Origin of the sequence: Synechocystis sp. FACHB-383 (assembly GCF_014698605.1) — a bacterium.
Taxonomy (GTDB): domain Bacteria; phylum Cyanobacteriota; class Cyanobacteriia; order Cyanobacteriales; family Microcystaceae; genus Synechocystis; species Synechocystis salina.
Genome location: NZ_JACJTJ010000033.1, coordinates 1 through 57,671 on the forward strand (window position 1 = coordinate 1; position 57,671 = coordinate 57,671).

Genomic DNA, 57,671 nt, shown 5'->3' on the forward strand with positions numbered 1-57,671 from the left:
TAAGCTATGTACACTGGCTAAGGGAGTTAGCACTAAGGTGATGAATTTGCTTTGCTATAGGGTTATTCTGCTTATTTTTCGGTGGCACATAAATACCATTCAACGTTTCTGGTCGCAGTGAAAGAAGTTTATGACCAGTTGAAATAAAATTAAGCTGGCAACATTTTTTACAAGAATTGTGTTGATTATCCTATTTTTGGTTAAATTATCTATAAAAAATAACCGGCACTCATTAAGCTAGATTGCTTCGCTGTCCCTGTCCCACATCATCCAAAGTTTTGCCGTTGGTTTCAATACGAAAAATAAAGGTAATTAATGCCCCTAGCATGGCCGCAACAGCCAAGCAGTAGAGTAAGTTATTGGTGCCAATTTGTTGTTGTAAAACCGGGAAGAAAAAAGCTGTAATGACAGCCCCCACCTTGGCAAAAGAGGCCGCAAAGCCCGCCCCAGCACCTCGAATCTCCGTAGGAAAAACTTCCCCTGCTAAAACGTAGGTCATAGCATTGGGCCCTAGGTTATTCATAAAGTTGAAAATCATAAATCCACCGAAGATCAGTAATGTTTTCAATTCATGGGTGGGGGGCACATTGGTGGAGAGGGCGGCAATACTCAACCCCACAGCACAGCCAATAAAGCCAATAATCTGTAAGGAAATTCGGCCCATAATGTCCACCAGGGGAATGGAAACCAGAAAACCAACTACCAAAAATATGTCTATCACACTAGCTCCCGCCGTCGCATTTAAATCCTGGGTAATTAAATCTGGAGAGCTCTGGGTAAATAGGGTAGCGAGGATAGTCGGAGTGAAGATGCCAATGCCGTAGGTTGAAAGGTCCTGTAAAAACCAGGGAACCGCAGTCAAAATTGTGGCCCGGAAGTAGCGGGGTGAAAATAAATCCCGAAAATTTTTGTGGCGTTGTTTCCCAACTTTTTGTTCTGATTGCGATAATGCAGTGATTCTAACCGGACGTTTGAGTAACAAAGTGGCGGAACGGTTAGCCTCCCCCCAGCGCTCCCGGGCCATGAGCCAATGGGAACTTTCGGGCAGGGTCATACGCAACAAGGTAACCAAAATGCCTGGAAGGACCAGAATTCCATACATCCAATGCCAAGATTGTATTTGGGGGTCAATATCGAGAATTGCCAACCCCAGTAACACTCCGCCAAGGGAACCAAGGGATTGGAAGCTGAAGGCCGATAGCACCATGCGGCCTCGGTAACGACTGGGAATAGCTTCTGAGATCACTAGATGGGCTGTGGGATAGTCTGCCCCCAGGGAAATACCTACACAAAAAAGGAAAAAAATTAGTGTTCCTGGGCTCCATGCCACGGCCGTTAGGGCAATGAATAGGGAAAATAGCATCATTTCCAGAACGAAAACTAACTTCCGACCCAGGCGATCGGCTAGATTCCCAAATAGGGATGCTCCAATCAAAATGCCAAAGAGACTGGCGGCGGCCACTGAGCCTTTGAGGTCTGAAGATAGTCCAAAATCTTTTTCAATTAAGGGCAAAGCCACTCCGGTGGTGAAAACAACTATGCCCTCAAAAAACTTCCCCATGGCGGCGGCGGCCCAGATGCGCCATTGCATAGCACTAAGGGGACGGGGGGGAGTTTCATCGATGTAATTTTGCAGGCTTTTGCCTGGCACGTTCTCCATTGGGGCTGATACTGTCATTTTTATAGTTAGTTAAGTTCAGTTTCTAAAGTAAAGATTAAGCAGAAATTATGATGAGCATAGTGCAAATTATGCTGTCCTGGCTGCATCAATTTTCGTGTAAACTGAGCTAACTTCCACGAATTCTGCAATAAATAACCATTTTTACCTAAAGCCGAGCAATATTTAGTTTTAGTCCCAGATATAGCCAAAATTGAACGAAAATTCGACTAATATTTCCAATTTTAGGCTTTTTTGTCTTTTAATGAGGCTAAATCCGGTGACATGAAGTTGGAAATCTTGGTTGGGTAGTAATCTTTTTGAATTTAAAGTCATAGTGGAGGAACGACTACTTGCATTACAACGAAGCAATGATGGAATTTTCCGCTTTCCATCTAGGCGGGGGCTCCCTAATGTTTTAATATGGTGGAGGTCTTGCGCGGGTATAGTTTAGTGGTAAAACGAAAGCCTCCCATGCTTTAGTTGGGGGTTCGATTCCCCCTACCCGCTTTGTTTCTTGACAAAATTTTAATCGAAGCCCAAGATTTTTTCGGCAGGGTTATTCCCAAGCGGCTCTGGATTTGACGTGGTGCTTAGCCCACAACTTTGCTTTAAAAGGTGACTGGGGCAGTATTCGCCTCACATTTTGGCGATCGCCGTCCAGGGAAAACCTGTTTGTTAGACTTTGCTGACAGGCCCTAATCTAGGTCAATGGTGTTTCGATTCTACTCGACAGTACTAGCAATTATTTGGAGCAACGGCCTGATCACTGTCGTCGGGCTAGTCCTAGCTCAGTCTGCCAGGGCAGAAACTTTTAGTGCTGATTTTACCCCTCCCGATTTTGCTGTGGATTTATTACTAGGACAGGGAACTCCGGTGATGGAAACCACACCTCCAGAGCAGGGACAAACAGAGGAAGATAACCAGACCGCCACACCTTCTGAGCCGACACCAGCCAATTTGGGCAATGAGGATGATTTATTCGAACGGGTATTCGGTCGACCCCGCCCCACTGGGGTACAACGGTTGGTGGCACCGTTTTTCATCAACGATTTACAACAGGGACAAATTGTGGTGTTTGTTTCCCTGGGAGGGAGCAGTAGCCTACAAATCACTGCCTCTACTTTGTTGTCGAAAATGGAAGAGTATGCCAGACCTGATATACAAGCAAGGTTGGCTGATTTGGTGGACAACAGCGGCAATTTAACTTTGGCGGCTCTGCAAAGTGTTGGTTTAGATGCCACCTTTAATGACCAGTTGCTAGAACTGAGGATTATTATTCCCCCCAATCTCCGTAAAACTATTGTTTATGGCTCCGGTAATTTACAACTTCCCCCAGGGGCCGCCACAGCCCTACGTCCCAGTAACTTCAGTGGTTTTGTCAACTTAATTGGGACCCAACCCTATGCCTGGGATGGCACCGGTGATTTGGGCCGCCAAGCCCTGAATTTGGGCGTAGAAGGGGCTCTTAATTATCAAGGCTGGGTTCTCGAAGGTAGTGCTAGTTTTGCTGAGCAGAGCAATAATCCCTGGACTCGCTCCGATATTCGTTTGGTGAAGGATGATCCGGATAATGCCATCCGCTATGTTTTGGGTGATCTGTTTAGTACCGCCCGCAGTTATCAGTCCTTTGTGCCCATGGTAGGGTTTGCGATGTTCCGCAATTTTTCCCTCCAGCCCTATTTGACTACTAGGCCCACAGGGCAGTTCGAATTTTTGCTGGAAAGTCCAGCCAGGGTGGAGATTTTTGTCAATGGGCTTTTGCGGCAAACCCTACAATTACCGGCGGGGCCTCAAGATATTCGTAATTTTGGGCTGAATACGGGGCTCAATAATGTGACGGTGAAAATTACCGACAGTGCGGGGCGAGTGGAGGAGCTATCCTTTTCAGCGCCCCTGGCGACGGATCTGTTGGAGGTGGGCTTGAATCAATTTGGCTTGGGGGTAGGGGTCCCGGCCTACACCACCAATGGGGTGCGTAACTATGACACTTCCCGGCCCATTATTGGCGGCTTTTACCGGCAGGGAATTACTTCTACCCTCACCCTGGGGGGTTATCTACAGGCGGCAGGTTCCCAGCAGGTGATTGGCATGGAAGGCACCCTGGCCACTTCCGTGGGCAACTTTGGTTGGGATGCGGCCCTGGAGAATGATGGCAACGGTTTAGACCATGCCTTCCGACTACGGTATCAATTTTTGGCCCTGGGGGGGAACCAAGCCCGATTACCTAATTTTGGTTTGGAAGTGGAATATTTGGGCCCCTATTTTCAGCGTTTTGGTAGTTTTCCCATCGGCTTTACCCCGGATCCATTGGACTTTTTCGGCACTGCCACCAATGATATTTCCTGGTCTTTTGGAGCCAACTACAGTCAAACTTTAATCGATGGTTTGGGTATTAACCTCGGTTTGGGTTATCAGCTTGGTAGTTTCGGCCAGCCCAATGCCTACCGAGCGGCGATCGGTTTCACCACTAATTTGGGAAGGGGTTTACAAGTTAATTTGACCCTGAATAATCGCTTAGACCAGTCGGGACAAACAGAAACTCAGGTATTATTCAACTTTTTGCAAACCTCCCAGTTCCAATCCCTCACGGCCCGTAGTAACCTAAGCAGTCAACGGGAACAGGCCAGCACCCTGACTTGGACATCCCGTAGTCCCGCCCAATACAACAGCGTTAACACCACCGTTAATTTGAGTAATAATCCCAATCCCGGCTATTTTGGCACTGGCCTAGGGCTGACTTACCGAGGCTTTGTGGGGGATATTAATCTTAACCATGACTATGACCAGTCCAGTCATCGCACTAACTTAAATTTTGGTACGGCCTTGGTTTATGCTGATGGACGTTTTGGCTGGAGTCGACCGGTGCGGGATAGCTTCGTCATTTTTAGCCGTAACCCCAATTTTGCTGATCAGCTAGTATTAATCAATCCTGGTTTATACGGTCCTGTGGCGGAAGCTAATTATGTCGGGCCCGGGGTAGTGCCGGATCTAAGCTCCTATACTTTAACCACCATGCGGGTGGACGCTCCTAATATGCCCCTTGGCTATGACTTGGGCAATGCCGTCTTTAATTTGTTGCCTAGCTATAAAAGTGGCACTTTAATCACAGTGGGTACGGAATCCACCGTATTTTTGCGGGGAACTTTGGTGGATCAAGCAGGGGAACCCATTGCTCTTCAAGTGGGGCAAGTTAGGTCCTTATCCGATCCCAGTTGGTCGCCCTTGGAGTTGTTCACTAACCGGGCGGGACGATTTGCGCTGACAGGGCTGGGGCCAGGGGAGTATGAATTGCAATTGTTCAGTGATCCTCCCCGGACCATTCGCTTTGAGATTCCGGCCGATAAAACTGGTATTTATGATATGGGTACTGTGACTGTAGGAGATTAATACAATCTATGGTGTCTTGACTCCCATTATGGTCTCTCGTATTATCTCTTGATATTTATCTTAAAAACCAGCTCTAATGTCCATTGCACCATTGTTATGGTCAATTTTAAACTCATTACCATATTCATCCAGATGAAAAAGATCCAGACTGGCGTCCGGTTGACCCTTTAGAAAATAATCATTGGCTCCTGCTCCACCGATGTCAAGCCAGCCTTTAATGGCTTTATTAATGGGGTCAAATCGGAATTGCAAAAAATCATTCCCCTTTACTAGGCCATTATTGACATTATTGTAATTTGCCAGAATTTGACCTTTATCATCAACAATTTGCACGGTTAGTTCTGTCAAGTTTTGCGGTGTTTGCAAACCTGTCGCTCGTACTATCTTTGTCGACTTGTCCGTAAATTTATCTGGGTAAATGACATGGACTTGAACTCGGTAACCCCCATCTCCCTGCCATAGCAAATTTGCCTCTCCGGCGATCGCCTGGGCGGAAAAGCCAACGAGACATATAAGTACAAAAATGGTAATTAAAAATGATTTAATCAATCGATGCAACATTGACAGCATTATTATTGCTTTAAAATTTAGGCAGTTAAGCCATGCTAAATTTTTAACCAATCAAACACCTCGGCGGCGGTAATGGACCAATTTTCAAGCTCAGCAAAAACGGTTAGGGATTCTTGAATTTCAGTTTCAGCTAAATACACCTGGGGTAGGCTGGCCGTGAAAACCGTAATGGATTTAGCCATAGGATCCACTAACCACGCCAATTCTGTGCCGGCTTTGAGAGAAAATATAATTTTTTCCATCACCAGGGTGACTGACTGGTCCGGGGAAAGAATTTCTATGAGCCAATCCGGGGCACGATCAAACCTGTCTGCTATTTCACCATCACTGTCCAAAGGCAAGTTTTGCCAACGAATCACGGCAATGTCCGGCACAATGGATCGATCGCCAAAGGCACAACGAAGTTCGGTTAAAGCAAGGGCAATTTTTTTCTCTTCCGTAACCTGGTCAATGGCTCGGGCTAAACGACTTTGTAGTCGGCTATGTTTACCTTTAGGCATAGGTTTCTGGGTAACAATGCCCCGGCAATATTCCTGGGCCGGTTTGGTTTCCGGCAGGGCCAAGAAGGATTCCAGGGAAAGGGTTGGTACTTTGGTGGCGGCTAAAACCATCTACTTTGCTCCCCAGGGGATTTGACCGTTAACTAATTGACTCAACTATAACGAATACCCGCCTGTTCAATGCGTTGTAAAGCTTCCCCGAGGCGATCGCTGTCGGCAATTAAACTTAGGCGAACGTAGCCTTCTCCCCCTTCTCCAAAAGCATTGCCGGGGGTCATCACCACGCCGGTTTTTTCCAATACGGTAAGGGCAAAATCAGTGGAACTCATGCCCACCGGACAGGGAACCCAAAGATACATGGTGGCTTGGGAGGGGGTAATGGCCCAACCCAGTTTACTTAAACCACTAATAACAAAATCCCGCCGTTCTTGATAGCGTTTTCTAACCACTTCAATATAACTTTCGGGTAAACTCAGAGCCGTTTCTGCCGCTTTTTGTACGACTCGGAAAATACCATAATCTAAGTTGGTTTTTAAGGTTCTCAAACCTTGGATAATTTCCTGGTTGCCCACCACAAAACCGACCCGCCAACCTGCCATGTTATAGGTTTTAGAAAGGGTGTGGAATTCCACACTAAAATCCTTGGCGCCGGGAATTTCTAGCAAGCTCGTGGGCTGATAACCGTCGAAGGCCAATTCCGCATAGCAGAGGTCATGGACCAGCATAATTTCGTAATGGCGGGCCCAGTCGGTCACCGCTTCGTAAAATTCCCTGGGAGCCGTGGCGGTGGTGGGATTATTGGGATAGTTAAAGTAAAGAATTTTGGCTTGTTGGGCGATCGCCTCAGGAATTTGATCGAGTTGAATTAACCAGTTATCCTTCGCCGATAACATGATGGGATAAATTTTTGCTCCGGCAATCAGGGGGCCCCGGAAATGGGCCGGATAGGATGGGGTGGGTACTAGTACTAGATCCCCTGGGTTAACATAAGCCAACGCTAAATGACCAAGACCCTCTTTGGAACCGATCAACGGTAACGCCTCGGAATCGGGGTCTAAATCTACTCCATATTGGCGGGCGTACCAGCGGGTAATGCTCTGGCGAAAACTTTGGGTGCCCTCAAAGGGGGGATAACCGTGGGACTCAGCGTTTCCCAACTCGGCGATCGCCGCTTCAATAATTGGTTGGGGGGCCTTGCCGTCGGGATTACCCATGCCTAAGTCAATCAAATCCAGGCCCTGTTCCCTGGCCTTAGCTTTCAACTCATCAAGGCGGGCAAAAACGTAAGGGGGTAAGGCTTGTAGGCGATCGGCGCGACTAATCCAATTCAGACTCATTACCAAGGCAATTTGGGGACGTAGCCTCCCATTGTCGCATTGACCGGCCCTGGCTTGATGTTGCCCCAGCAAAATTTTGGCTGCAATCGATGGCAACCATCACCTAGGCAGCATTGCGGATTTTGATAGCTGGGTTGGGCTGACTTTCCAAGGCCAGGGCCCATTGCCGGATCACCCTGGCGATCGCCCTTTGCAGTAGTCCTTCCGCCACCTGTTGCCCCATGCGACGGGAAGTGGGGTTAACAATAATCTCACTCAATACCGGCACAAACTTGAGGGGGTCAAAACCAGGGGTATCTTTAAGAATTTGCCAAAGATTTTGCAGATGTTGCCAAGTTTCCTCCTGTTGAGCGATGGCGGGTTGAAGAGCAACTTTGATCGTTTTGTTCTGATGAGCCTTGCCGTTGCCATTACCTAGCTCGCCCAGAAAACCAATCCTTTCCTGGATATTGTGGCTAACCTGTTGCCAAGTATTGCGCCCCAGTAGATCAATGCTGTTCACTAATTCTGCCACTAGGCGATCGCGAATGAATTGTCCCCGGTCTGAAAGTAAAAATTCCGTTGCTTCATTAAGCACATAATCAAAATCAAATCCAGGGGAATTTTTGGCATTACGCAATAGATTTTCCAAACGATTCCAGCGGAAACTGCCTTCTTTAAACAGTAATTCCTTCAGAGAAGTGCGTAGTTCTTCTGATTGATCCGTTAACAATCTTTTAGCAATATAGGGATAGGCTTTGCTCAACACCTTAAAGTTGGGATCAATGCCAATGGCGATACCTTCTAGGGTGACCATGGAACGAATAATTAAGGCGTAATAGGCCGGCACCCGAAAAGGAAATTCATACATCATGGCCGACATTTGATCGGTGATGCTCTTAAAATTCAACTCCGCCACACTGGCCCCCAATGCATTACCAAAAACCTGGCTAAGGGCTGGAATAATTGGCTTTAGATCCGTATCTGGCTTAAGGAAATCTAGTTTGACATAATCTTTAGCTAAAGAGTCGAAATCTCGATTGACCAAATGGACCACAGCCTCGATCAAACCATAGCGTTGATAGGGCTGGATAGTACTCATCATGCCGAAATCCAGGTAGGCTAAACGCCCATCGGCCATGGCCAGTAAATTGCCAGGGTGGGGATCGGCGTGGAAAAAACCATGTTCCAACAATTGCCGCAGGGAGCACTGGACTCCCACTTCCACTAAATGGGTGGCATCAATACCCTGGGCTTGGATCGCCTTGATATTGGTTAACTTAATTCCTTCCACCCACTCCATGGTCAAAACCCGTCGCCCGGTGTACTGCCAATAGATGCTAGGCACATAAATTTCCGGCAAGCCGCCATACAGTTGGGCGAATCTCTCTGCGTTAACCGCCTCTTGGAAGTAGTTCATTTCCTCAAATACCCGACTGGCCAATTCATCGGTAATGGCCACCAAATCAGAGCGCAATCTTTTCACCGATCGCCGGGCCCAGAGGGAGAGGGAACGCATGATGTAAATATCCAGGGTAATGCGCTTAACTAAATCTGGTCTTTGTACTTTGACTGCTACGTCTTCTCCAGTTTTTAACTTACCCTTATACACTTGTCCCAAAGAGGCAGCGGCAATGGGCTCCGGGGACAATTCTGCATAAATTTCCCCAGCGGGTGCCCCCAATTCTTCTTCAATAAAACGATAGGCAACTTCGTTGGGAAAGGAAGGTAATTGGTCCTGCAACGTTGTCAACTCATCCAAAAAAACCGGCGGCACTAAATCAGGCCTGGTGGAAAGGGCTTGACCAACTTTGATATAGGTGGGGCCCAGGTTAGTTAATAATTCCCGCAGTTGAATAGCCTTAGCTCTGGAAACAGTGGGGTCTTTGCCCCTCAATTTTTCCCACCAAATGCCCAGGACAAACTGGAGTAGGGGAAACAAAATATTAATTAAACGACCCAACACCTGCAACGGCCGCTTACGATAAAATTCCATGATCAAATCTGGGTTATATTCCCAACTTTCCGGGAACATATCACTCACAGGTCCCAAATCTTCCAGGTGACTTTTGGGTAAACGGGGAGGACGAATTTCTTCCACCACTGCGTCGATCACCACTACATCGCGATCTTGTTCGGCGGTGGCAACGGGCGTGGGGACTGGAGACATAATTAATAGTTTTAATAATTACTTAGTTTTGCTTGCTGGTTCCCATCGGGGCCAACAGCGGCACGGTTTGAGGGGGAGTCCTGGGATAAATGGCCAAATGTTGCCAACGCTAGGCTTCCAGTGGCATTCTAACGAGAATGGGTCGGCCCTGGCTACCTGGGTTAGGATGGGGAAAACCGTCTTTGGCTAATCTTGAGTTTAGCTTGGCCACAATTCTCTCTCCGGTTATGTCAACCCAGCCAACTCTTTGTTGAGTCTTTTCATACTAAACATATTTGAGGTGGTGTTTTGGTATCGGCTAACCCAATCGCTGCCCCCACTGATAGCATGAATTTACTAGCAACCCTTGACATCAACATCCAAGGTTTTTAGTAGTTCTTCCGTTGCATTGATTATCTGATATGCAAATTCTGATGCACTTTGGGACGTTTTGAAACCATGGGCAATTTTATTGCGTAGTGAAAGCGCATCCATGAGTAACTGATACTCAGGACGGGAAATAACTCCCTTCGTTACTAATTGTTTGACTAGATAAAGTGGATCAAGCCCTTGTAAACTAATCTCTTCGTGCTCTGCAATAAGCCTTAGGGTTGCCTCAACAAGAGACCAGGAATAGAGAATAGCTGATTCCGGATGTTGTATTACAAGTTGTCTCGCCACTTGTAGTTTTGTTTTTATTTCAGGTGCTTGAAGGGAGTTTTCAGTTTGTGGAGAATACACATAATCCTCTGGATTAGTCATCACTAACTCAAGTCGCCAACCAGAATGCTGCTCCACAGATTGGGCTAGATTCTGCAAGTATTGTCTAGAGGAAGAATTAAGTGAACTACGAGACTTAACCTCAATGATCACAGCTTCATCTCCCTTCCGTACAATCATATCAGGGCGATAATTCCTAAGAAAATGAGGTAGATCTTCCGAATTGGGATGAAAAAAAATCTCGTATCCCTTGTTACGATATTCTTCCGCTAGTTGCAGTAATCGCTCTCTTTCTAGGTTTGCAGTTGGGATTGTCATTAGATAACTACCTCTTGATCAGGAGCCTCACTTACGACAATATGCAAAAATTCGTTTCCACGGGAAAATCCTTCTGCTAGAGTCGGTGTCATGTTTTCTACTCTAAAGTTACCTAACAAATTCCGCTTACTGACAAGAACGTCAGTAACTTGATCATCGTCAATGTAAGCTAATCCAATTATGGCATCCTGAATTGGCTTGACAATATTGTCCACATCTATAGCAACAGAATCATAAAAATAGGTTATTTTCAGCATGATTGGGCCAATGGCTGCTTTTTGCTCTGGTGGCCAGTATTTCTCCGCTTCTTCCCGCACCATTATTTTCCACGCCCTGAGACGTTCACGTCTACGAGCTTGTTGTGATACAGGAGGTCCATTCACTATGAACTCAAATCTCTCCAAGGTGCTATTAGTCAGAGGCAAAATTCTGAGTTATTCTACACGATTATTATCGGTATTTTAAAACAGATGGAAAGTCTGCAACTCACAGGTTTCAGGTTGAGTTAGAAACTATACTGTACGGTGAAAGAATTAAACAAAGCAACTTAGTTGAGGTATCTGTGTCCGTTAATTGGCCTCGTTTACAGAAGGCTTTGACCGTAGAAGTGGAGCGGGGCTTTCAGAATTTGCAGGGTAAACAGCACCGCTTTGGAGACTTCCTTTGTTTGAGTTTTGGCAGTCCTCCCCCCCCTGGTACTCCCCCGGTTGATCGCCAAAAGTGGCGAGAGTTTGCCCAAAGGTTTGCCCAGTACGATCAACTGGAGCAGGCGGAAAGAAAGAGTTTAGTGGCCAGTACCCGTCGTTTTTTGCATCAATTGCGCCGCAGTTTGGAATCTCCTCCTGTGGATGCGGTTGGGAAAACAGCTCCCCCAGCCCTGGTCAATCGTCCCCGGGTTTCTGAGTCCCGTCGCTCTCAATCAAGTCGGGTTGAACTCCACACTCCCTTAGCAACGGTACTTTCCCAGAGCCAACATCAAACTAAACTGCTGAACGGCCTGGGTTTGGCCACGGCCGAAGATTTGCTGTTTTATTTCCCCAGGGATTATTTGGACTATGCCCAACAGGTAACCATTGCTGAATTAACAGCGGGGGAAACGGTAACCATTGTGGGGCGAGTGGTGAATTGCACTTGTTTTACCAGTCCCAAAAATCAGAATTTAACTATTCTGCAAATCCAGTTGCGGGATCAGACGGGGCGCATCAAACTATCCCGTTTCTACGCTGGCAGACGTTTTGCCCATCGAGCTTGGCAGGAAACCCTTAAAAAACTTTACCCCCCCCATGCCGTTGTGGCCGCTTCTGGTTTGGTCAAAGCCAATAAATTTGGTCTGACCCTGGATAATCCGGAAATTGAGGTGCTCGATCGCCATAGTCCTAGCATTGACTCTTTTAAAGTGGGTCGGGTGTTACCCGTTTATCCCCTCACCGAAGGCCTAACAGCGGATTTTTTACGGAAATTGGTTTTAGCTTGTCAACCGGCGATCGCCCAATTGTCCGATCCTCTACCCCAGGACATCCGAGCAAAATATGAATTAATTGATTTAAAAACTGCCATTACCCAAATCCATTTTCCCGACAATGGGGAGCAGTTAAGTTTAGCAAGAAGGCGATTAGTGTTTGATGAATTTTTCTATTTACAGTTAGGGTTTCTACAGAGAGGTTACGAGCAAAAACAACAACAAAAAAGCGCTATTTTCACCCCCAGCGGTGAATTGTTAGAAAGATTTAGTGATTTACTGCCCTTCCGTTTAACCCAAGCTCAACAACGGGTAGTCAACGAAATTCTAGAGGATTTAAATCAATCTAGCCCCATGAATCGCCTTGTCCAGGGAGATGTGGGATCGGGCAAAACCGTGGTGGGGATTTTTGCAATTTTAGCCGCTCTCCAAGGGGGTTACCAAGCGGCATTAATGGCACCGACGGAGGTGTTGGCGGAACAGCATTATCAAAAATTGGTGAGTTGGTTTAATTTGCTCCATTTGCCAGTGGAATTGTTAACAGGATCTACCAAAACTGCGAAAAGAAGGGAAATTCATACCCATTTAGCCACAGGTCAATTACCCTTGCTCGTAGGGACCCATGCCCTTATTCAAGAGCCGGTCAATTTTCAACGGTTGGGTTTGGTGGTCATTGATGAGCAGCATCGCTTTGGAGTGCAACAACGGGCTAAACTATTGGCCAAAGGCAATGCCCCCCACGTACTGAGCATGACTGCCACCCCCATTCCCCGCACCCTTGCTTTGACACTCCATGGGGATTTGGAAGTGAGCCAAATTGATGAATTGCCCCCCGGTCGCCAGCCCATTCACACCAGTGTGATCACCACCAAAGAACGGCCCCAAATGTACGAATTAATTCGACGGGAGGTAGCCCAGGGTCGTCAGGTTTATATTATTTTTCCGGCGATCGAGCAATCGGAAAAGTTAGACATCAAAGCAGCGGTGGAAGAGCATAAACATTTAAGTGAAAAAATTTTTCCCAACTTTAACATCGGCCTTTTACATGGTCGATTGAAAAGCACAGAAAAAGAGGCTGTATTGCAAGCTTTTCGAGAAAAAGTAACGGAAATTATTGTTTCCACCACAGTGATTGAAGTAGGGGTAGATGTGCCCAATGCCACCGTAATGGTAATTGAAAATGCTGAACGTTTTGGGCTTTCCCAACTACACCAATTACGGGGTCGGGTAGGGAGGGGAAGTCACCGGTCCTATTGTTTATTGGTGACCAATAGCAAAAGTGCTGATGCCCGGCAAAGATTAGGGGTAATGGAACAGTCTCAGGATGGTTTTTTCATTGCGGAAATGGATTTACGTCTGCGGGGACCAGGGGAATTTTTAGGCACCAAGCAGTCGGGATTACCGGATTTTGCCCTGGCTAGTTTAGTGGAAGACCAGGATGTTTTATTGCTGGCCAGACAAGCAGCAGAACAATTAATTGCCGAAGATCCTTCCCTAGCCCAGTATCCCGATTTAAAAACTAAATTAGCCCAGAGATATGAAAAGTTATTGGGGGGAGAAATACTGACCTAACCATAGGTACATCAGTAAATTCCATTGTCCCAGCCTTTGTTTGTTAGAATGGTTGCCCGTTGATTAACTGTTTTGTCATCTCTTTTTGTTACTAAAATCTATGATTTGGCCCTTCAAAACCAGCACCCGTAAAAAGATTGCCCGCATTGAAGTGACCGGGGCGATCGCCGGTGGAACCCGCAAAGCAGTGTTGAAGGCTCTCAAAACGGTGGAAGAAAAAAAATATCCCGCCCTATTAGTCCGGATCGACTCCCCTGGGGGCACAATAGTGGATTCCCAGGAAATTTACACCAAATTAAAGCAATTAAGCGAAAAAATCAAAGTTGTGGCCAGTTTTGGTAATATTTCCGCTTCAGGGGGGGTATATGTCGCCATGGGTTGTCCCCACATCATGGCCAATGCTGGTACCATCACCGGCAGTATTGGCGTCATTTTACGGGGCAATAACCTGGAAAGATTGCTAGAAAAAGTGGGGGTTTCTTTTAAGGTAATTAAATCGGGGCCCTACAAAGACATTTTGTCCTTCGACCGGGAATTGCTGCCGGAGGAACAGAATATTTTGCAAGCTTTAATTGACGACAGCTATGGGCAATTTGTCTCCACGGTGGCAGCGGGGCGTAATTTGGCTGTGGAAAAAGTTAAAGAATTTGCCGATGGACGAATTTTTACCGGGCAACAGGCCCTGGAATTGGGTTTAGTCGATCGCCTAGGTACAGAGGAAGAGGCCAGGCAATGGGCCGCGACCTTGGCGGGCTTGGATCCAGACAAAGCAGAACTGGATACCATTGAAGACCCAAAACCTTTCGTCAAAAGACTCACCAGTGGCGACAGTCAACTACAGACCATGGCCGATAACCTCGGTTTGAAGGAAACGTTAAAGTGGTGCGAATTTGAGCTATCCACCAGTGGTCAACCCCTCTGGCTTTATCGCTGACCCATTTACTCTGATTTACGGGCCGAAGGGGGAGCGGGCAATCCGGCATCGGCAGAGGGAGTGGACGGTGCGGAAGCCGGGGCCGGGGCACTGACTGTCCTGGGCGGAGCAGAGGGCGCAGAAGCTGGAGCTGGGGCAGTGGTCCTAGCGGTTTGGGTGTTGCTGGGGCGGGCCGCGTCGGTCTGGGTACGGCGACGACGACGGGGTCGATCCGTGGTGGTTTGGCTGTCCGTTTCCGGGGAGCTGGGAGGCGCGAGGACTTTCACCCGACGCTTAATGGGCTCAGCTTTGATACTGGGTTTGCGCTGGTCCGGATTTTTGGGCATGGCAGGGAAGGATTCAACGGGTATTCCTTTGGTGACATCCCGCATAAACTGTCCCCAAACCATGGCCGCAGTGGTGCTGGCCCCATTGGTGGGGCGGCTGTTATCGTTACCCAACCATACCCCCGTCACCAGTTGGGGAATGTAACCGATAAACCACAGGTCCTTGGCTTCGTCCGATGTCCCCGTTTTACCTGCCACCTGGCGATCGCCTAGTCCGGCTGGACGACCGGTGCCGGAGGTGACCACACTGCGCATCATGGAAGTCATAATGGCATTGCTGTCCGGGTCAAGGGCTTTGGTTTGTTTGTGCTCAGCTTTGTAAATTACTTCCCCTTTGGTGTTGACCACATTTTGGATGGCGTAGGGTTGCACATGGATACCCTTATTGGCAAAGGTTCCGTAGGCACTGGTCATTTCTAGAGGGGTCATTTCCCAGGCCCCGAGGGCAAGGGAATAGGTGGGTTCTAGTTTGGAACTAATGCCCATTTGCCTGGCTAGGTTAATGACCGGATTCCAACCCACATCCAGCAGTAAACGAACCGCCACTACGTTCACGGAACTGGTCAGGGCATCCCGCAAAGACATGTTGCCGCCGCTGTAACTATCACCGTAGTTAGCTGGTTGGTAACCGCCAATGTCAATGGGCACGTTGGGATAGCTTTTGTTGGGGGAAATACCAGAGGCGATCGCCGCTCCGTAGAGAATGGGCTTAAAAGTAGAACCTGGTTGCCGTTTGGCCTGGGTCACCCGGTTAAATTGACTGCCTTGGTAATCCTTGCCCCCCACCATCATTTTGATCGCCCCGGTGCGGGGATCCATGGCTACCATCGCCCCTTCGGAAAACCGTTGCCAGCGGCCATATTTCTTCACTGCATTGGTGAGAATGGTTTGAGCCTCCTCTTGCCATTGGTTATTAAGGGTTGTGTTCACCGTTAACCCCCCCTGTTGGAGTTCCTCCTCCGGCAATTTAGCCCGCAACTCATCCAAAATGTAGTCGGTGAAAAATTCCGCTTCTCGATTAAACCGCTTCAAAGGACTGGGATTTATTTTCAAGGGCTCGGCGATCGCCGCCTGGGCTTCTGCGGAGGTAATAAAGCCCACCTCTGCCATACGGTTCAGCACTTCATTACGGCGACGGGTAGCCAACTCTAAATTCTGTCGGGGGGAATAAACACTGGGGGCCGGCACCACCCCTGCTAAGGTGGCCGCTTCCCCTAATGTCAACTCCTCTGGGGTCTTACTGAAGTAGGCGTGGGCCGCATCCGCCACCCCGTAAGCTCCAGAACCTAGATAAATTAAATTTAGATAGCGTTCCAGAATTTGATCCTTGGGCAGGGCAGTCTCAATTTTTTGGGCCAGTCGCACTTCCTTCAACTTCCTGGCTAGGGTGCGATCCTGATTCAGAAACACTAACCGGGCCAACTGTTGAGTAATGGTACTGCCCCCCTGTACCACGTCCCCGGATTGAACATTGGACAGGGATGCCCGGATAATGCCCTGGGGATCGATACCCCGGTGTTCCCGAAAGCGACTATCTTCACTGGCGATGAAGGACTGCTCAATGAGGGGGGGGATTTTACCCATAGTCACCGTATCGTGGCTAACGTTGCCAATTTCCTGGAGAGTGGCACCATTGGCCGCTTTGATAGTCATGGTGCCCGGAGGAGCATAGGTCACCACATCGGCGATCGCCACTTGGGTCATGGTCTCCAACTGGTAAAAGCCCCAGGCCAAGGCAGAGGTACCGACCCCGGCCCCCAAGCCAAAACCAAACACAAACCAAAATCGGGGTTGTTGGGTAAACCGGGACACCGATCGCCCCAGGGTTTTCAGACCAGTAGTTAGGGCCAGGGGCGCTTTGGAAGAAGCCCTATTTTCTTTACTCCTTCTTCTTCGGCGCCGCCGCCGGTTACTCCGGTCCAAAGAGGATGAAGGGGTGACATCTACCGATGGGGAAACACTGGGAGGCACCACCGCAACATGGCTATTGCCGTTGCCTTGACCTGATTCAACGGCGGTAATTTCTTCCGGGGTTGAGGCCCCATTCCGAACATTTTGAATATTGATGGCGGTCACCATTTCCCTGCCATGGCCCGGGTCTAGTTCTGGCTTCGCTAAGTTGGCCGCCGGCCCAGATAAGTCCTCCGATAACTCGGCGATCGCCTCCCCCTGGGGAGAAGAATCTGGCCCATTGGGAAATTCCCCTGCCTTGGCCGAAGACTTGCCCTCTTCCTCCACTTCCAATGTGTTAGCTAACTGGTGGAGAAAGTCGACAGTGGAACGCTTAAGCTTGCGGGAAAAGGATTTAAACACGGTAATTGCTGGGCACGGGGAGACCGAATCTGGTTAAAAAAGACAAACTTAACAGCGGAATAGTTTCGCCGACAAGCCCTTTCCTAATGTATCTCTCACCATTATGTCAAGAAAAATTTAGGTAAATTTCAGTAATGGTAAATCTCAGGGGCAGGCTAGGGGCTGGGGAAACAGTTTTGTCCAACCCTGACCAGCCCTCAAATCAACTGTTAGTTTTGCCGGTTTAATCCTGATACGGAGAGGGGGGGATTCGAACCCCCGTTGAGTTGCCCCAAAACAGATTTCGAGTCTGCCGCATTCAACCGCTCTGCCACCTCTCCAGGGAATTTTTGAGAAGAACTTCTGCAATTTTCCGCCCCCATCTTAGCGCAGATTTGCGGTGGGTTATTCTGGGTTTCAGGTATTGGGGTAGAATACGGGGATTGTTGACGACCATGGCCTTGCCGTCAGTTAGACCCGGAAACAACACCACGAATCTAGTCTTTCTGAGGTTTGCCTGGGGATTCGCCCTCACCTCCAGTATAAATTCCTGACTGCCGATCGCCGTGACTACCCAAATCCCCATTCCCCCCGTTGTAAGCGACCATCCTCTGCTGGACCGCGTTTCCGATCGCCTCAAGGGGCAGATCATCATCATTTTAGACTTTGGTTCCCAATATTCGGAACTAATTGCCCGACGCATCCGGGAAACCGAGGTTTACTCGGAAGTTTTGTCCTATCGCACCACAGCGGCGCAGTTGCGGGAAATTAAACCCAAGGGCATCATCCTTTCCGGTGGTCCCAATTCCGTCTATGACCAGGGGGCTCCCGAGTGTGACCCAGAAATTTTTCAGTTGGGCGTTCCCGTGTTGGGGGTCTGCTACGGCATGCAACTGATGGTCAAACAACTAGGCGGCCGGGTGGAACGGGCCAAACGGGGGGAGTATGGCAAGGCGAGTTTGCACATTGATGACCCCACCGACCTGCTTACCAATGTAGAAAACGGTAGTACTATGTGGATGAGCCATGGGGATTCCTGTGTGGATCTACCCTTGGGCTTTGAGGTATTAGCCCACACCGATAACACTCCCTGTGCGGCGATCGCCGATCACCAAAGGGCCCTATTTGGAGTGCAGTTCCATCCCGAAGTTGTCCATTCCGTGGGGGGCATTGCCCTGATCCGCAACTTTGTTTATCACATTTGCCACTGCGACCCCACCTGGACCACCGACGCTTTCATCGAAGAATCCATTCGGGAAGTGCGGAACCAAGTAGGCGATCGCCGAGTATTGTTGGCCCTATCCGGTGGGGTGGATTCCTCAACCTTGGCCTTTCTGCTCCATCGGGCGATCGGGGACAACCTCACCTGTATGTTCATTGACCAGGGCTTCATGCGTAAAGGGGAACCGGAACGGTTGGTGGAACTGTTTGATCATCAATTTCATATTCCTGTCCAATACGTTAATGCCCGGGATCGTTTCCTCAAACAGTTAGAAGGAGTAACCGATCCGGAGGAAAAACGTCGTCTGATTGGCCACGAATTCATTCAGGTGTTTGAAGAAGAATCCCAACGCCTTGGCCCCTTCGATTACCTAGCCCAAGGTACCCTCTACCCCGACGTGATTGAGTCCGCCGACAGCAATGTTGACCCCAAAACCGGCGAACGGGTGGCAGTAAAAATCAAAAGTCACCATAACGTCGGTGGTCTACCGAAAAATCTCCGCTTTAAGCTAGTGGAACCCCTCCGCAAACTTTTTAAAGATGAAGTCCGTAAACTAGGTCGCTCCATTGGTCTGCCGGAAGAAATTGTCCGCCGCCATCCCTTCCCAGGCCCGGGCCTAGCCATTCGTATTATTGGGGAAGTTACCTCAGAAAGGTTAAACATTCTCCGGGATGTGGATTTCATTGTGCGGGATGAAATTTCCAAACGGGGCATTTACCACGACTATTGGCAGGCCTTTGCCGTACTGCTGCCCATCCGTAGCGTGGGCGTAATGGGGGACAAACGCACCTATGCCCACCCCGTTGTGTTGCGCTTCATCACCAGTGAAGACGGCATGACCGCCGATTGGGCTAGGGTCCCCTACGACATCCTCGAAGCTATTTCCAACCGCATTGTCAACGAAGTTAAGGGGGTAAACCGGGTGGTTTATGACATCACCTCCAAGCCCCCTGGCACCATCGAGTGGGAGTAATGGCAACGTTTAAGAATGCATAGCTGAACTAGCTAACTGCGGCCAGCTAAAGATAATTGAGCCGCTAGTAACAAACCGGAAAAACCATGGCCAGACCCATTGCCATCGACTTGTTTGCGGGCTGTGGTGGCATGTCCTTGGGTTTAGAAGCCGCTGGATTTGACATTGCTGCCGCAGTGGAAGTTGACGCTGTACATTGCTTAGTTCATCATCATAATTTTTCCTATGGGGCCACCATTTGCCGGGATATTGCCCAGGTAACTGCCGAGGAAATTCTTCGAGAGGTGGACAGCCATGGTTATTCAGAGAACATAGACCTAATTGCTGGGGGGCCTCCCTGCCAGGGTTTTTCCTTGATGGGCAAAAGACAGTTGGATGACCCCCGTAATTCCTTGGTGTTTGAATATGTGCGCATAATTCGGGCAATTAAGCCCAAGTATTTTTTATTTGAAAATGTTCCAGGTATCCAATCGGGGCAACACAAAAAGTTTTTAGAGGAGTTAGTGAGCGAATTTGAAAATATTGGTTACCACATCGAAAAACCAGTTTTAGTTCTAGACGCGTCCCTTTACGGCGCTCCCCAAAAACGTAAAAGATTAATCATTCTCGGCTCTAGAAAGGATGTAACTCCTGCTACCTATCCGCCGCCTTCCCATCTCGATTTGACTGAAGTAGAACAAGGTAAAAGCTCTCAAAAATCACCCTCTACTATAAACCACCAACCCCTATTTTCCTGTGGGGAAGCCATTGATGATCTCACCCCCCATCCTCCCTATTTAACTGGAGAAGATCGGGGCATTCCCGCAGATTTACTGGATTATTCAGCCTTGAGAAAAAGTTATGCTATCAAGCCCAATGGGGTGTTTTCTCTGTGTCATAAACGTCAGGTTGATAATCTGGTTTATGGCCATATTGGTTCTCTCCATACGGAAAAATCAATGAAAAGATTTGCTGATACCTTGCCAGGAACTGTAGATAAAACCAGCCGATTTCTGCGGCTATCAGAAACCGGTTTATGCAATACCCTCAGGGCGGGAACCGGCAGCGATAAGGGAGCTTACACCGCCCCGAGACCAATACACTACGCCTTGCCTCGATGTATCACTGTTAGGGAAGCCGCTCGACTCCATACCTATCCCGATTGGTTTCAGTTCCATAATACTATTTGGCATGGCTTTCGAGAAATTGGCAATTCCGTCGTTCCCTGGTTGGCTAAGGCTTTAGGACAACAAGTTATGGCAGCATTGGACTATGCCATCGAAGATTTGCCCATTTACGAATTAGAGCGTCAAGATCGTACATTGTTACGTTACAATTTGCCCCAAGCCAATCGATATTTACGCTCGGGTTCCCATTGCCAAAGTCAATAAAATAACTATCCCGAAAATTAGACGGTACCAAACAAAAATCCAAGTGCTGCGTTTTTGTAGAAATTTGATCAGCCAGGCGATCGCCAGGTAGGAAAAAATAGCGGAGGAGATGGTACCAACAACAAGGGGCAGAATGGCATCGTTACCCAAATGTTGATCCATTACCCCTTTCAGTTCCACCAAACCAGCAATGGTAATGGCCGGAATGCCCAACAGAAAGGAAAATCTGGCGGCGGCGGCCCGTTCCAAGTTAATAAACAAACCCGCCGTTAATGTTGACCCAGAACGAGATACTCCGGGGACCAAGGCTAAAGCCTGGGCTATGCCCATCACTAGGCCATCCTGCCAGCGTAATTTTTCAAAGGGGCGGCGGTGGGTACCTAATTTTTCCGCCAGGGCCAGCAACAATGCCATGACAATGGAAGCGATGGCAATGGTGGGCAAACTACGAAAAGGGGAATTGTCCAGGTCTGGGACTAACACTTTCATTAACAGTCCAAAGAACACAATGGGAATGGTGCCCAAACCAATGCCTAAGCCCAATTTAAATTCGAGGGAGTCGTATTGGCGGGTTTGAATTGCTTTGATAATGCCCTTGGTGATGGCGGTTAAATCTCCCCAAAAATACCACAGTACTGCCGCAATGCTGCCCAACTGAATAATGGCGGTGAAGGCCACCCCCGGATCCCCCCAGCCCAAGGCCATGGGCACCGCTTTTAGGTGTGCCGTACTACTAATGGGGAGAAATTCCGTTGCTCCCTGGATAAATCCCAATATAAAAGCCTGGAAAAGATTAATTGATGCACTTGCGGCCATTGTTCCTGTTCCCATCCCCTCGCTGGGTAGCACAGGTAGGGCCAATGCGATGCCCCAGGCTTGGTGATAAACAATGGCGATCGCCACACTGAGACTAAAGGCACTGAGAAAATTTAATTGGCGGGGGGACATTCACTGTCGGTGATAATCGGGACTCAAAGATCCTAGCCTATAGTGGCAGGGCAATTTCTTGAAACGTTTTTTTACTGTCCCCTAAAATTATGATCGCCCCCCTGTCGTACTTCCATGGCCCTTCCTATCCTCGTCACCGGCCCCAGCCGTTCAGGTAAAAGTGAATGGGCCGAGCATCTTGCCCAAAACCATCCATCAGTTATCTACATTGCCACTGGCAAAGAAAATGCCGCCGACCCAGACTGGCAAAACCGTATTCAACAACACCGCGATCGCCGTCCGCTCCAATGGCAAACGGTCTGTGTTGATCAGCATTTGACCGATACTTTAGCAACCCTACCGCCGGGAAGTTGTGCCTTAGTGGACTCCTTGGGGGGCTGGGTAGCCAATACCCTGGAGTTGTCCCCGGAGCAATGGCGGACTAAGCAAATGGACTTCATTACTTTTGTGGCAGATTTGCAAAATGTCCCCATCACCATTATTTTCGTTGCCGAAGAAACGGGGTGGGGGGTGATTCCGGCCTACCCCCTGGGACGTATTTTTCGAGACCGTTTAGGGGCGTTAACTCGCCAATTGGGAGGATTGTGTAGTCAAGTTTACCTAGTAACTGGGGGTTATGCGGTGGATCTGTGCCAATGGGGAGAACCCTTACCGCCATCAAGGGATTGATTTTGAAAACTGAAGCAATCATTAAGTTGTTGTAAACAAATGCTAGTGCCCACTCAGAAATCGTTAACATGGAAGCCAGCCGCACAGCAGGAGGGAACTTCTGGGTTTTTCAGGAGTATTATTCGACATGGCAGACGCCATTGAAGTTAAAAACTATTTAGGTCACTGGTTTCAGCTTGGCCGGGGAGTAATCTTTCCCAAAAGTGACGAGGTGGTTTTGCCTAGCCCCATTTTTGCTGGCCAAAGATTTTCCCGAGCCTTTGAAGACTGTTGGCAACGTATCCTTACCAGTCGGGAAGATTGTTACCTAGAAGGGACGGAACAAACTCTGCAAAGCTTGCTCAGCGGTGATTGGGAAATTATCAGTTGTGCCCGTTGTGCATTGCCCGTGCCCCTATCCCGCAGCCAAATTCCCAGTTGTCTTTGTCCTTGTGTTGAGGTGGAATCTTGGCCCAATTTGGAATTACCATTGCCCCGTCTACCTGCCAATCGAGTTTGTACTCTGAGAAAAGTTCAGGAGCGGCTGATTCTGCAGGAAGAGGCAGACTGACCAGTGGCCAGTGCTTTTGTTGTCCGATCGCCTTTGAGCAAACTAGGGGTCACTAGCTAGGGCGAAAATTTTTCGGCATCGATAAAAGTGAATAGGTTTCAGAGAAGCACGGACAAAATCTGCCAGGGCAGTGCCTCAAAACCGCAGAAAAGTTTAAATTACTGGATTTTTGATTGCCAGGGCTGGCCAATAGATTAGAATGTAACTTAAAGGTTTACATTTTGTTACATATGTTGGTGCCCATTCTCATTTTTGATGTGGCTTTGGTGGCCTGGTCGCTCCACCTGATGCAACAGGCGATCGAAGAGCAGGAGTTTTCTTTGATGCTGGCTGGAACTCTGGTAGCAGCAGCGGCGGCGGCCACTTTGGTGGTCTATTTTCTCATGGGCCATTGCCTATCCCAACTGAGCCAGACCCTCTGACGCCAGCGGTATTAGACTGCGATAGATTAGTCTTTGATTCATAGCTAATTTAATTAAGAGTGCTGGCAGAGTAACAGACTAAAGAGCTCTTGACACAAGCTTCATAGAAAGTAACATCATCTCATTTTTATTTTAACTAGCTATAAGTTTGGACACAAAACAGTCCATCTTTCGGTTAGCCTAGCAGAATTAAGAACGCATCCTTTGGTTTTGCTGATTTAATAGATTCCAGTAGAGAAGAGAGATTTTTAGCAGATATTGCGCCCCATTAGGGTTAATTGGCGGCATTCCCTATAGGCTGTTGAGGGGCTTGAACGGAGATTAACCACTGTTTCAAACTTCGTCAACCGGAACCAGCTCCGGAAAATTCAACATCTTGCCAGCTACAGGGCCACCAAAGGGCAAAAGCCATGCTTGACGGAAGCTTCCCCGATCGCCTCCATTTTATTGACGGAAATTTGGTTGCGGCCCCAGGAAAAATTAGTGCGCCAGCCCTCAAACTCCAATAAAATTGCCTCTGCAAAACAGGCGAACATCTGCCGGGAAGGAATATCCATCTCCACAATCTTCATAATCTCCCAGGTAATATCCAAGGAATGCTCCACAATGCCCCCCTTGAGAATATGCACCCCATCGGCCTTCACCCGCGTATCTAAATTTTTGGGATAGCCCCCATCCACAATCAAACAGGGCTTTTTCAACATTTCCCCGGCAATTTCTACCCCCTTGGGCATACTAGCCACCCAAACAATAACGTCTGCCTGGGGCAGGGCTGTTTCCAGATCCATAATTTTGCCCCTACCCAATTCCTCTTGGAGATTTTCCAATCTCTGGCGGTTACGGGCAATTAACAATAATTCTTTAACTTGGTGTTTGCTATCCAACCACCGGCATACTGCACTACCAATGTCCCCCGTTGCGCCACAAACCGCCACTGTGGCCTGACTTAGATCAATACCCAACTGTTTAGCGCCAGCTTCCACCTGACGGCAAATCACATAGGCGGTGTGGGTGTTACCAGTGGTGAACCGCTGAAAATCTAATTCCACATTGCGGACTTGATTATTTTGCTTGAGGTTAAATTCTTCAAATACAATCGAAGAAAAACCGCCCAGGGCCGTAATATCCAAACCAACTTTTTGGGCCAGGGCCATGGCATTGAGAATTTTCCGAATGGCCGCCTTAATGCGCCGTTGGGTTAACATTTCTGGCAAAAAGCAGGACTCCACATATTTGCCTTCAATTACCTGCCCCGTCACACTTTTCACCTGAAAGTTATCAACTACTTGGGGGGGAGCAGAACACCAAAAATCCAAGCCTTGGTTGGCGTACTCAGGATAGCCTAAATCTTCGGCAACCGCTTGGGCGTGTTCTAAACTCGTGAGATGACCAATAAGACCAAACATTGATAATAGTCAGAATAAATAGGGGAAGGTATCGCTTTCCGCTCAGTTAACGACTCCGATAGCCATAAAGCTTTACACAGTATGGCACAATTTGACGAACTTCCCGTTGGCATGGCCCAGCTTCCTAAAAGTACCCAAAAATAGGGGAAAAACCCACAGATCCTAGGAAGCTCGGGATTTGTGGGCCTAATGAAATAGTTTGAGATATTGCCGACCTGGACTAGACTCCGGCCAAACCGTAGGAGGACATGCGCATAATTTCTCTAGTGCTGAAGCCAATGTTACTGAGGGCTTCACCGTAGCTGATCATAAAATCTTCCACTAAGGCTTCTTTTTCCATGCCCAATACCTTGGCATCCCCCTGCACTTGATTAAGCATTTTCCACACCAGGGGTAGGTTTTCCTTGTTGGCCTGCTCCAGTTCCTCTTTAGCGGTGGCAAAGTTGGCTTTTAACCACTCTTCGCCATAGTTGAGGTGGGTGTATTCGTCCTTGACCACGCCTTCGGTGATTTTCCGGGCAAAGTCGTCCGCCACGGGGATGTAAATGTTGTAGGCGGCGATGGCAAAAGCTTCGATAATTAAAGCTTGAATTAACAAACAGGTAACAACTTTCCCTTCGCTAAAAGCTTGCTGGAAATTGCCATGGAGACCGGCAAAGAACTCCTGGGCATAGGGCATGTCAGGGCTAACTTTGAGGTTGTTGCCACAGGCTTGGAAACCTTTTTTGTGACGGTTTTCCATTTTGGCTAAACGGACCAAATCGTCCTTGTCATCCGGTAAGAGTTCCGCCATCTGAAGATAGTTGCTGTAGGCTTCCTGTTCGCCTTCAATGACAATGGCGTTGATGCGGCTGTAGGCGTCTTTGTAGATTTCGCTGGAATAGTCAAATTCGGTGCGGACAGCAAGCTCGGGCATAGGGGCGTTGGACTCCTGTGGATGGACGGTGAAAAGATCGATAGAGGTCTAAAGTAAAGAAAGGTTAAGAAATTAACCCCCGGTTGTCTTTATAATACAGACTCTAGATTAATGCAAATCCCGGAGGACGGTGGTAGCAGAACCATAGGGAACACCTATCCGGTTGATTTAGTAATCTACATGGCAAGATCCGCCGCGATTTGAGTTGGCACCATTCTAGCAAAACTAGTCTAGGTTGCCGGGCAGTTTTAGTCTTGGGGGTAGGAAGAGGGTCCAATCAGTTCCACTTGCGAATCATTACCAATCAGGAAACGTAAAGCTTGGGGACGGCAGGGAGCGGGGAAAATCTTGGCATTTTTGCCGATGACACTATCCACAATTCTTTGTTGGATGGCCACAATGCTGGCTCCCTGGAGCACGACACTATGTTCAAGATCTGCTTCCCTGATTTTAACTCCGTCGGCAATACTGCTGTAAGGACCGATGAAACAATTTTCTAAATGACAGTTTGAGCCGATCGCCACCGGGCCACGGATGACGCTGTTGATAATTTGACTGTGGGGGCCAATGGTTACCCGACCGGAGATTTTGCTTTGCTCATCTACGGTGCCCTGGATATTTTTCTCCACTAGGCTATCGAGGATAATTTGATTGGCCGCCAGTAGATCATCCTTTTTGCCGGTGTCTAGCCACCATCCTTCTAGTTGCAGAGATTCCACCCCATAACCATGGCTGATAAGATATTGGATCGCATCGGTAATTTCTAGTTCTCCCCGGGCAGAGGGTTCAATATTGGCGATCGCCTGGTGAATGGTGGGGGCAAAAAAGTAAAGTCCCACTAGGGCCAAGTTGGAGGGGGGATGCTCCGGTTTTTCCACCAGGGCCAGCACCTTACCTTGGTCATCAACGGTGGCCACCCCAAAGGCGCTGGGATTGGGCACTCGCCGCAATAAAATCAAGGAATCGAGAGATTTTGCTTGGAAATGGTCTAGGAATTGCTCTAGGTCATCTTGAATTAGGTTATCGCCTAAATACATCACAAAAGGAGACGTTTGCAGAAAATCCGCCGCCGTTTTCACTGCATGGGCCAACCCCAGGGGTTCTGATTGCAAAATGTAGGTAATCTGGGCACCAAAATTTTCCCCGTTGCCGGTGACAGTTTTAATTTCCTCCCCCGTTTCTGGGCTGATGATAATACCAATGTCGGTAATGCCAGCTTTGGCGATCGCCTCAATGCCATACCAGAGGATTGGTTTGTTGGCCACGGGCACCAACTGCTTAGCCCCGGTGTAGGTGAGGGGACGCAACCGGGTTCCTTTGCCACCGGAGAGGATGAGGGCTTTCATAAAAACTTTGATATTAAGGTTGTATTTTCGGTCTAGGGTTCAGTGGGCAGTAATCGGTCAATGGTCAACACTGACCATTAAAACCTAGTCCAGAAATGATGGTGCAAGCACCTGCCCGTAAATGGGCTGATTTTATGCCATTGCCAAAAATCCCTATGCCCCACCTCAACTTGCCTGATATGGTTATTGGTGGTGGCTTTTGCCTTCCCTAACCGACCCATTGACCCCTTGCCCTATGCCCCTGCAAACTTTTCTATTTGAAATTGGAACCGAAGAGTTACCCGCCGATTTTGTTCGTAGTGCGATCGCCCAGTGGCAAGGGTTAATTCCCCCAGGTTTGGCGGCGGAGTTTTTACAACCGGGGTCAGTGGAAATTTACGGTACGCCCCGGCGTTTGGCGGTGTTGATCAAAGGTTTACCGGAATGCCAGCCCGATCGCCTAGAGGAAATTAAGGGGCCACCGGCCAGTGCCGCTTTCAAGGATGGCCAACCCACCCCCGCGGCGTTGGGCTTTGCTAAAAAACAGGGGGTTAACCCAGAGGATTTTGAAGTCCGCTCCACCCCCAAAGGGGATTTTATTTTTGTCAATAAGCAAGTGCAGGGCCAAGCGAGCCGAGATTTGTTACCCACATTGGCCCTGGGTTGGCTCAAAGCCCTAGACGGTCGACGGTTTATGCGCTGGGGAGACGGAGATTGGCGTTTTCCCCGGCCCATTCGTTGGTTGGTTTGCCTGTTGGATGACCAAGTTTTACCCTTACAAATTGACAATGGCTCCACTACCCTAGTCGGCGATCGCCTTTCCCGGGGGCACCGCATTTTGCATCCAGAAGCAGTCAGCTTAGACCATGGGCAAAATTATTTGTCCCAGTTAAAAGAAGCCGGGGTGGTGGTGGATCCCCAGGAACGCCGGGCCATGATTGAGCAACAAATTACCGCCCAGGTGGCCACCCTAGAAGGCGAAGCAATTATTTATGATGATTTGCTCGCTGAAGTGGAACAGTTGGTGGAATATCCCACCGCGGTGTTGGGACAGTTTGATCAGGAATTTCTGGATTTACCCAGGGAGGTGATTACCACCGTCATGGTCACCCATCAACGCTACTTTCCCGTGGTGGACAAAAATGGCCAGCTATTGCCCCATTTCATCACCATCGCCAACGGTGATCCCAGCAAAGGGGAGATTATTGCGGCGGGTAATGGCCGGGTCATCCGGGCCCGCTTAGCCGATGCCAAATTTTTCTATCAAGCTGACTGTGACGACAGCCTCGACAGTTACCTGCCTCAACTAGAAACGGTTACTTTCCAAGAAGAGTTGGGCACCATGCGGGATAAGGTGGACCGCATTATGGAAATGGCGGCGGCGATCGCCGATCAGTTGGGAGCAACGGAACAACAACGGGGGGAAATCGACAGTACCGCCATGCTATGCAAAGCGGATCTGGTAACCCAAATGGTGTACGAATTTCCTGAATTGCAAGGCATTATGGGGGAAAAATATGCCCTCGTGAGCGGTGAATCGGCGGCGGTGGCCCAGGGCATTGTGGAGCATTACCTCCCCCGGCACCAGGATGATGATTTACCCCAAGGTTTACCCGGTCAAGTGGTGGGCATGGCCGATCGCCTTGATACCCTGGTGAGTATTTTTGGTCTGGGTTTACTTCCCACCGGCTCTTCCGATCCCTTTGCCCTACGGCGGGCCGCCAATGCCGTGATTAACGTAGCCTGGGCGGCGGGCCTGGAAATCAATTTACTGGAGTTATTGACCCAGGGTTGCCAAGATTTTGTCACCTCCCACCCGGACAAAACCTCTCCGCTGCCAGCGCTAAAGTCATTTTTTCTGCAAAGATTACAAACCTTACTGCAGGATGAACAGGGCATTGATTATGATCTAGTCAACGCTGTGTTGGGCAGTGGGGAAACAAACTCCAACGATGCTGAAAGTACATTGTCTGACCGTCTGTTGGCGGATTTACAGGATGTGAGGGAAAGGGCTCAATATCTGCAAGAATTGCGGGACAACGGTCATTTAGACGCGATTTATCCCACGGTTAATCGTTCTGCCAAGCTAGCTAGTAAGGGTACTTTACCCATAGACCAACTAGACCCCCGTCCCGTGATCCAAGCCCCCCAACTGGTCCAGGATTCGGAAAAAGCAGTTTACCAAGCATTGTTGGCCATTTATCCCAAAGCGGTAGAAGTGCAAGAAAGTCGTGACTATGAAACTTTGGTAAATGCTCTGCATGAGTTGGCCCCCACCGTAGCAGAGTTTTTCGACGGCCCCGATAGCGTGTTGGTGATGGCGGAAAACAACGAATTACGGCAAAATCGCCTTAACTTGCTCGGACTAATCCGTAATTATGCCCTAATATTGGGAGATTTCGGGGCGATCGTCAAAGGTATTTAATCGATAAGTTTGGGCAATGAGGACAGAACCTATTAACAGGTTATTGTTCTCACTCCCAAAGCAAATTAATGTCATATTTTTTACAATTCTCGTCCTTGCTAATGATGGACAAATTATGGCATTGGGCCTGAGTGATAATCATGCAATCAAAAGTCATCGGCCATCCAAATTTTCCCCTTTAGAACACCTGCTTGACGGCATTTTTTTTGTCCATCATCATTTGCTGGACTGACTGGTGATTGCTTAGTCAGCAGAAACTCGACAAAGTGTTCTACTTCAATTTTCATGGCATCGGGCAGGGCATTGATTTTTTCCATTAGGGCTCTGTCTGCCATGGGATTGCTCCTTAATTTTGACTTTGTATCAATTCCAAGCCGACTTTTTTGGTAGTTGCCAGCCCTAAACTCGACAGGTTGCTAAATCTTTGATGCTAATTTGCCAAGCTTCTAAATCGGCCAAAGCCCGGTCTCGATATTGGCCGTAACGTTCTTGCTTATTGCGAATACGTTGGGGCAACTCCGGTAAAATGCCAAAATTGGGCGGCATGGGTTGGAAATGTTTGGGGGAAGCGGAACTGATGAAGTTAAATAAGGCTCCCATCATGGTGGTGACGGGCAATGTGAGCAACGGTAAACCCAACGCCAACCGGGCCGCATTGGTGCCGGCTAACCATCCTCCAGCCGTAGCAGCGGCATAACCCTCCGTTCCCACTAATTGTCCCGCCGCAAATAGGCTTTGGCGATCGCCGAAATGAAGACTAGCGCTCAGGAGTTGAGGGGAATTAATAAAGGTATTGCGATGCATTACCCCCATGCGGACAAACTCGGCGTTTTCTAAGCCAGGAATTAAACGGAAAACCCGTCCCTGTTCTCCCCAGCGTAAATTAGTTTGAAAGCCCACCATGTTCCACAATTGTCCCGCCTTATCTTCCTGGCGTAATTGCACCACCGCGTAGGGTTTTTTCTCCCTATTAGCTGGATCTCGGAAGTCGCCCAAACGGGCATCAAATAGACCAACGGGCTTTAGGGGGCCGTAACGCATAGTATCCTCCCCCCGCTGGGCCAATTCCTCTATGGGCAAACACCCCTCAAAAAACTTGGCTGTTTCCCGGTCAAAGTCCTTCAGGGCAGCCTGTTCCGCCTCACATAATGCCTGCCAAAAATGGAGATACTGGCCTCGGTTAAAGGGACAGTTGAGATAGGCCGCCTCCCCCTTGTCATAGCGGGAAGCAAAAAATGCCACTTCCTTATTGATGGAGTCCCCCACCACAATGGGGCTGGCCGCATCAAAAAAGCTGAGGTACGCCATGCCGGTGAATCGTTGCAAATCCTCCGTTAGCGCCGGACTAGTGAGGGGCCCTGTAGTCAGAACCGTAATACCTTCCCTGGGAATTTCCGTTACTTCCCTCCGCCGTAATTCCACCAGGGGATGGCTGGCCACTTGTTCTGTCAAAGACCGGCTAAAGACCCCCCGGTCCACCGCTAAAGCGCCCCCTGCTGGCACCGCATGGCGATCCGCTGTGGTGATAATCAGAGAATTTAACTGGCGTAATTCTGTTTGTAAAAGTCCTGCTGCCCGATCGCCAGCTTTAGCGCCAAAGGAATTGCTACAAACCAACTCCGCCAAATCCTGACTGTGGTGGGCTGGACTCAGGCGTTCGGGGCGCATTTCCGTCAGAATAACCGGAACTCCTGCTTGGGCGATTTGCCAGGCAGCCTCCGTACCCGCTAAGCCTCCACCGATGACATGGATGGGCGTTAAAGTGGTCATAGGGAACTTTGAAAATTCAAAAATCGTTAGAGACTAACATTTTAATGCAGGGGATAGTCCACCGCCCGTGGGGAAGGCCCCCATCTCCCGAAAAATGGAATTTTCCCTGTCTTAATTAATGTCTGACCTTGGAACCCATGCCTATCATTCCTAGCCCCAAAGTCCTGTTAGTGGATGAGCACCAGGAACGTCTTGCTGCCCTGTCCCACGCCCTGGGTTCCCTACCGGTGGAAATAATCACAGCCAACTCCGGCCGAGAGGCGATCGCCACCGCCGCCACCACAGAGTTTGCCTTAATGATTTTGGCGGAGGAAATGCCTGAGTTAAACGGGTTAAATACCGCTAAAATTATTCGTTCTTTTCCCCTGGCGGAACAAACCCCAATTATTTTTCTGGCTCGGCAAGAAATTATTACCAAGGCAATGGCCGAAATAGATATTTTGGGAGTAGTTGATTTTCTTGAGCAACCGCCCAATGAATTTTTTCTCCAGACCAAAGTCAAAATTTATTTACAATTTTTCCAGCAAAAGCAAACCCTGGAATACCATAACAGCTATCTGGAAAATTTTACTGAATCCGTTTGTGTTGACGAAAATAATAGTCAGATAGAACAACTTAGTCAAATAATCTTAGCTAACATTTCTGATACCGTTTTTGTTACTGATTCAATCGGAAAATTTACTTTTATTTGTCCCAAAGTTGATACAATTTTTGGTTATTCTGTGGCAGAAGTAAACGCCATGGAAAATATTAAGATACTTCTGGGTGATTTTAGTTTTAACGAGTATGAACTAAAAGAGAAAGGAGAATTGCAAAATTTACAGCACAGCATTCAGGATAAGCGAGGTAAAATTCACTCCTTACTCATCAATCTTAAGAAAGTTGCCATTAACGGTGGTGTTTATCTTTACAATTGTCGGGATATTTCAGAATGGGCTCAAACAGAGCAGGCTATCAGGAATAGCGAGGCCAATTTCCGAGATATTTTTGCCAGTATTAACGACGGGCTATTGGTATTAGACCAAGATAATCATATTTGTTATGCCAATGCCCAAGCAGTTAAGTTTCTCAACTGTACTTTGGAAGAACTAGTGGGAACCATTTGTAGCCCATTGGAAAATACGGAATTTAGCTTATCAGTGGACGACGGTAATGTTTATACCGTTGATGTTAGTGTAACTGAGATTACTTGGTATGGACAATTGGCAAAATTGGTTTCCCTACGGGATATTAGTGACCGCAAACGCATGGAAAATGAACTGCGGGAAAATCAAAATAAATATTACCGTCTATTAGAAAATCTCGACAATGGCGTGGTAGTTCATAAAGCCGACACCGAAATTGTTTATGCTAATCCTCGGGCAGAAAAATTCCTGGGTTTAACGGATTTAGAAGGCAGAAATATAGAAGATGAATACTGGATGTTTTTTGATGGAACAGGAAAAAAGCTGAAAAAAGAAGAGTTTCCAGTGGCCCAGGTTTTAGCCAATCAATTGCCCTGCAGAAACTTTGAAATGGGGATTTACCGTTCCGATATTGATCGAGTACTTTGGGCATATATTAATGCCTATCCTGAATCCTACAATGAAAATACCATCCAGGAAGTGGTGGTGACTTTTTCCGACATTACTGAACGCAAGCAAGCGGAAATTCAACTAAAAACTATTAATGAAAATCTAGAAGTGCTGATTGAAGAAAGAACTAGTGAGTTGGAAACTAGCAATAGTCAATTATTACAGGAAATTATTGAAAAAGAACAGGTGAGCATTACCCTGGCTACCCAAGAAGCAAAATATCGAGCCCTAGTGCGGGATGCCAGTGACGCAATTATTTTAATTACGATTGATTTCATTGTCCTGGAAGTAAACTATCGGGCCGTGGAGTTAAGTGGTTACAGCCAAGAAGAATTAATTGGACGGTCTTTGCTTGACATCAGGCTATTGCCTTCAGAGTTCCAGGCTCAACAAAGACACTTTTGGCGCATCCTCAGAAGAGAACAAATTGCCGAGTTAACCGATGTCAAATTGGTAAAAAAATCTGGAGAATTAATTTCCGTCGACATTTCTGCCAGTGTGATTACCTATGAAAATCATTCGATTGTTCAGTGCATAGTCCATGATATAACTCTGCAAAAAACGATTCAAGCTCAATTGCAACGGGAAAATTACTTTCGTCAGCAATTATTGGAAAAAATGGTGGAAGGGTTATGTGTTTATCAGCCAGTTACCCAATTTCCTTTCCTGGAATTTAGTGTTTGGAATCCAATCATGGAAACCATCACGGGCTATAGTCGGGAAGAAATTAATCAGTGCGGCTGGTATCAGACCCTATACCCCGATGAACAATCTCGACAAAGGGCGATAGCCAGAATGAAAGCGGTGGCTTTTGGGGTAGACATGGTCAAGGAGGAGTGGCAAATCGTCCGCCGGGACGGAGTTCTGCGTACAATTGAAATTTCCACTGCCCTGATCACTTCAAAAAATGAGACCAATGTGCTGGCGGTAATTCAAGATATAACGGAGCAAAGAAAACAGTTACAAATTATTCAAGATAACGAAGCTACCCTACGTTGTATTGTGGAAAACCTGCCAATTTTCTTCGGTATGAGAACGATGAATTTTAGCAAGTGGTATTACATTAATCCTTCTTTTGAAAGTTTAACTGGTTACACTCCCCAAGAAATGTATGAAGATCCACTGCTATGGCAGAAAATTCACCGAGAAGAGCATGCAGAAAATTTAGAACAAGCCCGTTTTAACCTAGGGGAGTGGACTATTTTTTCTATGGAGAAAAAAGACGGCACACAAATTTGGGCACAAACAGTAGAATTTTTAGTGGATGATCTGTCAGAAGCCGCTCGAGTGGTGGTATTTGGTCAGGATATTACCGACATTAAACGGGCGGAAATCGAAATATTGAGATCCTTAGTCAAAGAACGGGAGTTAAATGAAGCCAAAAGCCAATTTGTCGATATTGTTTCCCATGAATTTCGTACCCCTTTGACTTCTATTATTGGATTTGGAGAGTTGTTATCCAAATATTTTGACCGCCTTTCTCTAGAAAAGAAACAGCACTACATTAATAATATTCAAAATGCTAGCCAACGGCTAAAACAACTGATTGATGATGTACTTTCCATCAGCCGCTACGACGCCAATAAACTAGAAATTGAGCTGGGTAACACAAACCTCAGAAACTTGGGTAACGATGTAATCGAGAATTTTAGCTGTGGCCTAGGCAGTGAACACAATCTGGAGTTTAACTACCATCTCAAGCCGGAGGAACGCTCATTGGTGGATGTGAGGCTGCTCCGCCATGCGTTGGAAAATGTTTTAAGTAATGCAATTAAATATTCAGCCCCGGGCAGTACTGTTACCCTGGACATTAGTAGGGATGAAGATCATTTACTTTTCCAAGTACAGGATGAAGGCATCGGCATTCCTCCCCAGGATCGAGAAAAACTGTTTGAAGCTTTCCACCGTGCCAGTAATGTGGGGGACGTTCCCGGCACTGGTTTGGGACTGAGCATTGTTAAACGCTATGTGGAATTCCAGGGAGGGACAATACAAGTAGAATCGGTGCCGGAAAAAGGGACAACAATGGTGATCAAATTGCCCTTAAACCCCGCCCCCATAATTCAAATTGCTCAGGGGGAAACCGATCGCCTTAGTTGACTTTCCAGATAAACCAAGAGGGCATTAATATCGGCGGGGTTAACGCCCCCAATGCGACCAGCCTGGCCAATGGTGAGGGGTTGGAACTGGGTTAGTTTTTCCCTCGCTTCCATGGATAGGGTTTCAATGGCCATGTAATTTAAGCTTGGGGGCAAACGTTTTTGGCTGTGGCGGCTCACCTGTTCAATTTGGGTTTGTTGCCGTTTAATGTAGCCTGAGTATTTGATTTCGATTTCCACGCCCTGTTTTTCCTCGGCGGTTAAACTGCCATCCCCCAAGGCAAATTTTTCCAAGTCGGGATAATGGAATCCCGGCCGCCTTAATAAATCGGCCAAAACAATAGAACCTTTAATCCTTTGCTGGGTATAGTCGGCGATGCTTTTACCCACCTCGTCCTGTTCCTTAATGCGGGTACTGTACAGCCTTTCCTTTTCCGCTGTAATGTTAGCCTGTTTAGTCTGGAATAGGTCCCAACGGCGATCGTCAATTAAGCCAATTTCCCGTCCTAAGGGAGTTAACCTTTGATCGGCATTGTCAGAACGCAAAATTAAACGGTACTCGGAACGGCTGGTGAGCATCCGGTAGGGTTCCCGCAAATCTTTGGTGCATAAATCGTCAATTAAGGTACCGAGATAACTTTCCTCCCGGGAGAAGATGACCAAGGATTTACCTTGACAATGACGCGCCGCATTGATGCCGGCTACTAAGCCTTGGGCCGCCGCTTCTTCATAGCCGGTGGTGCCATTAATTTGTCCAGCACAAAATAGCCCTGCCACTTTTTTTGTCATTAAGCTGGGGTAGCATTGGGTCGCTGGTAAAAAGTCATATTCCACTGCATAGGCTGGCCGCAGCATGACGCAATTTTCGAGCCCCGGCAAAGTCTGTAACATGGCCAGTTGTACATTTTCCGGTAGCCCCGTGGAAAAACCTTGGATGTAGAGTTCGGGAATGTCCCGACCTTCCGGCTCGATAAAAATTTGATGGCTTTCTTTATCGGCAAAACGCACAATTTTGTCTTCGATGGAAGGACAATAACGGGGCCCTTTGGAGTCAATAAAGCCACCATAAATAGGAGAGAGGTGGAGATTATCTTTAATTAATTGATGGGTTTTAGCTGTTGTTCTGGTTAGGTAACAATTCATTTGCTCCCGTTCCACCCACAGGGCTGGGTCAAAGCTAAACCAACTTACTTGGTCGTCGGGGGGTTGGGGCTCTAATTTGTCATAGTCTACCGATCGCCGGTCTACCCTGGCTGGAGTCCCTGTTTTTAATCTGCCAGTTTCAAAGCCCAAGGTGTTCAATGTTTCCGTTAATCCCACTGCGGCAAACTCGCCGGCCCGCCCCGCTGGCATGGACTTATTGCCAATCCAAATTTTGCCCCCCAGGAAAGTCCCCGTCGTAATCACCACAGACTGGGCCCCAAAGCAGGCGCCAAAGTAGGTTTGCACACCTTGGATTTCATCATTTTCCCCCAGCACCAAATCCGTCACCATTCCTTCCCGAATGGATAGATTGGGTTGATTTTCCACAATATTTTTCATCACCGCCGCATATTCTCGTTTATCCGTTTGGGCCCGCAACGCCCACACCGCCGGTCCCCGGGAAATATTCAACACCCGTTTTTGCAGATAGGTACGGTCAGCCATTTTACCAATTTCCCCCCCCAAGGCATCTACTTCGTGGGTCAACTGGGATTTGGCCGGGCCCCCCACGGCGGGGTTACAGGGTTGCCAAGCAATGCGGTCTAAATTGAGAGTTAACAGGAGGGTGCGACAGCCTAACCGCGCCGTAGCCAAGGCCGCTTCACAGCCCGCATGGCCCGCCCCCACCACGATGACATCAAATTGGTCTTGGAATTCCACTGGCGATCGAAGGGTCATGGCAACTGCAAAGTTTTGATAACTAACTTAATTGGATTGGGTCCATCCCCTAGTTTAACTAATGGGAGTTCCGCGGGCCATAAGTCCTACGCTATACCCGAGGGCATTTAACGTACACTTCAGTATAATGGGCACCACGGATCACAAACGAAATGACGGAGTAGATGTACTGCCAAAAAACAAATAACTTCCCCCTTACTCTCCTTCATAATCATCATCTGTAATTTAATTTAAAATCAATTAGAGAGATAGAAGCTATGATTTTATTTCTCTTTTGTGACTGAGCTCAGGATTAAATTAAACAATGATCGACTATATCATCGTAGAAAATTTACTTCCCGATTCTTTGATCTCGTATATTTTTGAAACTTTGAAAAAATACGAATTTCAATCATCTAAAGTTGGTATGCGTGTCGATCCTAAACAAAAGATCAGACAGGATTGCTTTCTTTCTAGGATTGATTGCGCCCCAGTTGATACCTTTATTTTTAATGCAGTGGATGGCTTAGCCAAAGAAAAGTTTGATATTGCAATTCAATATAGGGAGCGTTGGAAAATTGGATTTTATGATGGTCAAAATAAGAGTCACTACAATCCACATACTGACATCCAGGGGGAAATGGAGCACAGAAAACTAAGTTTTGTCATTGCTCTGTCTGCCCCCGAAGCCTATGAAGGCGGGGAACTTTATTTTCCTACCCTCGACCGAGAATTTAAGCTAAAGAAGGGCGCTTGTATTATTTTTAAACCAGAACTTTTACATGGTGTGAAACCAGTAATTTCTGGAAAAAGATATACGTTGCTATCATTTATGTTTGATGAAGATGGCGGCAAAAAGAAACTACAATCAACCGATTCACTCAAACAATACATCCCCAATTTATTAAGCCAGGAATCAGAAAAATCGATCAATAAGCCCAACTATGATCTAGATTACAGTGATCGGAAACAAAAACCTTGGTCCGACACAGATAACCATTGGTATATAGACCAAGATTCAGATACTTTACTGGTTTCCTTTGCTGGCTTTGGTGATAAGAATTCAATTCCGACTTTTGTTTTTCATAATTTTCTTCAACAATATACACAGGTTGATCAGCTATTTATTCGAGATATTCAATGTCGATACTATTTAGATGGCATCAAGAACGAAACGAAGACGATGCAAGAGACCCTAGCGTGGCTAGAGGGATTAATTGGACAGAAGAAATATAAAAAAATTGTTGGTATAGGTTGTTCCTCTGGTGGCTATGCAGTTATTTTATTTGGTCATCTTCTCAAGTTTGATAAAGTGATCAGTTTCGCGCCCCAGACTGTTTTAAATGAGACTAAGAATTCAGTTCTGCATGATAATCGTTTCGATAATACCTGTCGCTATTTGAATCAGCTTAAAACAAATACAGATTTTACTTTTGGTGAGTTTTCATTTCACGATTGTTTAGATTTAAAAAATTTACAGCCCTACGCAACCCAGGTTGAAATTCATTATCCTGCTCATGCCTGTGATGGGGCTGATAGGAGACATGCTGAATATCTTGAGTGCGAAACCTGTCTGCTAGTGGAATATCCTTCCAAAAATCATAGAATTGCTCTAGAGCTTAGGGATAACGGCCAACTACAACAGATCATTGATAACCTGGTGTTTGGTTAAGAAATCGGTGTAAAGGTAGTCATTTTAGATAACGATGCTGAAAGATTTTCGGATATGGTGAACAGAAAAAATCAAATTTATTTCCTCGTCAATTTTTTCTAGATATTGTCCTAATTCGAGCCTTGGTACCCTGGAAATTTGGGATAAAAAAATCGCATCTCGGTTAAAAGATGCGATCGCCAAAACGCAGAAGTTTTTCTAAGTAGATGGCTTAGTCAAGAATCTGTTTTGTAGACTTTCGATCCGTTCCCCGCAACCCCCAATCAGCAAGAGAAATTTTACTTTTCTCTACCATTTGGGAAAACTGAGGGAGTTAGAGACAGATCCCATAGCATTAAGCTTAAATCAACAACGGAAGAATGGACCCGTCGGATTACTCAACGACAACCTTGCCTACCATGCCAGCGCCCCGGTGGGGTTCACAGTAGTAGGTGTAGGTGCCGGGTTCGGTGAAGGTGGAGGTGAAGCTTTCGCCAGCAGCAAAGGCCAAACCTTTGTGGGAGAGCTTAGCAGCGGTGGCATCGTCCACACCATCGGCGGCGGAAAAGACAACATTGTGGGGAGAGAGCTTGTTGTTAACCCATTTAACTTCGTCCCCAGCTTTAATGGTGACGGTGCTGGGGTCAAAGGCGAGGGCACCACTATCAGAACCCATTTTTACCGTTGCACTGGCAGCGGCAGCGGGGCTAACGGACAAAAAGAAACTGGATACCACTAGCAAAAGGCCAGCGAGGATTGTTAAGAATTTTTTAGACATACTTCTTGGCAATTTTATTTATAGGGACTCGTGGTTGAACGGGTCGGGGCAACGCCCTATTCCATGCCACAAAAGGCGATCGGGGACGTTTTTCCTTTCTTTTGCCCATGGTATCACAATGTTTGACAGCTCGTCGTAGATCATTCCATCTCGACCCTGAGCGGAGGGCACAAGCCCATTCCTTGTCCTATTCAAATAGTACTTTGCTAAAAATACTTGGTTTTTCTAGCTATATTTACTGAACTTTAAATTAGGATTTGTAGCCGCCTGTGGTAATTGCTGAATTATCTTTATTTTTGGCGATCGCCGTCATAAAAATTAGCTTGCCATTGCCTCAATCAAGACGATAATGGAAAGTAGCCCAGTAAACCCGATCAGAATTTTAGTGGGTTAAAAAAGCTCCCTGGGTTAGGTTGGGCACCGCTTATGAATCCTCACAAATTTTTCCGCTTCATAATTCTTTCTTACCGCCGCCCTGCTGATAACGGTGGTTTTGCCTTGCCAATGGCAATCATGGTTGGCCTAGTGCTGACGATTATTGCCGTCGTGATCATGCAAAGGTCAATGTTTCAGCAAAATAACTCCACTAGCAAAGCGGCCACCGACCAAGCCCAAAATGCTGCTGAAGCAGGCATTACCAAGTTAATTAACTTGATGAATACCCCGGCCAATCGCTTCATCGCCGCCTTACCAGATTGTCAGAATTGGAATTCCGGCAGTAGTACTTGCAGCGATACCGATAGTACCCCCAGTTGGCATAATCTCCCTAACCTAGGAAGCTGGACAATTACCACCCCCGGTGCGGCCTGTCAGCCACGAGTAACCACCACCACCGATATAACGGCAACTGCCAGTAATCGGGCTTGGAAAACTTTGCCCCAAGGTGAATTTCGCTTAGTTAGCTATCAATACACTCCAGATACCGCCAATGGAGGGGCGATCGGTCTTGGGCCGGGCACAGGAACCTTAGTTATGGAAGGAGCCATTAACCGCAATGCCGCCAATGAGGCCCGGTCACGGTTAGAAGTAAAAATCCCCATTACCCGTCTCCCCAATAATGCCTCGGTTTCAAGTTTATGGGTTACGGAAACCGCCACCGGTAATGAAATCGTTGCGGGCAATCAAGATGTCTATTCCGACATCATTGTTAATGACTGCAATGCTTCCGTTGACCCTGCTGATTTCCCCAACAGTGAGGTTGCCATTGGTACCTATGAAGCGATGTACAGTAATGTGCCCCAGCCGGATTTGCCCCCCTATCCTGCCTGTCCAGCCTCTAATACTTTTGCCACCTTGTCTGGGAGTATGACTTTGCCGAGAAGTGGCGACACTAGTACGAACATGACCCTCAATGATGGAACAACTCTTCCTGCCTATGTTTACTGCATCAACAAAATAGCTCTGGGTGGAAACGATACCGTCAATGTAAAAACCGTTAATCCCACTACTGGTCAAAGATTTCTCGTGATGATGCACGTCAAGGGCGACATGAATGTGAGCGGCAACACCCATTTAAACCACTCTTGCTCTGGAACATGTACTAATTATAAGCCGACGGATTTGAATATTTTTGGTTACGGAGAAGCGGCTCATTCTTCTAGTCCGCCGCGGATATTGGCCTCTGGGGGAAATAACATTGAAGCTTTTATTTTGGCTCCAGACTATGTTTACGGAGTTAATGGTGGTGGTAATGATGGTGGGGTGACCGGTTCATTAATTATTAAAAAAGTAATTAATTCTTCTAGTTCTAACCAGATGCGACATTTCTGGATTAACTTGGGAGGAACTGGTAAACACCATTAAGGCTCCTCCATCCGCACCAAATCTAAATCCGATTTCTAGTTGGTCAACCAAACCGACGAATTAACTAGTTGTTTCTCTAAAAGTTTTCGTGTCGCCTCAGATTAAGCCCTGAATTACAAAGGTTTGGGGCTGATTTTTTATCTCAACCTTAGCTTTGGCAAATAGTTCATTAACAGTAAAACTCAACTGGGGCAATAGGTCGTCTTCCACTAGCCGATCGCCTTGGTAGGTAATGGGGGGGCGATCGGGGGCAAAAATAGTCAAACTACGGTGGCGGGCACGCAGTGTGCCTTCAGCATCGCCGATAATCCAGACCCTTTCTACTCCAGCGGCCAGGTAGTCCACAGCTTTTTTGGCCATGACTTCAAAGGACTGACCAGGGGAAACAATTTCCACCACCAATTCCGGTGCCACCGGGCAAAGGTCATTTTCTAGGTTAAAGGGCGCTAGTTTGCCGTCGGAAATGTAGGTCACATCCGGCACAGGGGCCCAATCTTGCTCATCTTTTTGCAGACAAATAGCCCATTCCGGGTAAGCTTCCCCAGGTAAAGCACAACCTTCCCGATTGCCCCAATCAGATAGTAGGAAGAGTAATGCCCGTTGAAGGCAGGAATGAATGCGTTTTGGTGACATTTTGGCGATCGCCGTGCCGTCCTGGAATTCGTAATTAACTTCCCCCTCTGGGAGCTGAGAAAATTCTTCCAGAGTTAGGTTCTTGTCTGTGACGGTCTGACCCATGGTGGCTTGCCCCCAACGATTACTTTCCAAGCTAGCAAATTCCCCACTCGGTAGACCCTGCGGTAATCCGCCCAGGGCTAGGGGGTTGTCGTAATTATGAGAATTACGTTACATTTAGTTAAGATTTTGTTACAAAAGTCCATTGTCAACAAGATTAATCAATTCCACGGCGTCGGGGAGCTAGTCCTCCATAGCGGGGTTCAGTCTCCGTTCCACGATTAACCGATTACACTAAATCCTACGACCGTCTTAACTTTTAAAGTGAGCTAACATATGAAATTTTCCTGGAGAACTGCCCTACTTTGGTCCCTACCCCTGTTGGTAGTCGGCTTTTTCTTCTGGCAGGGGAGCTTTGGAGGGGCAGATGCCAACCTCGGTTCCAACACTGCTAACACCCGCATGACCTATGGCCGCTTCCTAGAATATGTGGATGCTGGCCGCATTACCAGTGTGGATTTATATGAAAATGGCCGCACGGCGATCGTGCAAGTTAGTGATCCAGAAGTAGACCGGACCCTCCGTTCCCGGGTTGACCTCCCCACCAATGCCCCGGAATTGATTGCCCGTTTACGGGATGCCGACATTCGCCTTGATTCCCACCCTGTCCGCAACAATGGCATGGTTTGGGGCTTTGTAGGTAATTTAATTTTCCCTGTCCTTTTAATTGCTTCCCTCTTTTTTCTCTTCCGCCGTTCCAGCAATATGCCCGGCGGCCCCGGCCAAGCCATGAACTTTGGTAAATCCAAAGCCCGCTTTCAAATGGATGCCAAAACCGGTGTCATGTTTGATGATGTGGCCGGCATTGACGAAGCTAAAGAAGAACTGCAAGAGGTAGTAACTTTTCTCAAACAGCCCGAACGCTTTACCGCTGTAGGGGCCAAAATTCCCAAAGGCGTGCTCCTAGTGGGCCCTCCCGGTACAGGTAAAACCCTCCTCGCCAAGGCGATCGCCGGGGAAGCGGGAGTTCCCTTCTTTAGTATTTCCGGTTCTGAATTCGTAGAAATGTTTGTGGGGGTTGGTGCTTCCCGGGTGCGGGATCTGTTCAAAAAAGCCAAAGAGAATGCCCCCTGTTTGATCTTCATCGATGAAATTGATGCAGTGGGTCGGCAACGGGGCGCTGGCATCGGTGGTGGTAACGATGAGCGGGAACAAACCCTCAACCAATTGCTGACGGAAATGGATGGTTTTGAAGGCAATACGGGGATTATTATCATTGCCGCCACTAACCGTCCCGACGTGCTCGATTCCGCCCTCATGCGTCCCGGTCGTTTCGATCGCCAAGTGATGGTGGATGCTCCCGATTACGCCGGTCGTAAGGAAATTTTAGAGGTCCACGCCCGCAACAAAAAACTAGCGCCGGAAGTTTCCATCGACTCCATTGCCCGCCGTACCCCTGGTTTCAGTGGAGCTGATTTGGCCAACTTGTTGAATGAAGCCGCTATCCTCACCGCCCGCCGTCGTAAATCTGCCATTACCCTGTTGGAAATTGACGATGCCGTAGACCGGGTTGTGGCCGGGATGGAAGGCACTCCCTTGGTGGACAGCAAAAGTAAGCGCTTAATTGCCTATCACGAAGTCGGCCACGCCATTGTCGGCACGTTGTTAAAAGATCATGATCCGGTGCAAAAAGTCACCCTCATTCCCCGGGGCCAAGCCCAAGGTTTGACCTGGTTCACCCCCAATGAGGAACAAGGCCTGACCACCAAATCCCAACTGATGGCCCGCATTGCCGGTGCCATGGGCGGTCGAGCTGCGGAAGAAGAAGTCTTTGGCGATGACGAAGTAACCACTGGTGCCGGTGGTGACCTACAACAGGTAACCGAAATGGCCCGCCAGATGGTAACTCGTTTTGGCATGAGCAACCTTGGCCCCATCTCTTTGGAGAGTTCAGGTGGGGAAGTATTTCTCGGCGGTGGCTTGATGAACCGTTCTGAATACTCCGAAGAAGTAGCCACCCGTATTGATGTCCAGGTGCGGCAGTTGGCCGAACAGGGTCACCAAATGGCCCGCAAAATCGTTCAAGAACAACGGGAAGTAGTCGATCGCCTCGTGGATCTTTTAATTGAGAAAGAAACCATTGACGGGGAAGAATTTCGGCAAATTGTGGCGGAATACGCCGAGGTTCCCGTTAAGGAACAATTAATTCCCCAACTGTAAAATTTCTCTTCTCTAGCAAATTAGTTTGGTCAGTAAGGCCCTGATTCTCCGGAACAGGGCTTTTTTTTAGCTTTTTTTAAACAATATTCTATTCTTCTCCCTCTGTACCCAAAACATCCTTTAACGCTGTGCGGGCGGCGAGATGGTTGCGGGTGGACATGAGAATTTCCGCTTCCCGTTGCAAGCGCTCGGCGGTGTCCTGTAATTCCAGCAAACTCTGTTGCTCACTGGCAACGCCATAAAGATTTCCTGCTACCCAGTAGGACAATTCCACCGGCAACACGGGTAAATCATCGGGCAATTCCAAATTCTGGTCGGTCAACTTGGCGGAGAGATTAACCACGTCATGCAACAGGCGATCGACTTCTTTGGCCAAGCCATGGAGATCCTGCCCCGTGTATTTATCATCAATCCATTCCACTAAACCGACTCGGTAGGGCTTTTCCCGCACATATTCCAGCACCCGAAAACGCTGCTGTCCCAGGGTTAAAACCTTCATCCGGTCATCGGGTAATCTTTGGTAGCGCAACACCTCTGCACAGCAACCCACATCGGAAATTTCCCCTGTGCTGGGATCAATCATCAACACCCCAAAACGGCGATCGTCTTCCAAAATGGTGTTCATCATCATCCGGTAGCGGTACTCGAAAATGTGCAGGGGCAGGGGCCGCCCAGGGAAAAGCACAACTTCAGGCAGTGGAAAAATAGGAAGTTCCCTAATTGCAACGGAGGATGCCATCTTAATATTTCTTAATGTTAAGCAACGTACTTCAAATGATAAAGGATTGGGGACTATTTACCCAGTAAGCGCACGCAACCGATGCCCCCAAAATAAAGCCCCAGCACTGCTCCAGCTAAAAGAGATTGGGTGAGGGGATCCGTGGAAGGGGTGAGGACTGCCCCCAGCACCATCGCCCCCAAAATCACAAAGCGCCAACCCTTGAGCATTTGCTCGGAGGAGACAATGCCCAAAAAGCCCAGAACCACTTGAATAATCGGAATTTGAAAGGCTAGCCCCGTGCTAAACATCAACAGAAGCACAAACTCAAAATATTTATCAATGGACCATAGTTGCTCCACCACATCTGCCCCGTAGCTGACAAAAAATTTGAGCGCAGCGGGGATGAGGGCATAGTAGGCAAAGCCTAGACCGGCAAAAAAAAGCACGCTGGAGCCCAGCACCACCGGCCCTAGCAATCGACGTTCCCGACGGGTTAAACCAGGTAAAACGAATTGAATAATTTGGTAGAGGATAAAGGGACTCATCACGAGGATGCCGCTGTAGCCCGCTACCTTAACGGAAACGAAAAAAAACTCCCCAGGGGAAAGCTGCAAAAATTTTACTGTGCCCGCCGGTACCTGGAGCCATTGCACCAAGGGTTTGACAAAGATAAAGCAGGCCACCACTCCGACCAAGGCTGCCCCCAAGGACAGAAAAATGCGAGTTCTAAGTTCATCAAGGTGATCAAACAAAGACATTTCCATGTCATTAGGCACTTCGTCCAAATAATCAGGGGAAGTTTCCGGGGAAGTGATGTTATCAAGCTGGGTCGGCATGGTTTAACGGCAAGGACAACAAGTTGCCCCTATTCTGACATTCTCCAGGCACTGATTGCGAAGATATGGACGTTGGCTGGGCGATCGCCGGGGTCTGGATTATGGTGGGTTTGCATAAAGTAGTCCTGCCGTCCGGCCAGAATAATTTCTAAAAAACAAAAATCTAGGTGCGATAAAAAAAGCTAAACACACTGTCATTAAAGTCATAGTCACTGACCCCAGCAATACTGGGCAGGTCTTCAAAGCCAAAAGTGTTATTTTCCAGGCGGCGCAGATGTTCAGAAGCATCAGGATTGGCGGCACCAAAACTAAAATAAGCAACAGCCTTAGTTTGAAAATCTTCCAGGCTGGCTCCTGTATTCCCGGGATTGAGCGCTAAAAAAGCGGCGATCGCCTGCTCAAAACTGCCTGACTTCGTTAATAAATCTCCCCCATTGGCGATTAAAAAAGGAGCATAAAAACGTCCTCCGGCCAAAACCACTTCTCCAAATTCACTTGCAGTGGTATTTTTACTGGGATCACCATTGGCCCCAGCTTCCAGAAAAAAATTATTGACGTGTTGACGAAGCGCAGTTTGGGCATAGCCTTTATCCCCTGGATTTAGCAAGTCATCTACCAGACCATTATCATTAAGATCATCCACATCGAGAATGCTTCCGCTTGTGTTTTTCACCGCATAAAACCCCACCAGGTTATGAAATAGAGCATTGGTTTGGGACAACGCACCATCATCAATTTCGCCTTTAATTTCTCCGGAGACAGAGCTAATATCGTAGACTAAACTTCCTAAATTGTCCGTATTAGGCTGAAAATTAAAAGCATCAGTTGCATTGGGATCAAGATAAAAGCTATTCAAGTCTTGATTCAGGATCCAATAACGTTTCAAAGGAACAAAGACATTAGTGTCTTGGGAAAAAATAGACTCCGTCCCTTGTAATTGGAGGTCGTTAAACTGAAAATTGACATTCAAGCCATTGGGCATCCATAGACGATTATAGATATTAGTTGCTATGTCTGTAGAAATGCTATAGTAATCGGATAAGCTTTGAATAGTTGATTGTGAATTCATTTCTAGATTTTGCAACATAGCTTGATAACTGACCATAAAATCCTTTAGCAAAGCTCGTTTGTCGAGGTCCTGCCAAACATATTTATTCGTATTAGCTACAACCCCTTGATAGTCCCCTAAAAAAAGCTGAAAACCTGGATCAGCTTGGGCACCTTCTAAGTAAGAATAGGGAGGATTGAGTAAAGTAGCATCGATTTGATTGTTAATTAGTTCGTCATAGCGTAAATTAGTGGCACCTGCCTTGATAAAATCTAAGTTTTGGTATTCTTCTGGCGTGAGCTTTTGGCTTAAATAAGAACGTAAAGCCCTAGCGTAACCGGTGTTTGTATCAATTCCAATTCTATTTTTATTCGCTTCTGGATCAATCTCGCCACACAGGTCTAAAATGCCTCCGTGAATGGGGAAAAGGGCCAAAATTGCAGAATATTTATCCTCTAATGATAGGGACAAAGTATCGTCATAGGACATTAAAACTATATCGGCATTATTGTCGAACAAATCTTGATGGGCTTCATCAGCATTTTTGACATATTTAATTTCTAAGTTAATATCTAACTGCGGCTGGAGGGTGCTCAATAAAAAAGCTGAAATATCTTTAAAAGCCGAGATTTTGAGGGTTGGAGTCATTGCATTAACCAAGAAAGAGAATAATTTTAGAAAAGTTACAATGGTTACGGTATTTGAGTGGCACAGCAAAACCGTTACAGAATAATCATTACGACTATCCTGTGTGTGTCAAGTTGATTCGGAATTTGCTGTAAACTCCTTAGCGGATATAGCTGCTTGAAATAAAATTAAGACAGTAGAGATTTCTACAAGGCTTGTATTAAAAGTACCTTAATTATTTATATTGCCGTATTTTTAGTTGAATTAGCTATAAGTTTTATTGTTTTTTGGACTTGCTGATGAGTAAACCTGCCATGGAAACAAAAAGTTAGGCCATGAGGATTTTGAGAATGGACAATATGTCTATTCAATAGAGCAAAACACCTATAAGCTGACCAGGAAAAACCGAGAAAAATATCTGAGATCTGAAAAGCTTACACAGCGCTAATTAATGGCAAAAAAGAGCATTCTAAGCTTGGATACCATTCAAATATGAAAAAGCCATAAAGAAAGACTTCTTCTTTACGATACTCTAAATATCGGCAAATATCTGACTAGTTCATCACAAAAATTCATTTTTCCTACCTGTCCGTTCTGAGAGTCCAACCCCGATTTATTTTCTTCCCACTAACTTCATGATTATTCCGTATCTCCATCAAACTAAATTTTTGCCTTATTAATGCATTGTAGGAAAAATATCCCCAAAATAGCCCATGAAATTTGGATATATCTGACAATTATGCCAAATTCTTCGCTCAGTCTTTTTTCGGAGGTATATCCTGCAGTTTTATGTTGTGATCTCGAGAATTCCTTGCCGGTGATTAACCACCTAGATAATGAGTTTACAATCATTGTCGAAAAAATGTTGTTCAAATCTCTCGCTTCTAAGTTAAATTGACAATACAATGTTCAGTGCCAGGATCTAAATTGCAATCTTTTACCCTATAATAAGCTTGTCTTGTTTTAACCAGTTTTTACCCTTCCCAGGACTGGAATCTTTCGTCCTTTATTTTTTGCAAATTTATTTAATATATTGCTCTTTATATGAATTTCTTCTTGAATATCTATGAAAATACCAAGAACCATTGAATTTCGCTGATTTTCTTGATTTTTAGTTTTTCAAATAAATTGCAGAGATAAAACATCATTTTTTATTGGAATTTTAAAATAGATTATTTTAATTTATTAAACTTATTGTTTTCGTTGTTTCAACTGTATGGAGTTATTATGAAAATTTTCAAAATTGCTGTTTTTGGCTTAGGAGTTATGGGCAGTCCTATGGCTCAAAATCTGGTCAAACATGGTTATCAAACAATGGGTTATAATCGCAGCTTGAATCGTTCTTCTGCGCTAGAAGCGGCAAAAGCAGGAGTTAAAGTTGTATCTAGCATTGCGGAAGCGGCGGAAAATGCGGATATTATTCTCACCTGTGTTGGAGACGAAAAAGATGTTCAACAACTCATTTTAGGTTCAGGGGGCATTGCTGAATATGCGAAACCTCAAGCTTTAATAATTGATTGCAGTACTATTGGCAAAACTGCGGCTTGTGAGCTTGCCACAACTTTAAAAGCAAAGGGCTTGCGCTTTTTAGATGCACCGGTAACCGGGGGCGATATTGGTGCAGTCAACGGTACGTTAACCATCATGGTGGGGGGAGAGCTTGCCGATTTTGAAGAAGCTTTGCCTGTGTTCACAGCTATAGGGAAAAAAGTAGTTCATTGTGGTCTCAGTGGCAGTGGTCAAGCGGTTAAGCTCTGTAATCAAGTTCTTTGTGGTCTCCATGCGATCGCCGCTGCTGAGGCCATACAACTTTCCAAACAGTTGGGAATCGAACCAAATTTAGTGATTGATGTTTGCGGTAGTGGGGCAGCCGGTTCCTGGGCTTTAACCAATTTGGGGCCGAAAATGTCGAAAGCTGATTTTGCTCCAGGTTTTATGGTGAAACATCTTCTTAAGGATCTACGCCTTGTCCGAGAAGCCGCTGAAAATGGGGAATTACCAGGGGTTACATTGGCAGAAAGTTTATTTGAATCTGTTCAATTATTGGGGGGAGAAGACCAGGGTTCCCAAGCGATTATTCGTGCTTATGGTGAAATTTAGATGGATTTTGGCAAAGCATAAGACGACAAAATTAGATACTCAATTAAGCAATTTAATTTTGAGTTAATCTAGACCATATTTGGCATAATAATGGCTATTTAAAACTAATTTTTACCCCTTGCCATGTCAAATTGAAAGCACCGCTCTGCTTAACAATTATCGATGATAAAAACCCTGTACGATCTTGATCTCAATCAAGGAATTGAATATTTACAATCTCGAGATGCCCGACTCGGCACTTTAATTAATGGGTTAGAAGTTTGCTCATTGACCCATCATCCACCCCGAACAACACTCTTGGAGGCGATCGCCTGGGGGATTATTGGTCAGCAAATCAATACCAATACAGCCCAAATGTTATTCCAAAGATTTTTAGATTATGCCCAACCGAAGGGATGGACACCGGAAAATTTAGCTAATGTTGATCCTGAATCGTTCAGATCACTGGGCATCTCTCGCTATAAAACCCGCTACTTAAAAATCTGGGCGATCGCCTTGCAAAATGATTTTCCCCCTTTATTTGAATTGGAAACCTGGGATGATCTGGCCATTGTTGAACGGTTAACGGCTATTAAAGGCATTGGCCCTTGGACGGCCCAGCTTTTTCTCTTATTTCGTCTCCGTCGCCAGGATATCTTACCGAATCAAGATTTGGGAATCCGCATTGCGATTCAAAAATTGTATCAATTGCCCGATCGCCCTAATCCTAAACAAGTGTTTGAATACGGCGAAAACTGGCAACCCTATCGCAGTCTGGCTAGTTGGTATTTGTGGCGGAGTTTGTCGCCAACAGTTAGCCAGATCCATTTGTAGATGTTAGCGCTGAAATTTTTCTGGCAAATAACTAACCCCATTGTTGGCGGAGGACTTCTGCGATGCGGCGGGCCGCTCCAGCTTCACCCAATCGTTCCCGACCATTACGGGCGATCGCCTCTAGTCGATCACTATCATGCAAAACTCGTCGCAAAGCTTCACCAGTTTGTTCAGGACTATCTAACATGATTAAGGATTCCCCCAAAAGCCAGGTTTGACGGCGGGCAAAATAAGGATTGTATTGGGGACCAGATCCAGGAAAACTAATCACTGGTTTTCCAAGGCCGACAAATTGTTCTGTAGCGGTACCAGCCATGGCGATCGCCGCTTGGGCATGGTGTAAACAATCGGCAAACTGGTGTTGGCTAAAAACCAGACGGGCTTGGCTTTTTTGGTAAACGGGGCCCCTGATCAGGCAAGAAACTTTGTTGGTCAAAAGTTCCACGTTATTGTCCTCCAGTCGTTGCCAACCTTGGGTTTCAACTTCAGCCATTAACGGTTTTAAGGGCAGGGAAGGGGCGATCGCTGCCAGGAAAGTTACGGAAGTATCGGGAAAATGGGCCAACACGGCGGTTAAACTTTGTCCAATCAAGGCCCAATTGCGTTCCATTTCTGGCGATCGGGAACCGGGTAACAGGGTAACGGTCAAACTCTGCCCTGGCTGTAACGGTTGGGGTTGGCAATCTCGCGGGTTTAAACCGTCCATCATCGGATTGCCCACGGGGAAACTAGCCACACCTTGGCTTAATAAACTTGCATGGGTGAGGCGATCGCGGGGAAAGACCGCTCTGCAATTTTTCCTCGTCATTAACCACCGCTCCCAAGGATAGTAGGCGGAACCAAGCCATTTTTCCCAAGCTTGGGTACTGGGTAACCATTCCCCAGCGGGGGAGCGGAGATAATATTCCGACTTAGCTGTGCCCACAAAGGCATATTCAGCTTTACCCAACCAAGCTAGGGCTAGGGGCACGATATCCCCCACTGCCAGAACTTTGCCCCCTTGGGCTGTCCATTGTTTCAAACTCCCCAACTGGGCTTTAGTGAGCCCCCATAGCCCCCCCTGCACATCCCGCCATAGTTCCCTGGCATCCATGTTGTTAAAGCCACCGGAGGGCATGGTTTTCACCGGGCCAATTAGGGGAATGTTTAAGCGTCGATAACTACTGCCTTCCCCCACCAAGGGCAATCCCACTAATATTTCCCCCGGCTCCATCCCCGCCAGTGCACTCCAAGCCTGGCCAATACTAACGGCGATCGCATCTTCCCCATGGCCATTGCTGAGCAGTAAAATCTTCGGCAGCATCCAACACTCCCATCCGTTACACTAAAAATAAGCAGATTATTAAGAATTATTAAATAAGCATCACCATGGGTTGGGAATTTTTTTCGCTAGAGACATTGCAGGAATTGGCCCGTCAATATGGTTACGGAGCCGTATTCTTTGGCATTGCCTTGGAAAATGCGGGCATTCCCATCCCTGGAGAAACCATAACCCTGTTGGGGGGCTTTTTGGCCGGCAGTGGGGATTTAAGTTACGGCGGTGTATTAATTGCGGCGATCGCCGGGGCTGTGTTGGGGGACAGTTGTGGTTACTGGGTCGGACGTTGGGGCGGTTGGCCCTTACTGACCAGGGCGGCCAAACTGTTTAACATTCCCCAGGAAAAGCTAGACCAAGCCCGGCATAAATTTAGCCAAAATGGGGCGGCGGCAGTGTTTTTGGGGCGTTTTGTCACTCTGCTGAGGATTTTTGCTGGGCCCATGGCCGGCATTGTCCGCATGCCCTACGGCAAGTTTTTGCTCTACAACATCGGCGGTGCTTCCGTTTGGGCCACCATAACTGTCAGTTTGGCCTACTTTTTAGGGCGGGTGGTCACCATTGAGCAAATTATTGCCTGGACGACCCAATTCAGTTGGTTTGCCCTAGCTGCTGTGGTGGGAATGGTGGGCATCTACTTTATCTTTCACTTCCTACAAAAGCGTTTTGATCAAACCATTGAGTCGGCCATAGGCGATCGCCCCCAATAATTGTTAGAACTGGATTAATACCTTTGCGAGGGAAAATACCATGGCCGTCAAAAAACAGTTTGCCAATTTTGCCGAAATGCTGGCCGGTTCCCCCAAGCCGGTGTTAGTGGACTTTTACGCTACCTGGTGCGGCCCCTGTCAAATGATGGCCCCCATTCTTGAGCAAGTGGGCAGTCATCTCCGTCAGCAACTCCAAGTGGTGAAAATTGACACCGATAGATACCCGGCGATCGCCACCCAGTACCAAATCCAGTCTTTACCAACGTTGGTGTTATTCAAGCAGGGGCAACCGGTGCATCGCATTGAAGGCGTACAACAGGCCGCCCAGTTAATCCAACAGTTGCAGGTTTTTGTTTAAATATCATCATTCCGGCGATCGGGAAGAAAACACTTTTCTTGTAGTCTCTCCCGTTTAGTTGGACTTTCCCATGGAATGTATTTGAAAAGTCCCTCTGACCTTCCGAGTTCGGAAAGAAACTAGATATCCATTTCCTATTGGCTGAAGCGTTAGGGGGCAAACTAAAACCTTGCAAACGGGCTCCTAGGACCTCATTTGTCAGGGAATGTTGGGTTGCTCCAGCTATTAGTAAGATAGCCAAATCATGAGAAAAGTGGAAGTTGTCCCCCATAACCAAAAATGGCGAACGGCGTTTGCAGTTGAATCGGAACGGGTCGCCGCTGAAATGGGAGAAAATGTTATCGCCGTACACCATATTGGCAGCACAGCTATTCCCGGCATCTATGCCAAACCCATCATCGATCTGTTGGTTGAAGTCAAAAATATTTTTAATGTGGATGAGCAGAACTCATCTATGGAATCAATTGGCTACGAAGTGATGGGAGAATTTGGCATTCCTGGTCGTCGATACTTTCGTAAGAACAACCAAGCGGGGTTCAGAACCCATCATATTCATATCTTCGAGGTTGGTTCAGAGCAAGTAAAACGTCACTTAAAATTTCGAGATTACATGATTGCCCATGCTGACGACGCCCAGAAATATAGCGAACTAAAACGCAAGTTGGCAAAAAAATATCCTACAAATATCGATAAATATATGGATGGTAAAGATCAATTTATTAGAGAAATAGACAGGAAAGCGGCACAATGGCACAAAACACAAAAAAGTCAACTTTCAATAACTCAATAATTGCTGATCAGTATTCCTTGATAGAGTTCAATTAATCAGCATCAATAGTCCGGCGAATCCAGCCGTTGACCGTAAATCGACTGTGGGCAAATTCTCTAGAAGGACAAATCACAGGCATTACTTCATGGCGGCAACGGCTATTAAAAAAGATAATGGAATTATTGGTGGGGGGTAATAGTTTGAAAATTGGGATGGGTAATAATAGTGCTGTTTTGAAGTTCTGTATCGTAGAGTTTTAACTACCCCCCAGAAAATGCCTTTGGTTCTTGGTAAAAATAATAGACATAGGTGATTTGTCGGCTGGCTGTTTTTTCACTACGGGCATCGTTATGAATTTTGTAATAACAACCATCATTATGGGCTGTAAGCTGCACTTCAATTTCTGCAATTTCGAAAGGGGGAATTTTTAATTGCTCCAGTAATTTCAGTAGCGTCTTTGTGATTCTTTCCCTTATTAGGGCTGACAATACCGGAATTTTTTTAGAAAAAGCACATAGGATTGGCGATATTGATTTGCTTTAGTGGTAGTGTTTGACTCCATATATTGCTGTCGTCTGTTAATTGCTTCTCTGATAAATTTTTTATTTTACTCTGGGGATAAAAAGTCTTTAACTTCTACATAATTAGCAGGCAAAAATATTGATTCCTACTATTGATCCCCCTGAATCATTTAAGATCAATAATACTTTTGTCAGACAATTTATGGTTGAACAATTTTAGCTGTTTTGTAGGTAACAAAAATCCCCCTCCCAATTAACAAAGGAAGGGGGACAACAGGCAACAAAGCCTTCAGATGATTAACAAGAATGGATTAAGGCTCCAATCATGGTTAAGAATGGGGCAATTACATCATGCCCATGCCACCCATGCCGCCCATACCACCCATTCCGCCCATGCCACCCATATCGGGCATAGCGGGGGCCGCTGGTTCAGGTTTTTCCACTACCAGGGCTTCGGTGGTTAGCACCATACCAGCAATGGAAGCGGCATTTTGCAGGGCAGAACGCACCACTTTGGCGGGATCGATGATGCCAGCGGCAATTAGGTCTTCAATTTTGCCGGTGATGACGTTGTAACCTTGGTTGCCAGTGGCTTCTTTAACTTTTTCGACAATGACAGAACCTTCCACCCCGGCATTGCTGCCCAACTGGTGTAGGGGGGCTTCCAGAGCTTTGGCAATGATGTCGGCCGCCACCCGTTCTTCATCGTTGCTGAGTTGGGCTTTAAAGGCTTGAATTTTGCCAGCTAAACGGATTAGGGTTGTGCCACCACCAGGGACAATACCTTCTTCCACCGCTGCTTTAGTGGCGTTGAGGGCATCTTCAATGCGGAGTTTGCGGTCTTTGAGTTCCGTTTCAGTGGCGGCGCCGACTTTAATCACTGCCACACCACCGGCTAGTTTGGCGATGCGCTCTTGGATTTTTTCTTTGTCGTAGTCAGAATCGGACGCGGCGTATTCTTTGCGGAGTTGCTCAATGCGTTCTTTAACTCCGGCAGAGGCCCGTTTGTCCGCTCCAGCAACGAGGATGGTGTTGTCCTTTTCCAAAGTGGCTTTAACCGCTTGACCCAATTGATCCAAGCTCACGCTGTCGAGGCTCAGGCCAATATCTTCAGAAATGACACTACCACCGGTGAGGATGGCGATGTCCTGCAACACCGCTTTACGCCGATCGCCAAAGGCGGGGGCTTTAATGGCGGCCACGTTGAGCACACCCCGGGCTTTGTTGACCACTAGGGTAGCGAGGGCTTCTCCTTCAATATCTTCAGCAATAATCAACAGGGGACGACCGGCCCGGGCAACGCTTTCCAGCACGGGTACCAAGTCGGCAATGGCGCTGATTTTTTTGTCGGTAATTAAAATCAGAGGATTATCAAACTCCACCAACTGGCGATCGCTATCGGTGATGAAGTAGGGGGAAATGTAACCCCGGTCGATCTGCATCCCTTCTACCACTTCCAACTCGGTGTTGAGAGACTTGGACTCTTCCACGGTGATGACGCCATCTTTGGTGACTTTGTCCATGGCATCGGCAATCATGGCCCCTACTTCCGGATCGTTACCGGCGGATACGGTGGCCACCTGGGCGATCGCCGAACCTTCTACGGGTTTAGCCAAAGCCTCAATTTCTTGGACGAGGAAAGTGGTAACTTTTTCGATGCCCCGACGGAGAGCTACAGGGTTAGCTCCAGCGGCCACGTTACGTAAACCTTCCCGTACTAAAGCTTGGGCAATAATAGTGGCGGTGGTGGTGCCGTCCCCGGCGATTTCCTTGGTTTTGGAAGCAACTTCCTGGATTAACTTAGCTCCAGCATTTTCTTCCGGGTTAGACAGTTCAATTTCTTTGGCGACGGTGATGCCATCGTTGACAATTTGGGGAGCACCGTACTGCTTTTCTAATAAAACGTTGCGACCTTTGGGGCCGAGGGTAATCCGCACTGCATCGGCCAGGGCATTAATCCCCGCTTCCAGGGAGCGTCTGGATTCATCCTTAAAGGAAATAAGCTTAGACATAGACTAAAAAGTTACAAATAACGTCAAAGGTGGCGGACAAGTCCATAAAGCACTTTAGCACTCTTGGCAGTGGAGTGCTAAGCCAGGCAAGGTTCGGTTTTCCGTTCTTTGGGACGCTTAAGATACTGAATTTTTTTGCTTACTGACTGGTGGTGATGCCCCGTTCCCGCAGTTGCCGGATGAAATAATCTTCCAGGGAAGGCCTGGCCAAATTGAGGCTGATTAAACTGGCTCCAAGACTAGGTAGAGCATCCACTAGCGTTTGGGGATCTCCTTGGTAATCACCATGCCAGACATCCTGTTCCTGACTGAGGTTGCCCAAATATTTGCTTAATTCCTCTACTTGTCCCCCCCGTAGGATCACTTGGTAACCTTCGTCGGTGCCCAACACTTCTGCTAAAGAACCGCTACAGAGCAATTCTCCCCGGGCCAAAATGGCAATGCGGTCACAAATTTGCTCCACGTCGGCCAAAATGTGGGAGTTGAAAAAGATGGTTTTGCCCTGTTCCTTGAGGGAGAGAATAATTTCCCGCACCTGGTAACGCCCCAGGGGGTCTAAACCGGACATGGGTTCATCGAGGAATACCACTTCTGGATCATTAATGAGGGCCTGGGCCATGCCCACCCGTTGCAACATACCTTTAGAATATTGCCGCAATTGCTTCTTTTTGGCAGTTTTTTGGGCCAGCCCCACTAAATCGCACATGGCCATAATGCGCCGCTGCCGTTCCCTTTTGCCAATCTGAAACAGGCTGCCAATGTAATCCAAAAATTCCCAGGCGGTTAAAAAGTCATAAAAATAGGCATTTTCCGGCAGATAGCCTACCCGTTGTTTAGTCTGGCGATCGCCGATGGGTTTGCCCAGGAGGGTGCCCCGGCCGCCGCTGGCACGGATAACCCCCAAAAGAATTTTTAATAAGGTAGTTTTGCCCGCCCCATTGGGACCAAGCAGGCCAAAGGTTTCTCCCGGTTGCACCGCAATGGATAAAGGTTTAAGGGATTCCACCTTCTGATTCATCCAAAAGCCAGTACGGTAGGTCTTGCTAATCTCCCAGGTTTCCACCACATGGCCCTGGATTGGTTCCTTTGCCTCGGCGATCGGAGTTGACACGACCATTAACTTATTTCCTCCCTGAAAAAGTCCTGCCCAGAAGAGCTAACCACTAATACTAAAAACACATCGATTAGTTTCGATCATCGTGGAAAAGGTCTTAAAAATGACTGCGCAGGATTTGACATACTGCTGAGCCCATTGTTGAGCCAACTCAATTTGGGTTGGGGTCAACTGCTCCTGCTTTGGCCCTTGATAGTTAAGTTTAACGGCTTTTTTATCCACCTCAAACTGGGCGAACCATTCTTCCTTGGGCCGGGTCGATTGGAGATAACGACTAGCCATGGTACTACCTAAATAATGATTACCTAAACTACCCAAATATTCAAAAGTTAATAACAGGTCTTCCACCGTCAAGCTAGTGGGGAGGGAAGCTTGGCCAGACTGTTCCTCTTTGAGCGGGGTTTGAGCCTCGGTTTGAGGACTAGGAGCACTATCCCCTGCCACCTTGATCAGACCGAAGTTTTCGGGCTTAAAACCGGCGTCAAACTGGGTTTGTTGATTATATTTGGCATTGGTTAACTTTGCCCCAGTTAAATCTGCCCCCGTTAGCAAAGCCCCGTGCAAACAGGCTTCTTCAAGATTAGCCCTGGTCAGTAACGCTCCGGCACAAAGGGCCTGGTCTAAATGGGCTCCCTGGAGATTAACTTTGAGCAAAAAGGTTTTTAGTAGGGATGCCTGCCCCAGGTCAGCCCTAGCCAAATTAGCGCCGGACAGATCGGCGTTGTTAAAATAGCAACCCTGCAATTTACAGCCTTGTAAATCTGATCCCCGCAGGTTGGCCTCGCTGAAGTCTGAGCCACTAAAATCTGCTCCAGCTAGGGTGAAGCCGTGGAGGTCAATGTGCCGCAGGGCTAAGTTAGGAAAATGG

42 protein-coding genes, 2 tRNA genes and 1 pseudogene (1 of these 45 running past the window's edge) are annotated in these 57,671 nt (G+C 47.2%); 19 read left to right on the forward strand and 26 right to left on the reverse strand.

Going from position 1 to position 57,671, the window contains the following annotated elements; translation table 11 throughout:
- Nucleotides 1–232: 232 nt before the first annotated feature.
- Nucleotides 233–1,678: an MFS transporter gene (locus tag H6G45_RS09650; RefSeq protein ID WP_228016843.1), complete on the reverse strand. Its 1,446-nt coding sequence runs from the start codon at nt 1,676–1,678 to the stop codon at nt 233–235.
- 418 nt (nt 1,679–2,096) lie between these two features.
- Between H6G45_RS09650 and H6G45_RS09655 the strand changes: the two genes are divergently transcribed.
- Both H6G45_RS09655 and H6G45_RS09660 read left to right on the forward strand, forming a co-directional pair.
- Nucleotides 2,097–2,167: transfer RNA gene (locus tag H6G45_RS09655), tRNA-Gly, on the forward strand.
- Between the two features lie 201 nt (nt 2,168–2,368).
- Nucleotides 2,369–5,047 carry a fimbria/pilus outer membrane usher protein gene (locus tag H6G45_RS09660; RefSeq protein WP_190598241.1) on the forward strand — a complete coding sequence of 893 codons (2,679 nt, stop codon included), beginning with the start codon at nt 2,369–2,371 and terminating at the stop codon, nt 5,045–5,047.
- 60 nt (nt 5,048–5,107) lie between these two features.
- Here H6G45_RS09660 and H6G45_RS09665 read toward each other — a convergent pair whose 3' ends face one another.
- From H6G45_RS09665 to H6G45_RS09690, 6 genes are all read right to left on the reverse strand, one after another.
- Nucleotides 5,108–5,668 (reverse strand): hypothetical protein, encoded by a 561-nt coding sequence (locus tag H6G45_RS09665; RefSeq protein ID WP_242018120.1) that lies wholly within the window; start codon nt 5,666–5,668, stop codon nt 5,108–5,110.
- Nucleotides 5,653–6,228 (reverse strand): Uma2 family endonuclease, encoded by a 576-nt coding sequence (locus H6G45_RS09670; protein WP_190598242.1) that lies wholly within the window; start codon nt 6,226–6,228, stop codon nt 5,653–5,655. Before H6G45_RS09670 ends, H6G45_RS09665 begins: the two co-directional genes overlap by 16 nt.
- Nucleotides 6,229–6,269: 41 nt before the next feature.
- The gene (locus H6G45_RS09675) at nt 6,270–7,454 is read right to left on the reverse strand and encodes an aspartate aminotransferase (RefSeq protein ID WP_190598287.1); all 1,185 of its coding nucleotides are present in this window, start codon (nt 7,452–7,454) and stop codon (nt 6,270–6,272) included.
- A gap of 103 nt (nt 7,455–7,557) precedes the next feature.
- A complete protein-coding gene (locus H6G45_RS09680) occupies nt 7,558–9,603 on the reverse strand; it encodes an AarF/ABC1/UbiB kinase family protein (RefSeq protein WP_190598243.1) in 2,046 nt (681 codons plus the stop codon).
- Nucleotides 9,604–9,939: 336 nt separating this feature from the next.
- Complete coding sequence (locus H6G45_RS09685) at nt 9,940–10,620, reverse strand: hypothetical protein (RefSeq protein ID WP_190598244.1); 681 nt, start codon at nt 10,618–10,620, stop codon at nt 9,940–9,942.
- On the reverse strand, nt 10,620–11,003 hold the full coding sequence (locus H6G45_RS09690) for a RusA family crossover junction endodeoxyribonuclease (RefSeq protein WP_223342107.1): 384 nt from the start codon (nt 11,001–11,003) through the stop codon (nt 10,620–10,622). Before H6G45_RS09690 ends, H6G45_RS09685 begins: the two co-directional genes overlap by 1 nt.
- A 149-nt stretch (nt 11,004–11,152) precedes the next feature.
- Here H6G45_RS09690 and recG point away from each other — a divergent pair, with 149 nt between their 5' ends.
- Together recG and sppA are read left to right on the forward strand one after the other, a co-directional pair.
- Entirely contained in the window at nt 11,153–13,651 is a 2,499-nt protein-coding gene (gene recG / locus H6G45_RS09695) for an ATP-dependent DNA helicase RecG (protein WP_190598289.1), read from the forward strand.
- Between the two features lie 100 nt (nt 13,652–13,751).
- Nucleotides 13,752–14,585, forward strand: a complete 834-nt coding sequence (gene sppA / locus H6G45_RS09700; protein ID WP_190598245.1) for a signal peptide peptidase SppA — start codon at nt 13,752–13,754, stop codon at nt 14,583–14,585.
- Between the two features lie 5 nt (nt 14,586–14,590).
- On the opposite strand, the gene H6G45_RS09705 is transcribed toward sppA, so the two are convergent.
- Entirely contained in the window at nt 14,591–17,224 is a 2,634-nt protein-coding gene (locus tag H6G45_RS09705; RefSeq protein WP_190598246.1) for a PBP1A family penicillin-binding protein, read from the reverse strand.
- A gap of 235 nt (nt 17,225–17,459) precedes the next feature.
- Nucleotides 17,460–17,544 (reverse strand) — tRNA-Ser (locus H6G45_RS09710).
- A gap of 225 nt (nt 17,545–17,769) precedes the next feature.
- On the opposite strand from H6G45_RS09710, the gene guaA reads away from it, so the two are divergent.
- The gene (gene guaA / locus H6G45_RS09715; protein ID WP_190598247.1) at nt 17,770–19,398 is read left to right on the forward strand and encodes a glutamine-hydrolyzing GMP synthase; all 1,629 of its coding nucleotides are present in this window, start codon (nt 17,770–17,772) and stop codon (nt 19,396–19,398) included.
- A gap of 86 nt (nt 19,399–19,484) precedes the next feature.
- Nucleotides 19,485–20,768, forward strand: coding sequence for a DNA cytosine methyltransferase (locus H6G45_RS09720; RefSeq protein WP_190598248.1), 1,284 nt, complete (start codon nt 19,485–19,487; stop codon nt 20,766–20,768).
- Here the strand turns inward: H6G45_RS09720 and H6G45_RS09725 are convergent.
- Nucleotides 20,736–21,716: an undecaprenyl-diphosphate phosphatase gene (locus H6G45_RS09725; protein ID WP_190598249.1), complete on the reverse strand. Its 981-nt coding sequence runs from the start codon at nt 21,714–21,716 to the stop codon at nt 20,736–20,738. The genes H6G45_RS09720 and H6G45_RS09725 overlap by 33 nt on opposite strands.
- A 114-nt stretch (nt 21,717–21,830) precedes the next feature.
- Here H6G45_RS09725 and cobU point away from each other — a divergent pair, with 114 nt between their 5' ends.
- From cobU to H6G45_RS09740, 3 genes are all read left to right on the forward strand, one after another.
- Nucleotides 21,831–22,385: a bifunctional adenosylcobinamide kinase/adenosylcobinamide-phosphate guanylyltransferase gene (cobU, locus tag H6G45_RS09730; protein WP_190598250.1), complete on the forward strand. Its 555-nt coding sequence runs from the start codon at nt 21,831–21,833 to the stop codon at nt 22,383–22,385.
- 127 nt (nt 22,386–22,512) lie between these two features.
- A complete protein-coding gene (locus H6G45_RS09735; RefSeq protein WP_190598251.1) occupies nt 22,513–22,935 on the forward strand; it encodes a hypothetical protein in 423 nt (140 codons plus the stop codon).
- A gap of 230 nt (nt 22,936–23,165) precedes the next feature.
- A complete protein-coding gene (locus H6G45_RS09740) occupies nt 23,166–23,357 on the forward strand; it encodes a hypothetical protein (RefSeq protein WP_010873442.1) in 192 nt (63 codons plus the stop codon).
- Between the two features lie 383 nt (nt 23,358–23,740).
- Here the strand turns inward: H6G45_RS09740 and H6G45_RS09745 are convergent, their stop codons facing one another.
- The 3 genes from H6G45_RS09745 to H6G45_RS09755 form a co-directional block, all read right to left on the reverse strand.
- A complete protein-coding gene (locus H6G45_RS09745; protein ID WP_190598252.1) occupies nt 23,741–24,763 on the reverse strand; it encodes a long-chain acyl-[acyl-carrier-protein] reductase in 1,023 nt (340 codons plus the stop codon).
- A gap of 220 nt (nt 24,764–24,983) precedes the next feature.
- A complete protein-coding gene (locus H6G45_RS09750; RefSeq protein ID WP_190598253.1) occupies nt 24,984–25,679 on the reverse strand; it encodes an aldehyde oxygenase (deformylating) in 696 nt (231 codons plus the stop codon).
- A gap of 248 nt (nt 25,680–25,927) precedes the next feature.
- Nucleotides 25,928–27,025, reverse strand: coding sequence for a glucose-1-phosphate thymidylyltransferase (locus H6G45_RS09755; RefSeq protein WP_190598254.1), 1,098 nt, complete (start codon nt 27,023–27,025; stop codon nt 25,928–25,930).
- A 235-nt stretch (nt 27,026–27,260) separates the two neighbouring features.
- Here H6G45_RS09755 and glyS point away from each other — a divergent pair, with 235 nt between their 5' ends.
- Nucleotides 27,261–29,429: a glycine--tRNA ligase subunit beta gene (gene glyS / locus H6G45_RS09760; protein WP_190598255.1), complete on the forward strand. Its 2,169-nt coding sequence runs from the start codon at nt 27,261–27,263 to the stop codon at nt 29,427–29,429.
- Nucleotides 29,430–29,575: 146 nt separating this feature from the next.
- Here the strand turns inward: glyS and H6G45_RS09765 are convergent, their stop codons facing one another.
- A complete protein-coding gene (locus H6G45_RS09765; RefSeq protein ID WP_190598256.1) occupies nt 29,576–29,764 on the reverse strand; it encodes a DUF2281 domain-containing protein in 189 nt (62 codons plus the stop codon).
- A gap of 64 nt (nt 29,765–29,828) precedes the next feature.
- On the reverse strand, nt 29,829–31,199 hold the full coding sequence (gene trmFO, locus H6G45_RS09770; RefSeq protein WP_190598257.1) for an FADH(2)-oxidizing methylenetetrahydrofolate--tRNA-(uracil(54)-C(5))-methyltransferase TrmFO: 1,371 nt from the start codon (nt 31,197–31,199) through the stop codon (nt 29,829–29,831).
- 137 nt (nt 31,200–31,336) lie between these two features.
- On the opposite strand from trmFO, the gene H6G45_RS09775 reads away from it, so the two are divergent.
- A complete protein-coding gene (locus H6G45_RS09775; RefSeq protein WP_190598258.1) occupies nt 31,337–34,873 on the forward strand; it encodes a PAS domain S-box protein in 3,537 nt (1,178 codons plus the stop codon).
- Here H6G45_RS09775 and mnmG read toward each other — a convergent pair.
- Nucleotides 34,846–36,753: a tRNA uridine-5-carboxymethylaminomethyl(34) synthesis enzyme MnmG gene (gene mnmG, locus H6G45_RS09780; RefSeq protein ID WP_190598259.1), complete on the reverse strand. Its 1,908-nt coding sequence runs from the start codon at nt 36,751–36,753 to the stop codon at nt 34,846–34,848. The two genes, H6G45_RS09775 and mnmG, sit on opposite strands and share 28 nt — an antisense overlap.
- Nucleotides 36,754–37,057: 304 nt before the next feature.
- Between mnmG and H6G45_RS09785 the strand changes: the two genes are divergently transcribed.
- Entirely contained in the window at nt 37,058–38,404 is a 1,347-nt protein-coding gene (locus H6G45_RS09785; protein WP_190598260.1) for a 2OG-Fe(II) oxygenase, read from the forward strand.
- Between the two features lie 373 nt (nt 38,405–38,777).
- On the opposite strand, the gene petE is transcribed toward H6G45_RS09785, so the two are convergent.
- A complete protein-coding gene (gene petE / locus H6G45_RS09790) occupies nt 38,778–39,161 on the reverse strand; it encodes a plastocyanin (protein ID WP_190598261.1) in 384 nt (127 codons plus the stop codon).
- A gap of 426 nt (nt 39,162–39,587) precedes the next feature.
- Between petE and H6G45_RS09795 the strand changes: the two genes are divergently transcribed.
- Nucleotides 39,588–40,964, forward strand: a complete 1,377-nt coding sequence (locus tag H6G45_RS09795) for a pilus assembly PilX N-terminal domain-containing protein (protein WP_242018122.1) — start codon at nt 39,588–39,590, stop codon at nt 40,962–40,964.
- Nucleotides 40,965–41,060: 96 nt separating this feature from the next.
- Here H6G45_RS09795 and H6G45_RS09800 read toward each other — a convergent pair whose 3' ends face one another.
- A complete protein-coding gene (locus H6G45_RS09800; protein WP_242018123.1) occupies nt 41,061–41,732 on the reverse strand; it encodes a Uma2 family endonuclease in 672 nt (223 codons plus the stop codon).
- A 243-nt stretch (nt 41,733–41,975) separates the two neighbouring features.
- On the opposite strand from H6G45_RS09800, the gene ftsH2 reads away from it, so the two are divergent.
- Nucleotides 41,976–43,859 (forward strand): ATP-dependent zinc metalloprotease FtsH2, encoded by a 1,884-nt coding sequence (gene ftsH2 / locus H6G45_RS09805; protein ID WP_190598262.1) that lies wholly within the window; start codon nt 41,976–41,978, stop codon nt 43,857–43,859.
- 88 nt (nt 43,860–43,947) lie between these two features.
- Here the strand turns inward: ftsH2 and H6G45_RS09810 are convergent, their stop codons facing one another.
- From H6G45_RS09810 to H6G45_RS09820, 3 genes are all read right to left on the reverse strand, one after another.
- Nucleotides 43,948–44,598 (reverse strand): LON peptidase substrate-binding domain-containing protein, encoded by a 651-nt coding sequence (locus tag H6G45_RS09810; protein ID WP_190598263.1) that lies wholly within the window; start codon nt 44,596–44,598, stop codon nt 43,948–43,950.
- A 53-nt stretch (nt 44,599–44,651) separates the two neighbouring features.
- Nucleotides 44,652–45,416 (reverse strand): twin-arginine translocase subunit TatC, encoded by a 765-nt coding sequence (tatC, locus tag H6G45_RS09815; RefSeq protein ID WP_190598264.1) that lies wholly within the window; start codon nt 45,414–45,416, stop codon nt 44,652–44,654.
- 163 nt (nt 45,417–45,579) lie between these two features.
- Complete coding sequence (locus H6G45_RS09820; RefSeq protein WP_190598265.1) at nt 45,580–47,112, reverse strand: DUF4114 domain-containing protein; 1,533 nt, start codon at nt 47,110–47,112, stop codon at nt 45,580–45,582.
- Nucleotides 47,113–48,318: 1,206 nt separating this feature from the next.
- Between H6G45_RS09820 and H6G45_RS09825 the strand changes: the two genes are divergently transcribed.
- Nucleotides 48,319–49,191, forward strand: coding sequence for an NAD(P)-dependent oxidoreductase (locus H6G45_RS09825; RefSeq protein WP_190598266.1), 873 nt, complete (start codon nt 48,319–48,321; stop codon nt 49,189–49,191).
- Between the two features lie 162 nt (nt 49,192–49,353).
- Nucleotides 49,354–50,004: a DNA-3-methyladenine glycosylase gene (locus H6G45_RS09830; RefSeq protein ID WP_190598267.1), complete on the forward strand. Its 651-nt coding sequence runs from the start codon at nt 49,354–49,356 to the stop codon at nt 50,002–50,004.
- Nucleotides 50,005–50,035: 31 nt separating this feature from the next.
- Here H6G45_RS09830 and H6G45_RS09835 read toward each other — a convergent pair whose 3' ends face one another.
- A complete protein-coding gene (locus H6G45_RS09835; RefSeq protein WP_190598268.1) occupies nt 50,036–51,307 on the reverse strand; it encodes a lipid-A-disaccharide synthase-related protein in 1,272 nt (423 codons plus the stop codon).
- 65 nt (nt 51,308–51,372) lie between these two features.
- Between H6G45_RS09835 and H6G45_RS09840 the strand changes: the two genes are divergently transcribed.
- From H6G45_RS09840 to H6G45_RS09850, 3 genes are all read left to right on the forward strand, one after another.
- Complete coding sequence (locus H6G45_RS09840) at nt 51,373–52,029, forward strand: DedA family protein (RefSeq protein ID WP_190598269.1); 657 nt, start codon at nt 51,373–51,375, stop codon at nt 52,027–52,029.
- A 40-nt stretch (nt 52,030–52,069) separates the two neighbouring features.
- Nucleotides 52,070–52,387, forward strand: coding sequence for a thioredoxin (gene trxA, locus H6G45_RS09845; protein ID WP_190598270.1), 318 nt, complete (start codon nt 52,070–52,072; stop codon nt 52,385–52,387).
- Between the two features lie 244 nt (nt 52,388–52,631).
- Nucleotides 52,632–53,177, forward strand: coding sequence for a GrpB family protein (locus tag H6G45_RS09850; RefSeq protein WP_190598271.1), 546 nt, complete (start codon nt 52,632–52,634; stop codon nt 53,175–53,177).
- A gap of 31 nt (nt 53,178–53,208) precedes the next feature.
- On the opposite strand, the pseudogene H6G45_RS09855 reads toward H6G45_RS09850, so the two are convergent.
- The 4 genes and pseudogenes from H6G45_RS09855 to H6G45_RS09870 all read right to left on the reverse strand — a co-directional run.
- Nucleotides 53,209–53,823: pseudogene (locus tag H6G45_RS09855) on the reverse strand (2OG-Fe(II) oxygenase); the annotation flags it as partial.
- A gap of 198 nt (nt 53,824–54,021) precedes the next feature.
- A complete protein-coding gene (gene groL, locus H6G45_RS09860; protein ID WP_190598272.1) occupies nt 54,022–55,689 on the reverse strand; it encodes a chaperonin GroEL in 1,668 nt (555 codons plus the stop codon).
- Between the two features lie 139 nt (nt 55,690–55,828).
- A complete protein-coding gene (locus H6G45_RS09865; RefSeq protein ID WP_190598273.1) occupies nt 55,829–56,806 on the reverse strand; it encodes an ABC transporter ATP-binding protein in 978 nt (325 codons plus the stop codon).
- 39 nt (nt 56,807–56,845) lie between these two features.
- A protein-coding gene (locus tag H6G45_RS09870) for a pentapeptide repeat-containing protein (RefSeq protein ID WP_190598274.1) crosses the window boundary here: on the reverse strand, nt 56,846–57,671 show its 3' portion. Its footprint extends 56 nt past the window's final position; 826 of the gene's 882 nt are visible here — the last part of the coding sequence; its start codon lies off the right edge, out of view; its stop codon occupies nt 56,846–56,848.

Excerpts from the sequence above, each read along its gene's own strand:
- H6G45_RS09865 (WP_190598273.1), bottom strand. The coding sequence starts at position 56,806 with ATGGTCGTGTCAACTCCGATCGCCGAGGCAAAGGAACCAATCCAGGGC.
- mnmG (WP_190598259.1), bottom strand. The coding sequence starts at position 36,753 with ATGACCCTTCGATCGCCAGTGGAATTCCAAGACCAATTTGATGTCATC.
- H6G45_RS09850 (WP_190598271.1), top strand. The coding sequence starts at position 52,632 with ATGAGAAAAGTGGAAGTTGTCCCCCATAACCAAAAATGGCGAACGGCG.
- H6G45_RS09785 (WP_190598260.1), top strand. The coding sequence starts at position 37,058 with ATGATCGACTATATCATCGTAGAAAATTTACTTCCCGATTCTTTGATC.
- H6G45_RS09660 (WP_190598241.1), top strand. The coding sequence starts at position 2,369 with ATGGTGTTTCGATTCTACTCGACAGTACTAGCAATTATTTGGAGCAAC.
- H6G45_RS09680 (WP_190598243.1), bottom strand. The coding sequence starts at position 9,603 with ATGTCTCCAGTCCCCACGCCCGTTGCCACCGCCGAACAAGATCGCGAT.
- H6G45_RS09725 (WP_190598249.1), bottom strand. The coding sequence starts at position 21,716 with ATGTCCCCCCGCCAATTAAATTTTCTCAGTGCCTTTAGTCTCAGTGTG.
- H6G45_RS09720 (WP_190598248.1), top strand. The coding sequence starts at position 19,485 with ATGGCCAGACCCATTGCCATCGACTTGTTTGCGGGCTGTGGTGGCATG.
- tatC (WP_190598264.1), bottom strand. The coding sequence starts at position 45,416 with ATGCCGACCCAGCTTGATAACATCACTTCCCCGGAAACTTCCCCTGAT.
- glyS (WP_190598255.1), top strand. The coding sequence starts at position 27,261 with ATGCCCCTGCAAACTTTTCTATTTGAAATTGGAACCGAAGAGTTACCC.
- ftsH2 (WP_190598262.1), top strand. The coding sequence starts at position 41,976 with ATGAAATTTTCCTGGAGAACTGCCCTACTTTGGTCCCTACCCCTGTTG.
- H6G45_RS09740 (WP_010873442.1), top strand. The coding sequence starts at position 23,166 with ATGTTGGTGCCCATTCTCATTTTTGATGTGGCTTTGGTGGCCTGGTCG.
- cobU (WP_190598250.1), top strand. The coding sequence starts at position 21,831 with ATGGCCCTTCCTATCCTCGTCACCGGCCCCAGCCGTTCAGGTAAAAGT.
- H6G45_RS09765 (WP_190598256.1), bottom strand. The coding sequence starts at position 29,764 with ATGGCAGACAGAGCCCTAATGGAAAAAATCAATGCCCTGCCCGATGCC.
- H6G45_RS09810 (WP_190598263.1), bottom strand. The coding sequence starts at position 44,598 with ATGGCATCCTCCGTTGCAATTAGGGAACTTCCTATTTTTCCACTGCCT.
- H6G45_RS09750 (WP_190598253.1), bottom strand. The coding sequence starts at position 25,679 with ATGCCCGAGCTTGCTGTCCGCACCGAATTTGACTATTCCAGCGAAATC.
- H6G45_RS09840 (WP_190598269.1), top strand. The coding sequence starts at position 51,373 with ATGGGTTGGGAATTTTTTTCGCTAGAGACATTGCAGGAATTGGCCCGT.
- H6G45_RS09825 (WP_190598266.1), top strand. The coding sequence starts at position 48,319 with ATGAAAATTTTCAAAATTGCTGTTTTTGGCTTAGGAGTTATGGGCAGT.
- H6G45_RS09795 (WP_242018122.1), top strand. The coding sequence starts at position 39,588 with ATGAATCCTCACAAATTTTTCCGCTTCATAATTCTTTCTTACCGCCGC.
- H6G45_RS09820 (WP_190598265.1), bottom strand. The coding sequence starts at position 47,112 with ATGACTCCAACCCTCAAAATCTCGGCTTTTAAAGATATTTCAGCTTTT.
- trmFO (WP_190598257.1), bottom strand. The coding sequence starts at position 31,199 with ATGACCACTTTAACGCCCATCCATGTCATCGGTGGAGGCTTAGCGGGT.
- H6G45_RS09650 (WP_228016843.1), bottom strand. The coding sequence starts at position 1,678 with ATGACAGTATCAGCCCCAATGGAGAACGTGCCAGGCAAAAGCCTGCAA.
- H6G45_RS09685 (WP_190598244.1), bottom strand. The coding sequence starts at position 10,620 with ATGACAATCCCAACTGCAAACCTAGAAAGAGAGCGATTACTGCAACTA.
- H6G45_RS09670 (WP_190598242.1), bottom strand. The coding sequence starts at position 6,228 with ATGGTTTTAGCCGCCACCAAAGTACCAACCCTTTCCCTGGAATCCTTC.
- H6G45_RS09835 (WP_190598268.1), bottom strand. The coding sequence starts at position 51,307 with ATGCTGCCGAAGATTTTACTGCTCAGCAATGGCCATGGGGAAGATGCG.
- trxA (WP_190598270.1), top strand. The coding sequence starts at position 52,070 with ATGGCCGTCAAAAAACAGTTTGCCAATTTTGCCGAAATGCTGGCCGGT.
- H6G45_RS09775 (WP_190598258.1), top strand. The coding sequence starts at position 31,337 with ATGCCTATCATTCCTAGCCCCAAAGTCCTGTTAGTGGATGAGCACCAG.
- H6G45_RS09735 (WP_190598251.1), top strand. The coding sequence starts at position 22,513 with ATGGCAGACGCCATTGAAGTTAAAAACTATTTAGGTCACTGGTTTCAG.
- H6G45_RS09755 (WP_190598254.1), bottom strand. The coding sequence starts at position 27,025 with ATGAAAGCCCTCATCCTCTCCGGTGGCAAAGGAACCCGGTTGCGTCCC.
- H6G45_RS09745 (WP_190598252.1), bottom strand. The coding sequence starts at position 24,763 with ATGTTTGGTCTTATTGGTCATCTCACGAGTTTAGAACACGCCCAAGCG.
- petE (WP_190598261.1), bottom strand. The coding sequence starts at position 39,161 with ATGTCTAAAAAATTCTTAACAATCCTCGCTGGCCTTTTGCTAGTGGTA.
- sppA (WP_190598245.1), top strand. The coding sequence starts at position 13,752 with ATGATTTGGCCCTTCAAAACCAGCACCCGTAAAAAGATTGCCCGCATT.
- H6G45_RS09830 (WP_190598267.1), top strand. The coding sequence starts at position 49,354 with ATGATAAAAACCCTGTACGATCTTGATCTCAATCAAGGAATTGAATAT.
- H6G45_RS09675 (WP_190598287.1), bottom strand. The coding sequence starts at position 7,454 with ATGAGTCTGAATTGGATTAGTCGCGCCGATCGCCTACAAGCCTTACCC.
- groL (WP_190598272.1), bottom strand. The coding sequence starts at position 55,689 with ATGTCTAAGCTTATTTCCTTTAAGGATGAATCCAGACGCTCCCTGGAA.